Genomic DNA, 56,787 nt, shown 5'->3' with positions numbered 1-56,787 from the left:
CAATGCACCCACCAAGCTGATGAAAAATCTTGGCTATAGCGACGGCTATGCCTATGACCACGATACTGCCGAGGGGTTTTCCGGGCAGAATTATTTCCCCGATGCCATGGATCGCCGGCAATTTTACAAGCCGAAAGAGCGGGGCTTTGAACGTGAAGTTATAAAAAGATTGGAATACTGGCAAAAACTTAGGGAAAAGAAACAGGCCGAAAGCCCCTGAAGTTGTCTGGAATAAGCCAGCCCGGCTTCCTAAATAATATGTTAACCCCGCACCGGATAAGGTGCCTGCCATGCCGTCACGTTCGCCACCCGTAGATAATAGCCAGCGTAGTTCGCTTGGTCGCCTCGGCATAATTTTCGCCGGGGTAATGGCGTTGCTCGGCCTGGCCGGATATATGGGTCTGGAAATCGTTTCCGAAGCAGAGAAGCCGTTTTATACGCCGGGCAAGGTGCCCTCGCGTGACGACTGTTTTTATGAGAAAATCGGTCGTTACAAGAATCTGAACAAGCAAATCCTTTTCCAGGCCGCCCAGGAATGCGAACTCGAAGTACAGTCGATCGAAGGACACGAACAGGCGCGGCTGGAATGGCTGGAGCGAAAGGCTCTGGCCGTGCCAAAACCGGTAGAGCCGGCGGCGCAGCAGCCGGAGCCGCAGCAGGAGCCGGACCGCGTGCGCCGCGTATGGCGCTAGACGCAGATCAAAACCCCGGGCAAAAGCCTGAGCAAAAGCCGGCGCACCAGCCGGCGGCTGAAAAAAACACCATAACCACCCGCATCATTGCCGCCGACGAGGCCGATATCCGCTTGGATCGTTGGTTCAAGCGGCATTATCCCTGGCTTGGCCATGGCAAGCTGGAAAAGCTGCTGCGCACCGGGCAGGTGCGTGTCGATGGCGGCCGCGCCAAGGCGGCCACGCGGCTAGAGGCTGGCCAAAGCATCCGGATTCCGCCGTTGGGCGAAGCACCGAAGGATGACGACAAGCCGCGCGCCCCCAAGGCCGATCCGCAGCGTATCGCCGAATTGCAGGCCGCTGTGCTGCATAAGGATGATGCGGTGATCGTGTTGAACAAGCCGCCGGGCCTGGCCACCCAAGGCGGCACCGGCATTTCCGAGCATCTGGACGGCCTGCTGGATTATCTGCGCTTCGGTTCCACCGAGCGGCCGCGCCTGGTGCACCGGCTGGACAAAGATACCTCTGGCGTATTGGTGCTGGCGCGCACCGCCTCGGCTGCGGCCAAGCTGGCGGCCGCTCTGCGCAAGCGTGAGGCGCATAAGCTATACTGGGCGCTCACGGTGGGCGTGCCCACGCCGCGCGAGGGCAAGATCGACATGCCGCTGGCCAAGCTGCCGGGCATTCTGGGCGAGCGCATGACCGGCGACCCCGAAGCCGGCAAATCCGCCATCACGCTGTATCGGGTGATTGCCACCGCCGGCCGGCGTGCCGCCTGGCTGGGCATGGCGCCGATCACCGGCCGCACCCATCAGCTGCGCGTGCATGCCGCCGCGCTGGGCACGCCGATTGCCGGCGACGGCAAATACGGCGATAGCGAAAACCAGCTTACCGGCAGCATCAGCCGCAAGCTGCATCTGCATGCCCGGGCCTTGCGGCTGGAGCATCCCGATGGCGGCATCCTGCAGGCCAAGGCGCCGTTGCCACCCCATATGCAGGCTAGCTGGGATCTGCTGGGGCTGGAGATCGATGCCGAAGCCGATGAATGGCTGGAATGATAGAGCGTTCTTTAGTGACGGTAAGACTTTTTATCACTACCTTCGAGCGTATGGAGAAAGGCTAATTTAAATTGCCGAAAAGCGTAACGCTAAACGCTGAGGTTCATATAAATGAGTATTAGGGGTTTCCTTTCTAAATTTATTTTTTTGCCCCGTCTTTGTGGGTGAAAATCCATTATTCTTCCATTCTCGGCATGTATGAGAAGAATCTACTTCCTAGCATTTTTGATGATCCATATTTTGAAGTTCTAGCGAAACGTAGAGATGAAAAGCGTGCTGCTACAAATAAGATCATAGCTAGCAATGTTGTGCTTTTGCTTTTACTTGCGCTCGTGGCATTTGGCGTGAAACCAGATATATCGTTTCAAGGAGTGCATATAGAAGTCGATAAGCTAAAGGAGTTATTATTATTCCTTCACACTGCAGGCAGTTTTACTGGGTGCCTCTTATTTAATGACCTGATGGTCATGAGAGAAATGTTGAAATCGCGCATTCAGTTACGATTGGATAAATATGAGGATCTTCCATCGCCGCTTTTAAAAGCTCATGCGCTGCAAGCGCTAGATATGCGCTATCTCGATAGTTTAGGCGATTACACACCAATCCATTTCGATAGCTTGGGAAAAGAGCAGCCTTTTGGAATACAGATGCGAGGGGTAATAGTAAGAAAAACCTTGATTGTAATTATGCGTATGATTCTTATTTTTATGTTCGGTATCCAGATTGCTGTACTCTATGACGTAGCCATGCACCCATCATTCCATTGGGCAATTAGCTGGAGTGTGGTTGTGCTTTCTGCCCTGACATCCTTCCTGTGGTTACTTGTAAAGTTGCCTTATATTGAACGCAAAGAGCCAAACGAACAGGCTATCGCTTAATGTCAATTATGATTGTAAAAGTTAGAATCTTTGCAAATTACTTCTGTATAGATAATTAGCGATTAGGCGCCGGCAGCGGCGTGGCGTCGATGCTGCCGCGCGGTGCGGATTGCACCTGCGGCACCGGGGCCAGGTTGCGCTGGCTGTCGCCCGGGCGCTGGCGCGGTTTGTTTGCGGCGGGCAACTGCGCCCAGAGGGTTTCGGCTTCGGCCAGCGGCAGGGCGCGATCACCGGGGCGGCAGGCGCGGCTGCGATAGAGCAGGCGGCGCGAGGGATAGTAACACCACATGGCTTGCTCAAGGGCGGCGCGCTGCAGTGCCTCGGCCTCGGGCGTATCTATCCAGCGGCTGCCGGGCGGGCAATGATCGGCGCCGAAAATCTGCTGCCTGGCATCGTCGTAGCATAGCGCCTGGCCTTCCTGGCGCAGATAGGCCGGCGGCTGTTGCTGCTGCGGTTCGGCGGGCAATGTGGCGCGGGCAACCCGTTGCTGTGGCTGCGCAGGCGGCGGCGGTTCCTGTGATGCCATGAAGCGTTGCTCGGCTTCGGAAAACGGAATTGCCGTATAGCCTGGGGCGCAGCGGCCGGTCTGGCTGGGATAGAGCGTGCCGGTATCGGGGTTGAAGCAACTGGCCAGAACGGCGCCGGTGCCTGGCGCGGATATCCTTGCATCGGCCTTGCCGCCCATGCCGCGATAGAGACTGCGATTGATGTCGCGCAGATTATCTTCCAACCCGCCGCAGCCGGTCAGAAGCAACAGGGCGATGAAGGCGTATGCGCGCCTAGCCACGGCCACGATAGGAGGCCACACCCTGATCGGGCAGCCAAAGGCCGGCCGGCATCTTTCCGGTCTGCCAGAACACATCGATCGGCATGCCGCCACGCGGATACCAATAGCCGCCGATGCGCAGCCAGCGCGGCTTCATCGCCTGCACCAGGCGTTCGGCGATGCCGATCGTGCAATCCTCGTGGAAGGCACCATGGTTGCGGAAGCTGGCCAGGAAAAGCTTGAGCGACTTGCTCTCCACGATGCGCCGGTTGGGCACGTAATCTATGCAGAGATGAGCGAAGTCCGGCTGGCCGGTCAGCGGGCAGAGGCTGGTGAATTCCGGCTGCACGAAGCGGATCGCGTAAAGCTTGCCGGGATGCGGGTTGGGCACGGTTTCCAGCACGGCGGTTTCCGGGCTGGTGGGGGCCGCAACAGGTTTGCCCAACTGGGTTAACCCAACAGCATATCCAGGGGTGATAGGGGCGATGCTTTTGCGCCCGGCTGTTTGTTTCTTTGCCATGCTACTCTGGTCCGCCTTGATTTCGCCGCGAGAATACCTCGGCCTTTCCGCTTTTGCACCCCATGGCCGCCGCGATTGCCGGCGATAAAGACTGTGCGCAGGCAGACCGGTACCGCCAGCCAAACCAACCGCTGGCAAACCAGGAACCGGAACCCCGCGTGATGATAACCAGGAGTTCGACCATGTCGATGTCCCGTAAACCCTTCGCTCTCGCCGCCATCCTGCCGGCTTTGAGCTTTGGCCTGCTGCTCGGCCTTTCGGCAGCCAATGCTTCGGCCCAGACCGCTCCCGCCACTTCGGGCGTCGTGGCCCCCACCACGCCGCCGATTTCCGAAATGAAGCAGACCGAAAAGCTGCAGCATAAGGCCGCCGAAAAGAAGGCCGGCGAACACAAGGCGGATGCCAAGAAGGCCGCCGACAAGAAGGCGCATGACGAAAAGCATGCGGCCAAGCAGGCGGAAAAGAAGCAACTCGCCAAGAAGGCCGACGACAAGGCCGCCGAAGCGAAAAAGGCCGTCAACTGAACGTCCTTCCCCCAAGCAACAGTCCCCGGGTCGCAAGGTCCGGGGGCTTGTTTTTGTCTGCAAGTATTGCGGTAAACCGCTTTTTATTGGCCATCGCTTCCCCTGGCGGCCCAGTCATGCGACCTTGGCGCCATGTCTGCCGCTCGATTCACTCAATCCTCTGCTTTCGAGGCGCCGCGTTTGGTGCTGTTCGATTGCGATGGCACGCTGGTGGATAGCCAGCACCATATCGTAGCCGCCATGCAGGCGGCTTTTGCCAGCCATGCCTTGGCTGCACCCGCGCCGGATGCGGTGCGCCGGCTGGTGGGTCTGTCGCTGGAAGTGTCTGTGCGCCGCTTGCTGGAAAGCATGGCCTTGAGCGCCGAGGCGGATGCCGATGCGGTGGTGGCGGCCTATCGCCAGGCGGCGTTTGCCATGCGCCATGCGCCAGACCATGACGAGCCGCTGTTTCCCGGTCTGTTGGAAGCTCTGGCGAAGCTGGAAGCCGATGGCTATCTGCTGGGCATTGCTACCGGCAAAGCACGGCGGGGATTGGATGCCACTCTGTCCTTGCATGGGTTGCATGATCGCTTTGTCACCCTGCAAACCGCCGATATCGCGCGCGGTAAGCCGGATCCGGATATGGTGTTGCGGGCAATGCGCGAAACCGGCGCCGAGCCGGGGTCGACATTGGTGGTGGGAGACACCACATTCGACATATTGATGGCAAGAAATGCCGGGGCGCGCGCGATTGGCGTGGCCTGGGGGTATCATGATCCGGCCGAATTGTTGGAGGCCGGGGCTTTGGCGGTGGCAGAGAGCTATGGCGAATTGCCGGCTCTGATCCGCATGACGACAGGAGGCTGACCATGCGTTTCGTGAAATGGGGATTGATCGCGGTTGCGGTTCTGGTGCTGCTGGTCGGCGGCCTTGCCATTGTGGCGGCGAATATCGACGTGAACCGCTTCAAGCCTGAGATCGTTGCCGCCGCGCAGGATGCCACCGGCCGCAAGCTGGAGATTGCCGGCGATCTGAAACTCTCGATCTTTCCCAAGCCGGCAGTGAGCGTGAAGGGTGTCAGCTTCGCCAATGCGTCCTGGGGCAGCCGGCCGGAGATGGCCAAGGTGGGCGAGTTCAGTGCCGAGCTTGACCTGTTTGCGCTGATCGGTCGTCGTATCCAGGTGGATCGTCTGGTGCTGGCCGATGTGGATGTGCTGCTGGAGAAGGATCGCCAGGGCCGCGCCAATTGGGAATTCAGCGCGCCGGCCAAACCGCAGCAGCCGTCTCAACCCGCTCAGCAGCCTGCGGCGGGCGATGGCAGCGGCATGCAGCTTGGCATTCCGTCGCTGGATAACCTGCTGATGAAGAATATCAGGCTGGCCTACCGCGAGGCTGGCCAGACCCCGCAGCAAACTGTGACGCGCGATGTGCGGCTGGATGAGTTTTCGCTGCAAAGCGCATCCGGCGGCACCATGGTGGCCAAGCTGCGCGCGAATTTCGATGGCAACGATATCGTGGCCGATGGCAGCTTCGGCACCCTGGCCGAGATGCTGAAGCCCAGCAAACCTTGGCCGGTGAAACTGGCGCTTTCGATCCCCAATGCCGATCTGAAAGCCAATGTGGAAGGCAGCGTTGCCAATCCCGCCGAAGGCAAGGGCTATGCGCTGAAGCTTTCCGCCACCGCGCCGGATATCGCCAAGCTGGCGGCCCTGGCCGGCCAGAAGGCGCCGAGCTTCGGCCCGCTGAATTTTGCTGCCGATGTGAAAGAGCAGGGCGGCCAGCCGGCGATTTCCAATCTCAATCTGGTGCTGGGTGAAGACAAGCTGGGGCGCGTGCAGGTGACCGGTGCCATTGCCCAGCCGCTGACGCAGAAGGGCCTGGCGCTGGCCATCGCCTTTGCCACCCCGGATGCGAAGAAATTTGCCGCCACGCTGGGCGCCGAAGTGGCTCAGGCGGTTCCGGTGACGGCGAAGTTTTCGGTGAAAGATGCCGGTACCATGCGCTATGCCATATCCGATCTGGCAGCGCAGGTTGCCACCAGCGATCTGGCTGGGTCGGGCGATATCGCCTTGGCGGGTGCGCGGCCGGCCGTGAAATTCGACCTCGCCTCGAAGTCGCTCGATCTCACGCCGCTGCTTGGCGAGTCCGGCAAAACGGTTGGTGGCGGTCCTGGCAGTGGCTCCGGCTCCGGCTCTGGCGGCGGTGCCGGCGGCGGCGCGAAATCCGATGGCCGGGTGTTCAGCGACGAACCGCTGCCGCTGGATGGCCTGAAAGCTGCCGATGCGGAACTGCGCTTCAAGGCCGATGCCTTCAAGGCGCCGATGGTGGATGCCAAGGCGGTGAATGTGGTGCTGACGCTGAAAGACGGTGCGTTGAGCGTGCGGCCCTTCGGCCTGAACGCCTCGGGCGGCAGCTTCAACGGCGAATTCGCGCTCAATGCCGCCAGCAAGGCTTTGCGGGTGAAGCTGGATGGCGCGAAATTCGGCCTGAGCGATTATCTGACGGCCAACAAGATCACCGCCATCGTCTCGCGCGATGCGCCCACCGATATTTCGGTGGACCTCACCAGCCAGGGCGGTTCGGTGCGCCAGTTGATGGCCGGCCTGAATGGCAAGGTGCTGCTGAAGGTGGGCGAGGGTGAGTTGCGCGACCAGTATCTGGATTTTCTGGGCGGCGACATGGTTGGCATGCTGGGCAAGCTGGGGCAGGCCACGGCCCGCACCAAGCTGGAATGCGTGGTGGCCGGGCTTGATATCAAATCCGGCATCGTCACGCCGAAGGCCATTCTGATGGAAACCGGACGGCTGGGCGTTGTGGCCGAAGGCGATATCAACCTGGGTACCGAACAACTGGCCTTGAAGGTGGTGCCGGCGCCGCGCGATGCCGGCATTGCACCGCTGGCCGTTCCCGTGCGGGTGGGCGGCACTTTCGCCAAGCCCAGTTTCTCGCCGGATGCCGCGGCGATGGCCAAGGGTGCGCTGGGGGCAGTGGCCGGTGCAGCGCTGATGGGGCCGGCGGCGATCCTGATGCCGATGATGAGCGGCGGTTCGTCTGATAGCGATCGCGGGCAGCCGGCTTGCGCCAAAGCGGTTGCCCTGGCCGAAGGCCGGCCGGTGCCGCAATCCAGCAACCGCTCTGGCCAGCAACAGCAGCAACAGCAGCAGCAGCAGCAAAACAATAATCCGCTGCAGAATCTACAACGCGGCCTTGGCGGCCTGTTGCGGCGGTAAAATTCCATGCGGCGTTTCTATAAGGCGGTCGGCATAGCGCCGGCCGCCGCTTCCGATGTTGAAGGTTTCCATGTGCTGCTGGATGGCCGGGTGCTGAAAACCCCGGCCAAGGCCGCGTTGCTGCTGCCGAATGCCGCGCTGGCCGAGGCAGTGGCGGCGGAATGGGCGGCGCAGGCCGAACAGATCAAACCCGACAGCATGCCGCTGATGCGCTTTTGCGCCACGGCGATTGACCGTGTGGCGCAGGATCGCAGCTACACCGTTCAGGAATTGGTGCGCTATGGCGGCTCGGATCTGCTTTGCTATCGTGCGGAAGACCCGGCTGCGCTGATCGCGCGCGAGCAACAGGTTTGGCAGCCTTTGCTGGATTGGTTCAGCCAGCGTTACGATATCGGGCTGAATGTCACCACCGGGATCATCGCTGTTAAGCAGCCGGAAGATTTGCCGGCGCGCCTGACCCGGATACTCGAGGCGCTGGACGATTTCCGCCTTGTGGCTCTGCATAGCGCGACCACCGGCACCGGCTCGCTGGTGATCGGGCTGGCCTTGCTGGCTGGCCGGGTGGATGCCGATGCGGCTTTTGCTGCCGGCCAGCTCGATGAATTGTTTCAGGCGGAAGCCTGGGGCGAGGATTACGAAGCGCAGGATCGCCGTTCAGGCCTGCTCGAAGAGCTGCGCCAGGTGCAGCATTTCCTGAAGCTGCTGTGAGATCGGCAGCCATCGAACCGGTCTGATCAGAATTCCTTCCAATCGTCGTCGTCGCTGACCACTGGGCGTGGGGCTGTGCTGGCCACTGGGCGTGGGGCCGGGCTGGCCACTGGTCGCGGCGCAGGCTTCGGTGCCGCAGGCGCCATGGCAGGTTGTGCTGCCGGTTTGGCCGGGCTGGGCCGGGCGGCAGGCGGTTTTGTATGCATTGTGGTGCCGGGTACGGCCTTGTGCGGCGCCGGTGTGGCAACCGGATTGGGCGAGGGCGCAGGCCTGGATACGGGGCTGGCAGCCGGTTTGCGCGTGGCTTCGTCGCCCAGCTTGAAATAGGCCACCATGCCGGCCAGCGCCTGGGCCTGGCCGGCCAGGCTTTGTGCCGAGGCCGTGGTTTCTTCCACCAGGGCGCCGTTGCGTTGGGTCATCTCGTCCATGCTGCCGACGGCGCGGTTCACATCCTCCAGGCCTTGCGATTGTTCGCGGCTGGCGGCGGCGATATCGCCCACGATGTCGGCCACTTTCTTGATGGCTGCGACGATCTCGCCGAGCGTGGAGCCGGCCTGATTGACCAATTGCACGCCTTTGCGTACCTGGCTGTTGGAGGCCTGGATCAGCGCCTTGATGTCCTTCGAGGCATTGGCCGAGCGCTGCGCCAGCGCACGCACTTCCTGCGCCACCACGGCAAAACCCTTGCCGGCTTCGCCGGCGCGTGCGGCTTCCACGCTGGCATTCAGGGCCAGCAGGTTGGTCTGGAAGGCGATCTCGTCGATCAACCCGACGATATCTCCGATCTTCTGCGCGCTGCCTTCGATCTCGCTCATCGCCGATACGGCTTCTGTGGTGACGGCGCCGCCTTTTTCGGCGATGTCGCGCGCATTGGCGGTGAACTGATTGGCCGCCTGGGCATTCTCGGCATTCTGTTTCACCGTGGTGGTGACCTGATGCATGGAAGCGGCAGTCTGTTCCAGATTGGCAGCCTGGGATTCGGTACGTTGCGCCAGATCCTGACTGCCCATGGAGATTTCATCGGCGGCTTCGCGCACGGTGCCCGACAGGTCCGAAAGCTTGCGCACCACATCGCCGATCTGTTCGGTAACGCTGTTGGTGTTGCGCGCCAGCGTGTCGAACACGCCGGGATATTGCTTGTCCAGTTTACGGGTGAGGTCGCCCTTGGCCAGTGCATCCAGGCTGCCGGAAATATCCGCCACCATATGCAGCACCTGATCGGCGCTGGCATTGATGGTTTCGGATAGAGTCTTCACGAAACCGGTTTTACCGGCAAGATCGATCGGCTTGGCCAGGCCGCTCTCGAAGGAATCCGTGATGGCCTGCATCACTTCGCGCTCGATACGCAGGCGCTCGGTCATGTCCTGCCATTCGATCACCACGCCCATGCGTTTGCCGGCGGCATCGAAAAGCGGATTGGCCACCACATCGAATACCCGGCCGGCGGTTTCGGCGCGGCCGCGATGGCTGCCGGTGAGATTGCCGATCAGGTTGCGCTGGTGATTGCGGTCTTTGTGGAAGCGGTCGAAATTTTCGCCCAGCAGTTTGTCGGCGTCGAAATCCGGCAGCCAACGCCGCAAGTCGCTCTGCGCTTCCTTGAACATGCGGTGGATCGCATGGTTCACCAGGATGATCTTGCCATCGTTATCGGCCATCATCACATTGGCATCCAGATTGGCCAGCGCGGCCTCCAACTGCACCAACCTGGCCTGGGCGGTTTGTTTATCCGCCGCTGCCGATTCGTCAGATGCAGCAGCGCCGCGCATCAGCTTCAAACCAAGCCCGGCAGCACCGAGCACGCAGAGTATGAACAGACCTTCGCGCCATCCTGGATTGCCGCCCTGCAGAACGGGAGAGAAGAGCAATAATGCGATTGCGCCCAGTGCTAGGCTTATGAGAACCGCATATTTGTCAGAAAAAGTAGATTTCTGCATGATGCTCTCCAAGGGCTTGGTTTAAGCCGGAGGCATGATATGCATGCAATCATACACTTTTAAAGCGTTGAATCTAAGAACGTCTCGCAGAGTTACCACAATTTAATACGCGTAAAAATATGCAATATGCACGTTATTGTCGGCTAATTGTTTGTTGTTGCAGGTGCTGCATGAGAGCGGTACTGTCCGCCCGTAAATCCTGAATCGGTAAAGCGTGGTTTTGCCATGCATTGGATTTCCGGGGGCTTTTTGCTTTTTCGGGGGATGTTGGGTGTCGGCTGGGCGTAAGGATAATCGGCAGCGTCCCAAGGTTGGGTACGGCGAGTTGCTGGCTGCCATTGCCGATCATGAGAAATACCGCCAGAGGCTCTCTGGCGGGCGTCGTACCATTTTCCAATTCCGCGATCTGTCCAATCTGACCATGGCTGGGGCTGACTTGGCCGGCGCAGATTTTACCGGCTGCAAGATGCAGGGCGCCAATCTGGCCGAGACCAATCTGAGCCAGGCTGTGCTGTATGCCTGCGACCTGCGCGGCGCCAATCTGCAGGGCGCGCGGCTGGACCGGGCCGATTTGCGCGGCGCCTCTTTGCGCGGCGCCGACCTGACCGGCGCGCGGCTGCTGGATGCCGACATGCGCGATGGCGTGGTGGCCGAACGCGACAAATACGGCAATGTGCATATCAAGAAGCCCGACCACGATCCGGTGGATTTGGGCGGCGCAAAAATGGCAGCAGCCGATCTGACCGGCGCCGATCTGTCTGGCGTGAGTGCCGGGCGCACCGATTTCACCGATGCGATCATGGTCAATTGCGTGCTTACGCGCGCCAATCTGGCGGCGGCGCGGCTGGAAGGCGCCAATCTGTCCGGCGCGGACCTGTCTGGTGCCAACCTGAAGGATGCCACCTTGCGCGGCGCCGTTATGGTGGGCGCCAAGCTGGAAAACGCAATGATGGCGGGCGCTGATGTGCAGGGCGTGCTGGATGACCGCCAGAAGGGCCGGCCGATCAGCGATCTGGGGGTTTCCATCGATGAAGCCCTGAAACTTTATGCCGCCTGGGTTGGCACGGGCGGCCAGCAGGGCAGGCTGTTCGATTTCAGCGAACTGGATCTGCGCGGCATCGGCCCGCGTCAGGGCGTGATCCTCACCGGCGCCAATCTGCGCGGCTCGGTATTGCAGGGCCTCAATCTCGAGCGCGCCATGATGCAGGGCGCCAAGCTGATGGATGCCGATCTGCGCGATGCCAACCTGATGGGTGCCGATCTGCGTGGCGCCAATCTTTCCGGGGCGCATCTGGTGCGGGCCGATCTGCGCGATGCCAATCTCGGTCCGCTCACCATGGGCGGCGGGCGCTATTTTCCGGTCAATCTCAGCCGCAGCCTGCTGCGTTCGGCCGACCTGCGCGGCGCGTTGCTGAAGAATGCGGTGATGGACGAGGCCGACCTTGCCCGCGCTTTGCTGGATGGCGCCGATCTGACCGATTGCCGGCTGCCGGAGATGCCGGCCGGCATGCGGCGGCGCAACTGATCCGGCACCATTGCCTCTGCGCAATTTTCCATCCATAAAAAACCCTTGTTTTGCAATTCCTTACGATCCGCTCTGGAATTTTGAAAGATTGCATCGCGCGGGCGCATTGCCGGCTATTTTGCGCTGCGAAACAGTGTGCTATGCGTCGCCATAAGACTGTAAGATCGGTGTTATCCGGCGTGTCGGTTGGGCCGGGTTTAGCGGGGGAGTTCCATGCAAGACATCATTCGGCAACTCGAGGAAAAGCGCGCCGAGGCGCGCCAGGGCGGCGGCGACAAGCGCATCGCGGCCCAGCATGCCAAGGGTAAGCTGACAGCGCGCGAACGCCTGGAATTGCTGCTCGATCCCGGCTCCTTCGAGGAGTGGGACATGTTCATGGAACATGATTGCACCGATTTCGGCATGGAAGCGCAGAAGGTGGCCGGCGATGGCGTGGTCACCGGCTCGGGCACCATAAATGGCCGCCTGGTCTTCGTGTTCAGCCAGGATTTCACCGTGTTCGGCGGCTCGCTCTCGGCCAGCCATGCCAAGAAGATCTGCAAGATCATGGATCAGGCGATGAAGGTGGGCGCACCAGTCATCGGCCTCAACGACAGCGGCGGCGCCCGCATCCAGGAAGGCGTGGACAGCCTGGCCGGCTATGCCGAAGTGTTCCAGCGCAATGTGCTGGCCTCAGGCGTGGTGCCGCAGATTTCGGTGATCATGGGGCCCTGCGCCGGCGGCGCGGTGTATAGCCCGGCGATGACCGACTTCATCTTCATGGTGAAGGACAGCAGCTACATGTTCGTTACCGGCCCCGATGTGGTGAAGACGGTGACGCAGGAGGTGGTGACGCAGGAGCAGCTTGGCGGCGCCGTCACCCACACCACCAAATCCTCGGTGGCCGACAACGCTTATGAAAATGACGTTGAGGCGATAACCCAGACCCGCCGCCTGATGGGCTTCCTGCCGCTGAGCAACCGTGAACGCCCGCCGGTGCGCGAAAGCTTCGATCCGATCGACCGCATCGAGATGTCGCTCGATACCCTGGTGCCGCCCAATCCGAACAAGCCCTACGATATGAAGGAGCTGATCGAGAAGGTGGTGGACGAGGGCGATTTCTTCGAGATTCAGCCCAGCTATGCCAAGAACATCATCACCGGTTTCGCCCGCATCGGTGGCCAGCCGGTGGGCATCGTGGCCAACCAGCCGATGGTGCTGGCCGGCTGTTTGGATATCGATAGTTCGCGCAAGGCGGCGCGTTTCGTGCGCTTCTGCGATTGCTTCGAAATCCCCATCGTCACCTTCGTGGATGTGCCCGGCTTCCTGCCCGGCACCGCGCAGGAATACGGCGGCATCATCAAGCATGGCGCCAAGCTGCTTTTCGCCTATGGCGAAGCCACCGTGCCGAAGATCACCGTGATCACCCGCAAGGCCTATGGCGGCGCTTACGACGTGATGAGCAGCAAGCATCTGCGCGGCGACGTGAATTATGCTTGGCCCACGGCGGAAATCGCGGTGATGGGCCCGAAGGGCGCGGTGGAGATCATCTTCCGTTCAGAGATCGGCGATGCCGACAAGATCGCGGCGCGTACCGAGGAATATCGGCAGAAGTTCGCCAATCCCTTTGTGGCCGGCCATCGCGGTTTCATCGACGATGTGATCATGCCGCATAACACGCGTTACCGGATTGCCCGCTCGCTCGCCATGCTGCGCGACAAAGAGCTGCAAAATCCCTGGAAGAAACACGACAACATTCCCCTGTAAGTGAGCGCAAGAACCATGGCCAAGAAGACCGTAAGCAAGGTTGCCGCTCCCAGAACCGGTTTCGGGGCGGGCAAGTTGTTCGACAAAATCCTGATCGCCAATCGTGGCGAAATCGCCTGCCGCGTGATCAAGACCTGCCGCAAGCTCGGCATCAAGACCGTGGCGGTGTATTCCGATGCCGATGACGGCGCCCTGCATATGCGCATGGCCGACGAGGCCATCCATATCGGCCCGCCGCAAGCGGCCGAAAGCTATCTGGTGATCGACAAGATCGTGGATGCCTGCAAGCGCAGCGGTGCGCAGGCCGTGCATCCGGGCTATGGCTTCCTGTCCGAGAACCGCAAATTCTCCGAAGCCCTGGCCAAGGCCGGCATCGCCTTCATCGGGCCCAATCCGGAAGCGATTTTCGCCATGGGCGACAAGATCGAGTCCAAGAAGCTGGCGAAGAAGGCCGGCGTTTCTACCGTGCCGGGCTATCTCGGCGCCATCAAGGATGGCAAGGAAGCCATCAAGATCGCCCGCGATATCGGCTATCCGGTGATGATCAAGGCATCGGCGGGCGGCGGCGGCAAGGGCATGCGTATCGCGCGCTCGGATTCCGAGGTCGAGCAGGGCTTTTCGTCCGCCACCAACGAGGCGAAGAATTCTTTCGGCGATGATCGCGTGTTCATCGAAAAATACGTTGAAGAGCCGCGCCATATCGAGATCCAGGTGCTGGGCGACAAGCATGGCAATGTGATCTATCTCGGCGAGCGCGAATGCTCGATCCAGCGCCGGCATCAGAAAGTGGTGGAAGAGGCGCCATCGCCTTTCCTGGATGCCAAGACCCGCAAGGCGATGGGCGAGCAGGCGGTGGCGCTTTCCAAGACCGTGGGCTACGACAGCGCCGGCACGGTGGAATTCATCGTCGGTCCCGACAAGAAATTCTACTTCCTCGAAATGAACACGCGTTTGCAGGTGGAGCATCCCGTCACCGAATTGATCACCGGCGTCGATCTTGTCGAACAGATGATCCGCGTGGCGGCCGGCGAGAAGCTGACCATCGCGCAGAAGGATGTGAAGCTGAATGGCTGGGCCATCGAGGCCCGCATCTATGCCGAAGATCCCTATCGCGGCTTTCTGCCCAGCACCGGTCGCCTGGTGCGCTGGAGCACGGCGGAGGAATCCGCAGCCATCCGCAACGATACCGGCGTTGTGGAAGGCAGCGAGATCAGCATGTTCTACGATCCGATGATCTCCAAGCTGTGCGGCTATGGCAAAACCCGTGAAGAAGCCACCGCCGCCCTTGCCGGTGCGTTGGATGAAACCTGGATCAGCGGCATCGGCCATAACGTGAATTTCCTGTCGGCCGTTCTGGCGCATCCGCGCTTTGTCGCCGGCCGGCTTTCCACCAATTTCATCGCCGAGGAATGGCCGGCGGGTTTTGCCGGCGCCGTTCTGCCGCCGGCTCGCCGCAATGGCCTGATCGCGGCCGCTGTGCTGCTGCAATTGCGCGCAGATCGCCGTGCCGGCCATATCAGCGGCAAGCTTGGACTGCCCGAGAAGCAGACCCCTGCTGAATGGGTGGTGGCGCTGGGCAGCGCTGGCGGCGGTCGGGAAGAGCATGTCGTCAGCATCGACGAAACGGCCGGTGGCATCGATGTGAAGCTGGATGGCAAGGGCAAGGCGATCAAGGTGCGCACCGATTGGCGCCCCGGCGATGCCTTCCTGCGTGCCGAGATCGATGGCGTGAAGGTGGTGGCGCGTGTAGCCAGCCGCGTGGAAGGCTTCCGCATCACCCATGGCGGCGCCGAACTGGATGTGGCGGTGCGCACGCCGCGCGCCGCCGAACTGGCTCGCCTGATGCCCGAGAAGGTGGCGCCGGACATGTCGAAATTCCTGCTCTGCCCGATGCCGGGCTTGGTGGTTTCGATCAATGTGGCGGAGGGCGAACCGGTGAAGGCCGGGCAGGCCTTGGCCGTGGTGGAAGCCATGAAGATGGAAAATGTGCTGCGCGCCGAACGCGACGGCACCGTGCGCAAGATCAACGCCAAGAAGGGCGACAGCCTGGCCGTGGATCAGGTAATCCTGGAATTCGCTTAAAGATTCCCCCGCCGATGCTGGCGCGACGGCTTTTCCTGCTGCAGGAAGAGTATGGCCGCCGCGCCATTGCGCGTGGGCGCTGGGCGGCCTGGGCGTATGAGTTCCTGCTGTTCGGCATCAAGGAGGCCTGGGCCTGCCTGTTTGGCGGCGCCTTGCTGGCGCTGCTGATCGCCACGCATCTCTGGTATCCGCGTGATGCTGGCCTGGGTGATGTTGGGCTGGCGCGCTATGATTTTCTCTTTGTCGCCTGCCTGGCCCTGCAGATCGCCATGCTGGCCTTCCGGCTGGAAAGCTGGGAGGAGGCGAAGGTGATCTTCCTGTTCCATCTGGTCGGCACGGCAATGGAAATCTTCAAGACCGCCATGGGGTCTTGGATTTATCCCGAAGTCAGCCTGCTGCGCATTGGCGGCGTGCCGCTCTTCACCGGTTTCATGTATGCCGCGGTGGGCAGTTATTTCGCGCGGATCGGCCGTGTATTCGACATGCGCTTCAGCCATTATCCGCCGCTTTGGGCGACCATGCTGCTGGCGGCGGCGATCTATGCCAACTTCTACAGCCATCATTACATGATGGATTTACGCTATCTGCTGTTTGCGGCAACGGCGCTGCTTTATGCGCGCTGCTGGGTCTATTTCAGGGTCTGGCGCGTTCATCGCCGCATGCCGCTGCTGCTTGGCTTCATGCTGGTGGCTTTGTTCATCTGGTTTGCCGAGAATATCGGCACCTTCACCAGCGCCTGGCTCTATCCCAGCCAGATGCGGGGTTGGAATATGGTTTCCTTTGCCAAATACGGCTCATGGTTCTTGCTGATGATCATCAGCTTCGTGCTGGTGACTTTGGTGCGCAAGCCGCGTCCGATCCATGAGGATGATTAAGGCCCGGACGGCAGGGCGCCGACCGGGCTTTATACTCAGTCCCTCAACACCGCCGTGACGGTCTTGGCCAACGGCGTGGTGGGGCGGCCGATCAGCTTGGATAGCGTGCGGCTGCCATCGAACAAGCCGCCTTTCGACGCGCCGGTATCGGAATCCGCCAGCAGGTTGGCAAAGGCTTCCGGCAGGCCGAAGCTTTTCAGCAGATCGGCATAAGCGGCCTCGGGCATGTTGCTGTAGGCGATGCTCTTGCCGGTCTGCTTGGAAACTTCGGCAGCCAGATCGGCCATGGTGAAGGCGTCGTCGCCACCCAGTTCGTAGATCGTGTTTTCATGGCCGCTGCCGGTCAGCACGGCTGCGGCGGCTTCGGCGTAATCCTCGCGGGCGGCGGCCGAAATCTTGCCGTCTCCGGCCGCGCCGACGATGCCGCCATTGGGCACCGCGCCGGCAATCGCGCTGGTGTAATTCTCGCTATACCAGCCATTGCGCAGGATGGCATAGGCAATGCCGGAAGCCTTCAGCGCGGCTTCGGTGGCGCGATGCTCCACGGCCAGGCCCAGCGGCGAATTATCGGCATGCAGGATGCTGGTATAGGCAATCAGCTTCACGCCGGCCTGCTTGGCGGCATCGATCACATTTTGATGCTGCGGCGCGCGTTGGCCCACTTCCGAAGACGAGATCAGCAGCAGCTTATCCACGCCCTTGAGCGCGGCGGCCAGTTGGTCCGGCTTGGTGTAATCGGCGGCGCGGGTGGCAACGCCCAGATCGGCGGCTTTGGCCGGATCGCGCACCAGGGCGACGATTTCAGCCGCCGGCAGCTTGGCCTTCAGCTTTGCAATCACGATGCGGCCCAACTGGCCGGTGGCTCCGGTAACGGCAATGGTCATGGCAAAAGCCCTCTTGTTTGGTCGTGGTGCCACGCCATATAACTACGGCAGTTACTTTTAGAAGGTACCTACATAAAAGTAAGTATGGAGAAAATATAATGGCCGATGCAGATATCGCGGAATATCAATCAAAAACACTGTCGAATTATTTGCAGGCCGGCAATCTGATGGCCGTGGATTGTCCTTCGCGGGAGGTGTTGAAGCATCTCACCAGCCGCTGGGGCGTGCTGGTGCTGATCGCCCTGCAATCGGGCATGCATCGCTACAGCGACTTACGCCGCAAGATCGGCGGGGTGAGCGAGCGGATGCTGATCCAGACCCTGCAATGGTTGGAGCAGGATGGCATGGTGCGGCGCGAGGCGCTGCCGGTGGTGCCGCCCCATGTGGAATACAGCCTCACGCCGATGGGCGAGGAAGCCGCCGAAAAAGTACGGGCCTTGGCCGATTGGATCGAGATCAAGTTTCCCTATATCGCGGCAGCGCAAATGCAGCGCAAGGCGGGCTGAGGCGGCTCAGCCCTGCATGTCGCGCACGCGCTCCATGCGCATGCGGCCGGCATGGTCGATCGGCTCCTTGAAGGCCGGCGGCGCCAGGGTATTGAGCTTGTGGTTTAGGTTGCGGGTAAGCTGCCATTCCTTCTTCGGCTCGTTCTTGGACAGCAGCTGTTTCGACGACAGCGCGTTCAGCACGCGGTCCCACAAAGTCTCGGCCACCAGGGGCAGGCGGTTCTGGCCCAACAGCGCATTCAGCTTTTCCAGCATCGGATCGGGCTTCGGCGCCGGTGGGATCACCAGCTTGCCGGCGGAAAGCTCGGCTAGTGCCAGCAGGGCTTCTGAAAGATTGGCGCGATGGCCCAGCAGATCCTGCACCAGGGTGCCGGAATCCATGCAGGAAGCCGCCAGTTCATCCAACAGGCCATCGAAGGCATGGTTCTGGTGTTCTTCCAGGGTGCGCAAGGTGAAATCCAGCTTGGCGCCCTGGCTGGGCATCTGCATGGTCTGCTTGCTGATCTGGAACAACGTATAGAAACGCGCATCGTTGGGCTGCGCATAACGTGCGGCCATGGCTTCGCAGAGCTTGTCGAAACCGCCGGATTCCAGCGTGGGCAGGGTTTTTTCGCCAAGCGCCGCGCGGGTATGGGTGATCAGCTTGTCGAACAACGCTTCCAGCTTGCGGCTGCGTTCGGCCTGGCTGGGCAGGCCTTGCTGGGTCTGGGCGCCGGCCAGCGCATAAATACCGGCCCGCAGGAAGTTGCTGTTGTCGGCCAGCTTGCGCTGATGCTGCGGCGAATGCAGCAACTCGATGGCGGTGCTGTTCTGCTTGTCGAGGAATTCGCGAAACACGGTGCCGAAGGCGCGGCAGGCGGTGCGGGTGGTGAGGTCGAAGACGGTTTCGCAAACCGGGAACTGCCCGCGGAAGGGGCGCACCTGCATCGGCTTGACGCGATTGACTGGCGCCTGTTTGGAGAAGATTTCGGTCTGGGTGCCGAAGCCATCGTCGCGCGAACGGGTGCGCATCACCCGCACGGCAGAAAAATCGCCCATGTTCAGCAGCGCATTGGCCTGGGCGATGGCGTTTTTTTCCAATTGTTCATTGGCAAGCTTGGTGGCGCCGGGTTCGCTCTCCAGCCGTTTGTCCATGCGCCAGCGGCCATCCACCATCACATAGATTTCGTAGGCATAACTACGTGTGCCGAAAATCGATCCGAACATAAATCCCCCTGGATACGGCCCTATGGCCCAACTTTATGATGTTGCGCCATGCTGGCAAGTGCTGGTCGGCAACCGGATCAATTTTCCGGCGGCATCAGCTTGGCATTTGCCGCTTCGTTCATCTTGCGCTCCACCGCTTGCAATTGCTTGGCGAAACGCTCGAAGGCATTAGCCACCGAAAGCGCGAATTGCCGTTGCTGCGGCTCGGGCATGTCGAGTGCGGCCTGCGCGAAGCGGCGCGAATTCTCGCGGGCGATATTGGCGGCATCGCCATAGGCATCGGCGCGCACCTGCTCGAAGGTGGAGAGGATGCCGCGCCGGGTGATGCTTTCTTCAACGGTCTTGAATGACGCCTCTTTCACCATGCCATCCTTCAGCAGGTCGAAGACCAGGAAGGTTTCCTCGGAAATCTTGTTGAGAATGCGGTCCACGCGTTCGCGGTCGCGCGGCGAAGGTTCGTCCTGCGCGTCTGGTTTCTGACCGACGATGCGTTTGGCTAGCTGGCGCAGCATTATGCGCGCACCCTCCGTAAGCTTGCCGCGATGGCATACCCTGGCCGCTTTGGCTTGGCGATTTAACGCGGAAACCAGCGGATCGGGCAAGCAGGATGGTTGAATATGATTTACGCAGGCTTAACGCCAGGTAATCCAGCCGCCAGCTACCATCTTGAAACAACAAATAAAAACGGCAGGCGAGGGAGCCCCGCCTGCCGCCAATTTTCCCAGTATTCAGAGTGGGTTCACACCCGTTCGATCACCATGGCGATGCCCTGGCCCACGCCGATGCACATGGTGCACAAGGCATAGCGGCCGCCGGTGCGTTCCAACTGGTTCAGTGCGGTGGTGACCAGGCGGGCGCCGCTCATGCCCAGCGGATGGCCCAAGGCGATGGCGCCGCCATTGGGATTCACATAGGTGGCATCGTCGGGCACGTTCAGGCCGCGCAGCACCGCCAGGCCCTGGGCGGCGAAGGCCTCGTTCAGCTCGATCACATCCATGTCGCGGATCGACAGGCCGGCTTTGGCCAGCACCTTTTCGGTGGCCGGGACCGGGCCATAGCCCATGATGCGCGGCGCCACCCCGGCTGTGGCGGTGGCCACCACGCGGCCGCGCGGGGTGAGGCCATGGCGGCGGGCTGCGAGGTCGGAGGCCAGCAGGATGGCGCAGGCGCCGTCATTCACGCCCGAGGCATTGCCGGCGGTTACCGTGCCGCCCTGGCGGAACGGCGTGGGCAGCTTGGCCAGGGCTTCCAGCGAGGTATCGCGCGGATGCTCGTCGCGGTCCACCACGATAGGATCGCCCTTGCGGGTGGGGATCGTCACCGGGGTGATTTCGGCTTCGAACAGGCCGGTCTTCTGCGCATGGATGGCGCGCTGCTGGCTGCGCAGCGCAAAGGCATCCTGGTCGGCGCGCGAGATATGGAATTGCTCGGCCACGTTCTCGGCGGTTTCCGGCATGGAATCCACGCCGTATTTCTGCTTCATCAGCTTGTTGACGAAGCGCCAGCCGATCGTTGTGTCGTAGATTTCCGCCGAGCGCGAAAACGGCGTGTCTGCCTTAGCCATCACAAACGGCGCGCGGCTCATGCTTTCCACGCCGCCGGCCAGCACAAGATCGGCCTCGCCGGTGCGGATGGCGCGTGCGGCCGCCGAGGTGGCCTCGATGCCGGAACCGCACAGGCGATTCACGGTGGCGCCGGGAATGGTTTCCGGCAGGCCGGCCAGCAGCAGCGACATGCGGGCGACGTTACGGTTGTCTTCGCCGGCCTGGTTGGCGCAGCCGAAGATCACGTCGTCCACTTCCTTCCAATCCACGCCGGGATTGCGCTGCATCAGCGCCTTGAGCGGAATGGCGCCGAGATCGTCGGCCCGTACACTGCTCAACGCGCCGCCATAGCGGCCGATGGGGGTGCGGATGGCATCACAAATAAAAGCGTCTGTCATTTGTCTCTCCCGAAGGTCTCTCGTTGACAGAGGTTGCTAATAAACACTAGTCGGCATGCACCGGCTTCGTGCGGCTCAATACGGCGGCATACAAAGCGGCATCCACATTGCCGCCGGAACACACGGCCACCAGCGTGCGTCCCTTGATGGAAATCTTGCCGGCCAGGATGGCGGCCAAAGCGGCGGCGCCACCGGGCTCCACCACCAGCTTGAGGTAATGGAAAGCAGTGGCCATGGCCACTTCCACCTCGGCGTCGGTCACCGTGAGGCTGCCTTTCAGATGGTCTCGCATCACGCCGAAGGTGATGTTGCCGGGCGCAGGCGCCATCAGCGCATCGCAGAAGCTGGGCGCCGCATCGGGGCCGTTGCTTTCGATCTTGCCGCTGGCCAGCGAGCGGGCGATGTCGTCGAAGGATGCCGGCTCGGCGCAATACACCTCGGCGCCGGGAATCCGGTCGTGGATCGCAAGTGCGATGCCCGAAACCAGGCCGCCGCCGGATGCCGGCGCCAGCACGGCATCGGCGACGAGGCCGCGCTCGGCAAGCTGGGCCGCAATCTCCAGGCCCACGGTGCCCTGGCCCGAGGCGATATAGGGATCGTCGAAAGGCGGCACCAGGGTCATGCCGCGCTCGTCGGAATATTTGCGGCCGATCGCCTCACGGCTTTCGGTCCAGCGGTCGTACAGCACCACTTCGGCGCCATAGGCGCGGGTGTTGGCGATCTTGATGGCTGGCGCATCCGACGGCATCACGATCACCGCCGGCGCATTGCAGATCTTGGCGGCATAGGCGCAGCCCTGGGCATGGTTGCCCGATGAGAAGGCGACGATGCCGCGCGCGCGCTGTTCGGGGCTCAGGCGGCTGATGCGGTTATAGGCGCCGCGGAATTTGAACGAGCCGGTAAGCTGCAGGGTTTCCGCCTTCACCAGCAGCCGCCCGCCCAGGCGCTCGTTCAGCAGCGGATGTTCGCAGAGCGGCGTGCCCAGCGCCACGCCGCGCAATTGCCGCGCGGCATCTTCCACATCGCGGATGGTGGGCAGCGTTACGGCTGGCGGCGTTAAAGGCGCGTTCATCGGCGGTTTCCTCAGGTTCTCAGTCGCTCAGCGTTTCTCAGTCGCCCAGCGCCAAGCCCTCGCGGCGCGGATCGACTCCGCCGAGCAGCCCGTTGCCGGGGCGCATCACTATATGCAGGCCGGAGGTCATTTCCAGGGTTTGGACCCGGTGTCCCAGTCTTTGCAGGGCCTCGGCCCAGGCCGGATCGGCGCCGGTTTCAAGCTCGGTGGGGCCATTGCGGCTGCCGAAATGCGGCTGCGAAACCGCCATCTGCGGAGAGAAGCCTCGATCCAGGATGGTGAAAAGGTTTTGCGCGACATAATTGATAATCATGCTGCCGCCGGGCGAACCCGCTGCCATCAGCAAGTCTCCCCTGGCATCGAAAACCAGCGTAGGCGCCATCGAGCTGCGCGGCCGTTTGCCGGGCTGTATCCGGTTGGCCACCAAACGGCCTTCGATCTCGGGCATGAAGGAAAAGTCGGTCAACTGGTTGTTGAGCAGGAAACCGGCCACCAGCATGCGGGCGCCGAAGGCGCTTTCGATGGTGGTGGTCATGCTCAGGCCATTGCCCTGGCTGTCGATGATAGAAACATGGCTGGTGCCGGGCAGATCGGCTTGCGGCCACAGGCCGGGCAGGGCGCCGCGCCGGCCCGGCGGGCTGCCGGCCTGCGCCTTGCCCAGGCTGGCGTCAGTGCGGATCAGCCGGGCGCGTTCGGCGAGATAGCCTTTGTCGATCAGGCCGGCCACCGGCACGGACACGAAGTCGCTGTCGGCCACATAGAGATCACGGTCGGCAAAGGCGAGCCGGCCGGCCTCGCTGAAGCGATGGATATCGACAACCGAGAATGCAGCGGATGGATTGGGGTCCAATGCCTCAAGGATGCCCAGGATTTGCAGAACGGCAATGCCGCCCGAGCTTGGCGGGCCGAAGCCGCAGATACGGTAGACGCGGAAACTGCCGCAGAGTTCGGGCCGCTGCTTGGGCTGATAGGCGGCCAGATCCGTGGCCGTCATGTCGCTGCCGCGCGCTTGCAGCTTGGCCAGCATGGCGTCTGCCAGCGGGCCGCGTTGCAGGGCCGCCGCGCCTTGGCCGGCGATCTGCCGCAGGCTTTGCGCATAAGCCGGGTTGCTGAAATGCGCACCCACCGCCAACGGTTTGCCATCGGGGTAATACAACGAGGCCGCGTCGGCATCGTTGCGCAGCAGCGGATCGACAGTCAGCAACTGATGCAGGCGCGGGGTGACGGCAAAGCCCTGCTCGGCGCGGGCGATGGCTGGCGCAATCAACGCAGACCAGGGCAGCCGGCCATGGGTCTTGTGGGCCATTTCAAGCGCGGCAACCGCACCGGGCACGCCCACGCTCAGCCCGCTGGGCACGGCTTCGGCAAAGCCCATCGGTTTGCCATCGGGTTTCAGGAAGCGCTCGGGCCGGGCGGCGGCCGGCGCTGTTTCGCGGCCATCGAAGGCATGCAATTGTTTGTTGGCGGCATCCCAATACAGGATCAGCGCGCCGCCGCCGATGCCCGATGATTGCGGCTCCACCAGGCCCAGCATCATCTGCGCCGCCACTGCGGCATCCAGCGCGTTGCCGCCCCGCCGCAGCATCGCCACGGCTGCCTCCGTTGCCAGCGGATGCGCCGTGGCCGCCATGTATGTGCGGGCGCGCGCCTCGGCTTTTTCCTGGCGCTGGCTGGCGGCTTCCGGTGCCGGCTGGGCGAAAGCGGGGATTGCGATGAAAAGCCAGCCCAGCAGGGCGGCGGGCCGGATCAGAGGCGCTATGCGATCAACAGCCCACATTGGCTGCACAGGCCCGGCGTTGCAGGCCGCGCATATCGGCCAGCAGGCGTTCGGTGGTGGGGGCTTGGCCGCCCAGCAAGGCGCGATAGACCTGCACGCTTTCCAGTACACGCTGCACGTAGTTGCGGGTTTCGGAGAACGGGATCAACTCGATCCAATCCACCGGGTCGATGCCATCCAGGCGCGGATCGCCCCAATCCTTGATCCAGCGCCGCACCCGCGCCTCGCCGGCATTATAGCCGGCCAGCGCCAGCACATAATTGTGATCCCAGTTATCCAGCAGGCCCTGCAGGTAATGGCTGCCGAGCTGCACATTGTAATGGGCATCGTCGGTCAGCTTGGCCGGGGCATAGCCGGTCTTCAATTCCTTGGCCACGCCTTTGGCTGTGGCCGGCATCAATTGCATCAGGCCGCGCGCGCCGGCCGGCGAAACCGCGAATTGGTTGAACTCGCTTTCCTGCCGGGCCACAGCCAGCACCAGAGCGGTTTCCGGCATGCGGGTGCGGGCCATCGGCTCCACCAGCGGGAAGGCTTCCTGCACTTGGGCCAGGCCGCCATAGCGCGCCGAGCGCTTGGTGGCAGCCACGGCAAGGTCCACGCGGTTCAACTGGCGCGCCAGGCGGGCCACCAAGCGGTGTTCATCGACACTTTCGGATGTATGCGCCAGCCGCAGGATGAAAGGCCGCAGGCGTTGCTCCTGGCCAAGCTCGACCAGGATTTTTGCCGCACGCACCACCGGGCGGCGGTTAAACCGCGCCACGGCCTCGGCGCTGGGTTCGGCTTCCTGGGGCAGGCGTAACTGCGCGCTTGGGGTCAGAGCGAAGCTGGCCAATTGGCCGTAGAAAACCGTGGCATGCTTCGAGGCCTGGCTATACCAGAGCCGGGCCTGTTCGCGGTCGCCCAATGCCTCGAAGCTGCGGCCCAGCCAATAGCCGGCACGGGCCTGACTGACCGGCGTGGTGACGGAACTGAGCAGGGCCTCGAAATGCTTCTGCGCAATGCGCGGTTCCTGCAACAGCCGCAGGGTGATCCAACCGGCCAGCCATTCGGCTTCCACCATGCTGTTGCCGGCTTTCAGGCCATGGCCGGCAGCCAGGCGATAGGCTTCCGAGATGCGGCCCTCGGCCATCGCCTTGCGGGCACGGAAATGCCGTTCTACCCACCATTTCTCGGCACGGCCCAGATCGTCGGGCGCGGCATAGAGCAGGGCTTCCACGATATCGTCCTTGCCGCGGCGCCGGTTCCAGCGCATGCGGTCGTAGGCCAGGCCGCCATCGGATTGCAGGATCTGCGGCAGGGAATCCGCCACGCGCTCGGCGCCATCGATGTTGCGGCCCAGCGCCAGCCTCGCCTCGGCGATGGCGCGCGCCTCGGGCGTCACGCGCGGCAGCATGCGGCGGGCGGCATCGTATTGCTCTTCCCACAACAGCCGGTCGAGCCGCCGGGCATTATCATCGGCGGTGAGCCGGGTGGAGAATTCGCGCCACAGCTCGGTTTCATCGGTGAGGCTGAGATTGCCGTCGCTCCACGACCGACGCAAAGCCGCCATCATCTCGGCATCGCGGCCCTGACGTTCCAGCGCCTCCGCCAGCCGCAGCCAGCCCAGGCCGCTTTCCGGCGGATAGGCCTTGTACCAGGCCAGGATGCGCGCATCGCCCACCGCCTGGGTGATGGCCTCGTCGGCGCGGCGCAGCAACGCCTCGCGCGAGGGCCAGTCGGGCGAGGTTTCGATGAATTGCGCGATCTGCTCGAACGGTGCGCCGGAATTGGTGGTCTGCAACCACAGCCAATGCACCAGCCGGCCGACCAACGGCTCTTTCGCGCGGCTGGCGATTTCACGCGCCTTGTCGAAACGGCCGGCGGATGCCTCGCGCATCGCCTGGCGGCCGAGGTCGCGGTCCTGCTCGCTCAGGATGGCAGGGTGCAGCGGGCTGGCCAGGGGACTGGTCTGGTGACTGACTTGGGGCTTGGCCTGGGACTTGGCCTGAGACTTAGCCTGGGCGGGCGTCTTGGCGGTACTTGCCGGTTTTTGGGCCTGGCTGGTTTTTGGTTTGGCCGGCTGCGCGGATTGTCCGGGTGCAATTTTTGCAGCGGAGGTTTTTGCGGCAGGCTTGGGCGCAGCCTGCGCTTCCGTGGCCTCGGCCGCGACAGACGGCAGCGCCAGAAACAGCACCGCGAGCAGCCCGAGGCTGCGACCTAACTCTGTGAATCGCTTGATCATCCTGGCCAGAATAGCATCGTTGGCAGAAAAAGCACGACCCTTGCCGCAGGCCCGGGCCGCGTTTATGGTGCGCGGAACAAATGGTTACGAGGATACGGCCATGTTCAAGGGCTCTTTCGTTGCGCTGATCACCCCGTTCAAGAACGGCAAGGTGGATGCGAAGGCATTTCAAGACTTGGTGGATTGGCAGATCAAGCAGGGCACCCATGGCCTGGTGCCGTGCGGCACCACCGGTGAATCGCCGACGCTGAGCCATGACGAGCATAAGCGCGTGGTGGAGATGTGCATCGAGGTGGCCCATGGCCGCGTGCCGGTGATGGCCGGTGCGGGTTCGAATTCCACCGCCGAGGCGATCGCGCTGACCAAGCATGCCAAGCAGGCCGGCGCCGATGCCGTGCTTGTGGTGACGCCGTATTACAACAAGCCGAACCAGGCCGGCCTGTATGCGCATTACAAGGCACTGCACGATGCCACGCGGATTCCGATCTTCATCTACAATATCCCGCCGCGCAGCGTGATCGACATGAGCGTGGAGACCATGGCGGAACTCGCCAAGCTGCCGCGTATCCGGGGTGTGAAGGATGCCACCGGCGACATCGTGCGTCCGCTGCGCATGCGCGAAGCCGCCGGCGACCGCTTTTGCCAGCTCGATGGCGATGACGTGACTGCGATTGCCTTCAACGCCCATGGCGGCGTCGGCTGCATTTCGGTGACCGCCAATATCGCGCCGAAGGAAGTGGCCCAACTGCAGGAAGCCAGCCTAGCCGGCGACCATGCCAAGGCGCTGGCGATTCAGGAAAAGCTGTTGCCGCTGCATCAGAGCCTGTTCGTGGAGCCCAATCCGGCGCCGGTGAAGTTCGCCGCCTCGCTGCTGGGCATCTGCGGCCCGGATGTGCGTCTGCCCCTGGTGACCACCACCAAGGAAACCCAGGCGCGGGTGCGCGCAGCCCTCAAGGCGGCCGGCATCCGCAAGAAGCGGTAAGCAGCCGATGGGCGCAGCAAAGCTCTCGGCCTCCAAGACCGTGGCCGAGAACCGCCGCGCGCGGTTCGATTACAGCCTTGATGAAGTCTACGATGCCGGCCTGGCTCTGCTGGGGTCCGAGGTAAAAAGCCTGCGCACCGGCCGGGCCAATATCCAGGATGCCTATGCCGCCGAGGAAAACGGCAAGATCATGCTGATCAATTGCTATATTCCCGAATATCCCGGCGCAAACCGCTTCAACCACGAACCCCGCCGGGCGCGGGCCTTGCTGCTCAAGCGCAAGGAGATCAGTAAACTTCTCGGCAGCCTGAAGCGCGGCGGCGTGACTTTGGTGCCGCTGACCCTATATTTCAACGAACGCGGGCTGGCCAAGCTGAAGATCGCCCTGGCGCGCGGCAAGAAGCTGCACGACAAGCGCGAGACCGAGAAAGAGCGTGACTGGAACCGCGAGAAGCAGAGGCTTTTGCGCGAGAAAGGCTGAAGCGTCATGGATGACGATTACAAGCCGGGCCTGATCGGCCAGATCAAGGACAAGCTGATCAATACCAAGCAGCAATGGGCTAAGGATGGCCGTTTGCTGACTGGCGAAGCGCCGGCTGCCCCAGGAGGCAGAAGGCTGCCGCCGGGCCAGCGCCTGACCCGCGACTGGCCGGTGCTGGATCTCGGCGTACAGCCTAACATTCTGCTCGATAAATGGCAGCTAACTATTGGTGGGCTTGTGGAAAAACCCACCAAGTTCACCTGGAATGATTTCCTCGATCTGCCGCAGACCGACACGGTGTCGGACATGCATTGCGTCACCGCCTGGTCGCGTTACGACAACCATTGGTCCGGCGTGCTGGCACGCGATCTGATCAAGGCTGTGAAGCCACGCAAGGAGGTGAAGCATGTCGTCCTCCAGAGCTATGACGGCTATGCCACGAACGTGACCTTCGAGCATTTCAGCGGCCCCGATGTGATCCTGGCCCATAGCTGGGAAGGCAGCCCGCTCAAGCGCGAACATGGCGGCCCGGTGCGGATGCTGCTGCCGCGCTGGTATCTCTGGAAATCCGCCAAATGGGTGAAGCACATCGCCTTCCTCGACCGCGACGCACCCGGCTATTGGGAAGTGCGCGGCTATCACAACGAAGGCGACCCCTGGAAGGAAGATAGGTACGGGTGAGAGCCCAAGAGCGTCACCACCGGGCTTGTCCCGGTGGTCCATTCCCGGCGGTCCATGGTTCAGTGGCTTTGCTGGGTCGGGCATGGACCCTCGGAATAAATCCGAGGGTGACGATTGGTGGGGCCTGAGCCTTTAATCCCCAATCATGCACACAATCGGTGTGTGATCCGATGCCTTTTCCAGCCCCCTGGGCGCGCGGTCGATTTCGCAGCTTTGCAGGCGGTCGGCGAGGGCCGGGGAGAGCAGGAAATGGTCGATGCGGAGGCCGTGGTTCTTGAACCAGGCGCCGGCCTGGTAATCCCAGAAGGTGTAATCCTGGATATTCGGGTGAAGGGCGCGCCAAGATTCGGTGAGGCCGAGGTTCAGGATTGCTCGGTAAGCCTTTCTAGAATCAGGATAACACAGCGCATCCTCGGCCCAACCGGCAGGATCGTAGAGATCGCGGTCGGTGGGGCAGATATTGTAATCGCCGGCCAGCAGGAAGGGCATGTCGCCTTGCAGCAGCTTGGCGGCATGCTTGTGCAGGCGCTGCATCCATTCCAGCTTGTAAGTGTATTTATCGCCAGGCCGGGGATTGCCGTTGGGCAGATAGAGATTACCCAGGATCACGCCGTTGATTTCGACTTCCAGGTAGCGCGCCTGGGGATCGTCGGGATCACTGTCTTGCAGCTTGGGAAGGACCGGCCGGGCGGCCTGGATCGGCAGGCGCGAAACCACCGCCACGCCGTTATAGCTTTTCTGCCCATGGGCCACGGCCTTGTAGCCCAGGCTCTCGAATTCCAGGGCGGGGAAGTCGCCGTCCTGGCATTTGATTTCCTGCATCAGCAGCACATCGGGCTGTACCTTGCCGAGCCAGTCCAGCACATTGGGCAGACGGGCCTTGATGGAATTGACGTTCCAGGAAGCGACGCGCACGGTCTGGCGGGCGCGGTCAGATAGCGAAGGAATTGCCGCAGCCGCAGCTGGCCGTGGCCAGCGGGTTGCGGATCTGGAAGCCGGCGCCGGAGAGGTCTTCCACGAAGTCGATCTCCGAGCCGCGCATATATTCGGCCGACAGCGTATCGATCACCAGGGCGGCGCCGTCGCGCTCGATGATCAGATCGTCATGGCCCTGGCTGTCGTCCAGCGTGAAGCCGTATTGGAAACCCGAGCAGCCGCCGCCGGAAACCGAGAGCCGCAGCTTCAAATCCGGGTTGCCCTCAGAGGCCACGATCTTGCGAATCCGGGCCGCCGCATTGGCCGAAAGCGTCAGCTCGCCGGCGGCAGGTGCCGGGGAGGGCGAGGCGGTCTCGGTTTGCAGGCTGGTCATGGGATGCACTTTCGGATCGGCTTTTGCGGGTTTACCAACGGTTTACCTTGGCGGTTTACCTTGCTGTACCAGTATTTAGGCGGTTTCTGCCGGATGTCAATTTATCCCTGGATATTCAGTAAGCTTGCCAGGATTGCCATGCCGGGGCCGTGTCGCTAGTGTCCGCCGCCCCCGATAGACTCGTTTAGGCCAGACCCGATTATGAACGTTTTCGCCGAATTTCGCCGCACGGTCATGCAAGCCGTGCAGACGCTTGCCGAGCAGGGCGACCTGCCCGCCAGCCTGCCGTTTGATGCCATTGCCGTGGAGCCGCCGCGCGATCCCAGCCATGGCGACCTCGCCACCAATGTGGCCATGGTGCTGGGCAAGCCGGCCAAGCTGGCGCCCCGCGCCCTGGCCGAAAAGCTGCAGCCGTTGCTGGCAGCCCATCCGGCGGTGACGGCGGTGGAGATTGCCGGCCCCGGCTTCATCAACCTGCGCCTCCAGCCCGAATACTGGCAGCAGCAGACCGCCGTGATCCTCAAGGCCGGCATCGGCTATGGCGACAGCCAGCGCGGCGAAGGCAAGCCGGTGAATGTGGAATACGTGTCGGCCAATCCTACCGGCCCGATGCATGTGGGCCATTGCCGTGGCGCCGTGTTCGGCGATGCGCTGGCGGCGCTTTTGGAAAAGGCCGGCTATCAGGTCTGCCGCGAATATTACATCAACGATGCCGGCGCCCAGGTGGATGTGCTGGCGCGCTCTGTTCATATGCGTTACCGCGAGGCGCTGGGCGAAAGCATCGAGATTCCCGAAGGCCTGTATCCCGGCGATTACCTGAAGCCGGTGGGCGCGGCGCTGGCGCAAAAATACGGCGACACTTATCGCAATGCGCCGGAAGCCGACTGGCTGCAAACTTTCCGCCAGGCCGCCACCGATGCCATGATGGCGATGATCAAGGATGATCTGGCGGCGCTGAATATCCGCCATGCGGTATTCACCTCGGAGCGCGCGCTGCATGAATCGGGCGCGGTGCAACAGGCATACGACCGCCTGCAACAGCGCGGCCTGATCTATACCGGTGTGCTGGAACCGCCCAAGGGCAAGCTGCCCGACGATTGGGAGCCGCGCCCGCAATCACTGTTTAAATCCAGCGAATACGGCGACGATACCGACCGTCCGCTCAAGAAGTCTGACGATAGCTGGACCTACTTTGGCGCCGATATCGCCTATCACGACGACAAATACCGCCGTGGCTTCCACAGCATGATCGATGTGTGGGGCGCCGATCATGGTGGCTATGTGAAGCGTATGAAGGCCGCCGTGAAGGCGATGTCTGGCGGCGAGGCCGATCTGGATGTGAAGCTGGTGCAGATGGTGAACCTGCTGGACGATGGCCAGCCGGTGCGCATGAGCAAGCGGGCCGGCACGTTCGTGACCCTGCGCGATGTGGTGGACGAAGTGGGCCGCGATGTGGTGCGCTTCATCATGCTGACGCGCAAGAACGACGCGCAGCTGGATTTCGATTTCAAGAAGGTGACCGAGCAATCGAAGGATAATCCGGTTTTCTATGTGCAATACGCCCATGCGCGCATCAGTTCGGTGATTCGCAATGCTGCCACGGAATTGCCCGGATTGGATGTTACGGATTCGGCTCTGGCCGGCGCCGATATGGGCCTGCTGAAGCATGAGGCCGAACTGGCTCTGCTGAAATTGCTGGCAAGCTGGCCGCGCCTGGTGGAATCCGCCGCCGATGCCCATGAACCGCATCGCGTGGCGTTTTTCCTGCAGGATGTGGCAGCCGGTTTCCATGGTTTGTGGAATGCCGGACGCGACGATGCGGGCTTGCGTTTTCTGCTGCCCGAGGAGCGCGAACTGAGCCGCGCCCGGCTTGGGTTGATCCGGGCGGTGGCGATTGTGATCGCATCCGGCCTGGCCGTCATGGGTGTCACGCCCGTTGAGGAAATGAGGTAGTCATGAGCGATCTGCGCACCGACCGGTCTTCGCGACCGGTTCCCACGCCGGACAGGGGCGTTCCGCAGCCGGGCGGCCCCAAACGGGCGATCACGGCCGGCATCGCGCTGGGTGCGGTGGCGGTGTTCGGCATCGGCATCTGGTTTGCCTACGACCAGGGTGTGAAACGCGGCGCCAGCGGCGCGCCGCCGTTGATCCGCGCCGATCAATCGCCAACCAAGGTGGCGCCGGAAAATCCCGGCGGCATGCAGGTGCCCAATCAGGACAAGCAGATTTTCGAACGCCTGGGCGGTAACCAACAGCAGAATGGCCAGGTGGAACGCCTGCTGCCGCCGCCTGAACGTCCGCTGCCTAATGGCGCCGGTGGCAACACATCGGTGGCTGCGGCACAGGCACCAGCCACGGCTACCGCCAGCCCAACCCCCGGGCCCACCGCCGGGCCGACCGCCGGGCCGGCGGTTACGATCCAAAATCGCCCGGCTGCGCAGGCCGTGCCGAACCAGAGCCCGAGCGCACAGCAGCCGGCCCCAGCAGCAGCGCCGCCGCGCACGGCCAGCGTGCAGCCGCTGAATCCGCCGGCGAATACTGCCCAGACGGCGCAACCGGCTGCGCGTGCTGCGGCCCCAGCGGCCCCAGCGGCAACGCCCGCGCCGGCTCAGGCCCCAGTTCAGGCCCCGGCAACCACGGCTTCCGCCGGCGGCAGCGCTCGTGTGCAATTGGCTTCCTTGCCCGAACAATCTCAGGCCCAGGCCACCTGGACCCAGCTGCAGCGCAAATTCCCAGCCGAGCTTGGCGGGCTTTCGCCCAGCTTCGAGCGCGTGGATCTCGGCGCGCGCGGTATTTATTTCCGTTTGCAGGCCGGCCCGTTGCGTGATCGTGCCGCCGCTCAGGCCTTGTGCGAAAAGCTCTCGGCCGCCAAGCAGGGGTGCCTCGTTGTCGGCCGTTGATTGGCAGGGCTTCGCGCCCATCGTTGTCGGCTGCGCCGGTCAGGCATTGACCGACAACGAGATAGCGCTGTTCAAGCGGCATCGCCCGCTGGGCTTCATCCTGTTCGCGCGCAATATCGATACGCCCGCACAGGTGAAAAGCTTGGTGGCGCAATTCCGTGCCGTGGTGGGCAATGCGCAGGCGCCGGTGCTGATCGACCAGGAGGGCGGCCGTGTGGCGCGCCTGAAGCCGCCGCATTGGCCGGTGTTTCCCGCCGGTGCGCGGTTTGGCGAACTCTATGCCGCCGATCCGCAGGCGGCTTGCGAAGCCGCTTATCTGAATGCGGCCGCGATTGCAGCTGAACTGACGGCCCTTGGCATCGATGTGGATTGCGCGCCGGTGGCGGATCTGCCGGTGGCCGGCGCCCATGATGTGATCGGCGACCGCGCCTATGGTTTCAGCGCGCAGCAGGTGGCCGATATCGCCCGTGCGGTGATGCATGGCCTGCTGGATGCCGGCGTGCTACCGGTGGTGAAGCATATTCCCGGCCATGGCCGGGCGCGCGCCGATAGCCATCTGGAATTGCCGCGCGTGGATGCGGATCGCGCCACGCTGGAAGCCAGCGATTTCCAGCCTTTCGTGCAACTGGCCGATAAGCATACCGGGGCACCCTGGGCGATGACCGCGCATATCCTTTACACCGCGCTGGATGTCGCCCAGCCGGCCACCACTTCGGCAAGGATCATCGCCGAGGTGATCCGTGGCCATATCGGTTTCGATGGCGTGCTGATTTCCGACGACCTGACCATGAAGGCGCTGGCCGGCGATGTCGTGTCGCGCGGGCAGGCGGCATTGGCGGCAGGCTGCGATCTGGCATTGCATTGCTCGGGCGCCTTCGATGAAATGCAAAGCCTGTTGCAGGCCTTGCCGGCAATGGATGCCCAGGCCGCCGCCCGGGTGGCCAAGGCGGCCGCGCGCAAGCCGGCAGCGCCGAAGGCTTTCAGCGCCGCCGACCGCACGAGGCTGGATCAATTGCTGAACCAGAATTTACCGCGCGCTGCGGCCGGTTGAGCATGGATATCGTCGGTCTGCTTTACACGGTTTCCACCTGGGTGTTGCCGGCGCTGCTGGCCATCACGCTGCATGAGGCGGCGCATGGTTGGATGGCCTGGAAGCTGGGCGACGATACCGCCTACATGCAGGGCAGGGTGACCTTCAACCCGCTGCGCCATATCGACCCGATGGGCACCGTGGTTGTGCCTGGCATGCTGGTGCTGTTGAAGGCACCTTTCCTGTTCGGCTGGGCCAAGCCGGTGCCCGTTGATTTCATGCGCCTGCCTTCGCCGCGCCGCGACATGGCGGTGGTGGCCATTGCCGGCCCGCTGGTCAATCTGGCCCAGGCCTATATCGCCATGCTGCTGTTTCACCTGATTCCCTATTTCGGCAGCTATACCGCCCCCTGGATCGCGGCGAATCTGCAAAATGCCATCCTGATCAATCTGCTGCTATGTGTTTTCAATATGTTGCCATTGCCGCCGCTGGATGGCGGCCGTGTTGCGGTGGGCTGGCTGCCGCTTTTCCTGGCCCGTCCGCTGGCCCGGCTGGAACGCTATGGCATGGTCATCTTGTTGATTTTATTGCTTGCTGTGCCTTTGTTGGGCCAGGCCATGGGGGTGGCGATCAACCCGGTGGGACAGCTGCTTTTCCCCATGGTGGCGGGTTTGGAAGACATCCTGCTTGTTTTGTCCGGCCATAGCCGGTAACACCCCTTTCGTGAGCGATATACCTGCCATTCCTGCTGAGTCCGTTCCTGCGCCAGACGCCGGGCCCATGCCCGATGCCGGAACCGTAGAGCCGTTCGAGCGCCCGACCCGCGATGGCCTGGCTGCGGGCGGTTCTGGCGAGCCTGTGGATATTGGCCAGACGCTACAACTGAACCTGGACGGCTTCGAAGGCCCGCTGGATGTGCTGCTGCTGCTGGCGCGCGAGCAGAAGGTGGATCTGCGCCGCATTTCCATCCTGCAACTGGCCGAGCAATATCTTGTTTTCGTGGCCGAGGCCCGCAAGGCGCGGCTGGAATTGGCGGCCGATTACCTGGTGATGGCCGCCTGGCTGGCCTATTTGAAATCCCGCCTGCTGTTGCCGGAAAAGGAAAAGCCCGGCGAGCCGAGCGGCGAGGAGATGGCTGAGCGCCTGCAATTGCAGTTGCGCAAGCTGGAAGCCATGCGTCAGGTTGCCGAGCAGTTGATGAACCGCGATCAGGTTGGCCTGAGCGTGTTCATGCGCGGCATGCCCGAAGGCGTGCGGGTGATCCGCAAGGCGGTGTATTCCGCCACGCTGTACGAATTGCTGAAGGCTTATGCCGAATTCCGTTCGTCGAAGGGCAGCACCGAGGTGCTGACCATGAAGCTGGCGCGCCGCCGCATCGTGTCGGTGGAAGAGGCGCTGGAGCGTTTGCGCAACATGGTTGGCGCGATCCCGGATTGGGCCACGCTGCAGGCATTTCTGCCGCCCGATATGGACGACCCCTTCACCATACGCTCGGCGATAGCCTCCACCTTCAATGCCAGCCTGGAAATGGCCAAGCAGGGCCATATCGAGCTGCGCCAGGTGCAGACTTTCGGACCGATCTATATTCGCCGCAGCACTGGCGCGCAGCCTGGGATGGGCGACGACGCTGCCCAGATTGATACGCGGGCCCAGGAAGAAGCCAAGGAAAACTGAGTCATGTCGCAGTTGCCCGAAACCGAATTGCCGGAAGACGAGATCGACGACACCGTTGCCGAGAGCAGCGAAACGGAGCTGGACGAAGTCTCCGAGGATGACGCTGGCTCTGATGACGGGGCTAGCTCTGATGACGCCGACGCAGACGGTGACGACGACAGCGAAGATGCGGCCGCCGAACCGGCCGATGCCGAAGTGGAATTCGCCGCTCAGCTGCGCGTAGTGGAAGCTTTGTTGTTTGCCGCCTCCGAACCGCTGGATGAAGCCAGCTTGCGCAAGCGCCTGCCCAAGGGCGCGCGCACCAAGGCGTTGCTGGCCGCGCTGGAAGACCAATACCGCCATCGCGGCGTGGTGCTGAAGAATCTGGCCGGGCGCTGGGCCTTCACCACGGCGCCCGATCTGAAGCATATGCTGGAGCATCACCGTGAGGTGACGCGCAAGCTGTCGCGCGCCGCCGTGGAAACCCTGGCCATCGTGGCCTATCACCAGCCGGTGACGCGCGCCGAGATCGAGGAAATTCGCGGCGTGGCGTTGTCGAAGGGCACGCTGGATGTGCTGATGGAAGCCGGTTGGGTGAAGGTGCGCGGCCGCCGCCGTGTGCCGGGCCGCCCGATCACCTATGGCACCAGCGACGAATTTCTCGTGCATTTCGGTTTGGAAACCATCGATAGCCTGCCAGGCCTGGAAGAACTGCGGGCCACCGGCTTGCTGGAGGCGCTGCCCAGCAGCGGCGGCCTGCCGATGCCGGGCGAGGCGATGGATTACACGCCGGAAGACCCGCTGTCTGAGGATGACGATGGCAGCGAATTCGTTGTCGACCCGCTGATCGACGAAGCTGAAAATGCTTCCCAAGCGGATTCTGAAAATGCCCCGGATACTGAATCGGCACCCAAAAATGCTTAATCGCGGGATGCCTGACCTGGGGTGAGAACACCATGAGCCTGACCCTGCGCCATGTCAGCCATCGCTACGGCGACCGGTTGGCGGTGGAGAATGTGGGACTGGATGTGGCGGCAGGCGAAATCTTCTGCCTGCTTGGGCCCTCGGGTTGCGGCAAATCCACCACATTGCGCATCGCTGCCGGCCTTGAAGCCCTACAACAGGGCGAGGTGCATATCGGCGGCAAGCTGGTGGCAGGCGACAGGATCAACCTGCCGGCGGAAGATCGCCGCGTGGGCATGGTGTTCCAGGACCATGCGTTGTTTCCGCATTTGACCGTGCGCGAGAATATCGCTTTCGGCCTCAGCCATATGTCGGCGCGCGAGCAGGCCGCCATTGCCGGGCAATGGGCGGAGCGGCTCAGCCTGTCGCGCCATCTCGCAGTTTATCCGCACAGCCTTTCGGGCGGCGAACAACAGCGCGTGGCCTTGGCCCGCGCGATGGCGCCGCAGCCGGCGGTGATGCTGCTGGACGAACCGTTTTCAAGCCTCGACAACCGTCTGCGCGATCGTATCCGCGACGACACCGTGGCGCTGTTGCAGCACAGCCGCACGCCTACCTTGCTGGTCACCCACGATCCGGAAGAAGCCATGCGCATGGCCGACCATATCGGCATCATGCAGGATGGCCGCCTGGTGCAGGTGGGTACGCCGGAACAGGTTTATGCCCGCCCGGCCACGCCTTTCGTGATGCGCTTTCTGGCCGAGACCAATGAATGGGCAGGGCGCGTGCAGGATGGGGCGTTGCTTACTCCCTGGGGGGCTATTGCAGCAAAGGGCCTGCCCGAGGGCGCTGCGGCGCTGGCCATGTTTCGTCCCGAAAGCCTATTCGAGCGCGACGATGCCCCGGTTTTCCGCGTGATCCGCGACCGTGTATTGGGGCCCTTCCGGCGCGTAGAAGTGGCAGCGGAAACCGGGCAGGGGGCAGTGCCGGAAAACCTGCTGGTGGCGCGTCTGCCGCCGGGTCCGCCGCTGATTGCCGGATCAACACTGAAATTGGCCATTGATCGCGCCGCTTGTATCGTGTTTTCGGGCACTTAAACCAGGGCCTGCGAATTGCGCCGGCATGGTTATGTCTGTCATAGTGCGGGCAGGGATTGGCGCCGGGTGGAGGCGTCGGGCCGGGCCTGCTTGGAACGGGCCTTTTGAAGGAGAAAGATCATGGGTTCGTTCAGCATTTGGCATTGGCTGCTGGTTCTGGTGGTCATCCTGATACTGTTCGGCGCCGGCAAGCTGCCCAAGGTGGCGGGCGACCTGGCTTCGGGCATCAAGAATTTCCGCAAGGGCATGAAGGAAGAGCCGGGTGACGAGGCCAAGGATTCCGCCACCATCCAGCAGCAGACGCCGCCGCCTGCCCCCGGTGCGAACCAGGGCAGCAGCACTGGCGCCAATGCCGGCGAAAAGCACTAACGCGTATTGCAACCGCCCAGGCTGCCCTGCGGGGCAGTCCGGGCCAGCCGAGTAAAGGCGTCGGGGATGTTCGACATCGCCTGGTCCGAATTGGGGGTTATCGCAGTCGTTGCGCTGCTGGTGATCGGCCCCAAGGATTTGCCGAAAGTCTTGCGCAGCATCGGGCAGTGGACCGCCAAGGCCCGCGCGATGGCGCGCGAGTTCCAGTCCGGCATCGACGACATGGTGCGTGAAGCGGAATTGGACGACCTGCGCAAGGCCGCCAAGGATGTGAGCAGCTTTTCGCTGCAGGATGAAGTGAAGAAGACCATCGATCCCGATGGCAGCCTCGAGCGTACGCTGAATGCCGATGCGCTGGCGAATGCCCCGAGCGGGGATGTGCCTAGCACCCCGGCAGTGCCTGCGGCTGAAACACCGGCCCCTGTTGAAGCCCAGGCTGCTGAAGCCCAGGCGGCTGAGACTCCGAAGGTCGAATCCCCCGTCGTTCCAGAGGCCGGGAGCCAGAAGCCGTGAGCGCGGACAAGACCCCAGAGGCGGATGAGGTTGAAGCATCCCGCATGCCGTTGCTCGATCATCTGATCGAGTTGCGCAATCGGCTGATGTATTCGGTGGGCGCGATCCTGATCGCCTTCGTGGTCTGCTATTATTTCGCGCCGCAGATCTACAACATGCTGATGCACCCGCTGATCATCGCCCTGGGCGATATCGAAGGCCGGCGCATGATCTTCACCGCGCCGCAGGAAGCCTTTTTCACCTATGTGAAGCTGGGCTTCTGGGCGGCGGCGATGCTGGCTTTCCCGATCATCGCCTCGCAGATATGGATGTTCGTGGCGCCCGGCCTCTACAAGAACGAACGCCGCGCCTTCCTGCCGTTTCTGGTGGCCACACCGGTGCTATTCACCATCGGCGGCGGTTTCGTTTATTGGTTCATCATGCCGCTGGCATTGAAATTCTTCATCGGCTTTGAATCGCCCGGCGGCAATGGCGGCATCCCGATCCAGCTCGAAACCAAGGTGAATGAATATCTTTCCTTGGTGATGACCTTGATTTTCGCTTTCGGCCTGGCTTTCCAATTGCCGGTATTGCTCACCCTGCTGGGCAAGGTGGGCATTGTCAGTGCCGCAGGCCTGGCCGCCAAGCGCCGCTATGCCATCGTTGGCATGTTCATTTTCGCCGCCGTGGTAACGCCACCAGACGTGATCAGCCAGGTCGGCCTGGCCGTGCCGCTGATCCTGCTCTACGAAATGTCGATCTGGGCGGTGAAGTTGATCGAGCGCGATCGTACCAAGCGCGAGGCCGCGGAAAAGGCCGAGCAGGAGGCCGATGAAGCGCCGCCGCCCAAGCCCGCTGAAACCGGAGAAACCGGCGCCAATCCGCCGCCGCCGTGATAGACCGCCATGCATGACATAAAGATCATCCGGGAAAATCCCGCCGCCTTCGATGCCGCCATTGCGCGCCGTGGCTTGTCGCCTTTGGCTGAAAGCCTGATTGCGCTGGATGCCAAGCGCCGCGCCGCCCAGGCCGAGTTCGACGCCACCCAGGGCAAACGTAATACGCTGTCGAAGGAAATCGGCGCCGCCAAAGCGAAGAAGGACGAAGCCCGGGCCAATGCGTTGATGGCCGAGGTGGGCGAGTTGAAGGACCGCCTTTCGGCGCTGGAAGCCGAGCAGAAACAGCATGAAGTGGCGCTGGCCGATGCGCTGAGCCTTATACCCAACCTGCCGGCGGCCGATGTGCCCGATGGGTTGGACGAAAACGCCAACCAGGAACTGCGCCGCCACGGCACGCCGCGCGCTTTCGCCTTCAAGCCGAAAGAGCATTTCGATCTCGGCGAGGGCTTGGGCCTGATGGATTTCGAGGCCGGCATCAAGCTGGCCGGTGCGCGCTTCACCGTGATGCGCGGGCAGCTTGCCAGGCTCAGCCGTGCGCTCGGGCAATTCATGCTCGATCTGCACACCACCGAATTCGGCTATAGCGAAACCATCGTGCCGTTGCTGGTGAACGACGACACGGCTTTCGGTACCGGCCAGTTGCCGAAATTCGGCGACGACCTGTTCCGCACCACCACGGGCTATTGGATGATCCCGACGGCGGAAGTGCCGCTGACCAATCTGGCGCGCGATGTAATCATCGACGAAAGCCAGTTGCCCTGGCGGCTCACGGCGCTGACGCCCTGCTTCCGTTCGGAAGCCGGTGCGGCGGGGCGCGATACGCGCGGCATGATTCGCCAGCATCAATTCGAAAAGGTGGAACTGGTCAGTATCACCCGGCCGGAAGACTCCGAAGCCGAGCATGAGCGCATGACCGCTGCCGCCGAAACCGTGCTCAAGCGCCTGGACTTGCCATTCCGCACCATGCTGCTCTGCGCCGGCGATATGGGCGGTGCGGCGCGTAAGACCTATGATATCGAAGTCTGGCTGCCGGGGCAGGATCGTTACCGCGAGATTTCCAGTTGCTCCAATTGCGGCGACTGGCAGGCCCGGCGCATGAATGCGCGCTGCCGCGTGCCGGGCGAGAAGGGTACGCGCTTCGTGCATACGCTGAACGGCTCGGGTCTGGCCGTGGGCCGCACGCTGATCGCGGTGCTGGAGAATTATCAGCAGGAAGATGGCTCCATCGCCGTTCCTGATGCGCTGCTGCCCTATACCGGCGGCCTGAAAAAGATCGAGAAGGCAGCCTGATGCGCATCCTGGTTTCCAACGACGACGGCATCCACGCGCCCGGCCTGAAGGTGATGGAGAAGATCGCCGCCAGCCTGTCTAAGGATGTGTGGGTTGTGGCGCCGGAATACGAACAATCGGGTGCGTCGCATTCGCTCACGCTCACCCAGCCGCTGCGGCTGCGCAAGATCAATCCGCGCAAATTCGCTGTGCGCGGCACGCCCACCGATTGCGTGATGATGGCGGTGCACGAAATCTTCAAGGGCAAGCGGCCCGATCTGCTGCTGTCCGGCGTCAACCGCGGCTCCAATCTGGGCGAGGACGTGACCTATTCCGGCACCGTGGCGGTGGCGATGGAAGGCACGCTGCTGGGCATACCCTCGATCGCGCTGAGTCAGAAACTAACGCCAGGCCATCCGGTGAAATGGGCCACCGCCGAACAGCACGCCCCCAAGCTGATCCGCAAATTGCTGAAAGCCGGCTGGCCGAAGGATACGCTGATCAACATCAACTTCCCCGATGTGATGCATGATTCCGTGAAGGGCGTGCAGATCTGTTCGCAGGGCCAGCGCGACCTGACCGACCTGATGCTGGATCATCGCGTGGATGCCCGCGGCGTGCCGTATTACTGGATCGGCTTCCGCCATGATAACGGCGCGCCGAAGCAGGGCACCGATCTGGCTGCTATCGAAAGCGGCCAGATTTCGGTATCGCCCTTGCACCTGAACATGACCAACACCCAGGCGCTGAAGAAGCTCAAGTCTGCCTTCGGCTGAACGCATGACCGATCCGCGCATCATCCAGTTGATCATGGAGTTGCGCCACCAGGGCATCACGGATACGCGCGTGCTGGCTGCCATCGAGCGGGTGCCGCGCGACCGTTTCGTGCAGGCGCAGTTCCTGGAGCATGCCTACGACAACATCGCGCTGCCGATCACCCAGGGCCAGACCATCAGCCAACCCTATGTGGTTGCCTTCATGTCTGAGGCTTTGCAGGTAAACGACCGCATGAAGGTGCTGGAGATCGGCACCGGCTCTGGTTATCAAACCGCCGTGCTGGCCAAGCTGTGCCGGCGCGTTTACACCATCGAACGCTATCGTTCGTTGCTGCTGCAGGCCGAGCGCCGGCTGGCGGAATTGAATATCAGCAACGTGACCGCCAAGCTGGGCGATGGCAACAAGGGTTGGCATGAGCAGATGCCGTTCGATCGCATCCTGGTTACGGCCGCCGCCGATACCCGGCCGGATGCGCTGCTTGATCAACTGAATCCCATGGGTGGAATCCTGGTGGCCCCGGTGGGCCGCGATCCCGACAAGCAAGAGATCGTGCGCTACACCAAGAACGGCCTGGGGATTGCCGAAGAGAAATTGCTGCCGGTGCGTTTCGTGCCGTTGTTGCCCGGTATCGCCAAGGAAGTGGGCTAGCGTTTCAGCCCGACAGGCTGACGAATTCCACGCGATTGCGCCCGCCATTCTTGGCGCGATACAGCGCCCGGTCGGCGCTTTGCAGCAGCGCTTCCAGGTCGCATTGCGCGGCATCGGCATGGGCCAGGCCGATGCTAACGGTGATGGAGACTTCGCTGCCATCGGCCAGCTTTATCCTGGTTGCGGCAAGGCTGCTGCGGATACGCTCTGCAATCGCCTTGGCATCCTCGGCTCTGCAATGCGGCAGCAGCACTGCAAATTCCTCGCCGCCCAGCCGGCCAAAAGCGTCGCTTGCCCGCAGGTGGCTGGCCACCAATTGCGAAAATCCGATCAGCACCATATCGCCGGCCTGGTGGCCATGTGTGTCGTTCACCAGTTTGAAGTGATCGAGATCGAGCATCAGCAGAGCGGCCGAGCGGTTATCGACCGAAACCTGATCGAGCAAGTCAAGCGCGCTTTTGCGAAACGCATTGCGGTTCAGGGTGCGGGTCAGGCTGTCATGATCGGCCATGTGGCGCAGGCGATCGAGCAACTCGTTGCGTGCAGCCATCACGCTGGCGGCGGTGATCGGCGCCAGTGCGATCAGCATCACGCCTAACCGCATGGAAAGCTGCGTGGAGTAATCATTGGTATCGACGCCGAGATCCATATGCCCAAGCGCGGCAGCCACAAGAACCCAGGCGCTGCATAGCAAAGTGATCAGCATGGTGATGAAGCGCGGATAGGTGAGGGCGCACCACAGCAGGGCCGGCACCGATACGGCTATGGCGCCTGGGCCGCCCAGCGCACCGGCAAGCAGCACGGAAAGCATCAGCGTGGCAAAGGGCACCAGCTTGTGCAGGCGTAGCGGCGGCCCACCGGCACGGCGGCGCTCGAACAGCATCCGCCCCAGCCGCCAGGGCAGTTTTGGCAGGGTAAGCATCACCGGCAATATGGCGATAAAATTCACCAATTCGGAAATGAACCAGTAGACCCAGGCGGTGAGAGGCGGCCGGTTGAAGATCAAGGCGCTGATGAACATGCCAACCAGGCCTGCCGATGCCGATGCCACGATCGCCACCAGCAGCAGATAGAGCACAGCCAACGGTGTGCCCAGGCTGCGGTTTTCCTCTGCAACGAAACGCCAGGCCACAATGCCGCCGATCACACCGGCGAAGTTACCCATGGTGAGCAGTGCCGAACGCTGCAATGTGCTGCCGGTGATCAGGTCGGCGGCCAGATAGCCGATCAGGGCGGCCACCCAGCAGAGCGGCTGGGTAAATTGTCGGTCGCGCAGCATCAGGCCGAGCAGCAGCGCATTGGTTGGCCAGAAGCTGGCTAATTGGCCTATCGGGCGGGAGAGAATACCAAGCAGCGAAGCGGCAAGCACCGCACCGCCAACCACGGCGGCGGCGATCAAGGGGCCGAGCGTAACACCCAAGGAATAGGGTTCTACCGCTTCCGGAGTATCGCCGGTTTTTCCAGCAAAAACCTGGAATGTATGGCTTTGGCCAGCAGCCATGGTTAGATACGCTCCCCGGATATCCGCAGTCTATGTTGCGCAGAGTATAGCAGGTGCGATGCCGCGCCCAAGGTATATTGTACTTTAAGTAGATATGGATGCTGCGTATGCAGCGTAAAGCTAGGCGGCGCATTGGCTGGGCCGATTGTCGCTGCCAGCCTAAGCGCTTAGACTCCGCGCCATGCAACGGATTCGCGCTTTTGCCCTGCTTTTAGTCCTGGCCGGCTGTGGCCAGCAGGCGCCTGCGCCCGTTGTTTTTAACCATGTGCCGGTACAGACGGCCACGCCTTCGGGTTTGCCGCCAGCAACCGCGCAGGTTGGCCATGGCATGGCGCCGGCCAGTGTCGCCCCAGTCAATGTGGCGCCGGCCCCCATGCAGGGCGATATCGAGGTACAGCGCGGCGACACGCTTTATGCGCTATCGCGCCGACATCAGGTGCCGGTGCGTTCGCTGATCGAGGCCAACGATCTGCAAGCACCCTATGTTTTGCAGCCGGGCCAGCGTTTGCGTTTGCCCGGCCAACGCTTCCATCTGGTGCAGCGCGGGGAAACGCTTTATGCGATTTCGCGTGCCTATGATGTGGACATGTATAGCCTGGCCCAGGCCAACGATCTGCCGCAACCCTATCTGCTGAGTGCCGGGCAATCGCTGCGCATACCGACCAGCGGCCAGTCTATCAGCGGCCAGCCGATCAGCAGCGGAACCACGCTAGCAGCCGCGCCGCAGGCCTATGGTGCGGATACCAGCGTGGCTCAAACGATTGCGCCAGCCAATACTCCCTCCAGCGCGCCGGCCACCAGCAGCGCGGGCGGCGTGACCATGGAGGCCTTGCCGCCGCCATCCGCTGCGCCCGCACCGGCAACGCAGCCAACGCCCGCTCCACAGCAAACCGCTGTTGCGCCCTTGCCGGTGCCACGCGCGCCAGCCCCAAGCCAGGCGCAGCAAGCGCCGCAGGCTCAGTCTTCACAGCCTCAACAGCCCCAGGCCCCGGTCCAGGCCCAGGTCCAGCCCCAAGCCGCCGCCGAGCCTGAGCCGCAAGCGGCCCCACAGGTAGCTGCCGTGCCGCCAGCACCGGCCCAGATTCCGGCCCCGGCTCCTGCAGCGCCGGCGGCAACCGTTACACCGCCTTCGCAACCCGCGCCTCGCGCCGATGCCGATTCTGAGCCGCCGCCGCGTTCAGGCCGCAGTTTTGCCTGGCCGGTGCGTGGGCGCATCCTGTCCACCTTCGGCACCAAGCCTGATGGCACGCATAACGACGGGCTGAATATCGCGGCCCGTGCCGGTGCCCCGGTGATCGCGGCAGAAAACGGCGTGGTGGTGTATCAAGGCAGTGAGTTGCGTGGTTTCGGCAATCTGCTGCTGCTGCGCCATGCCGATGGCTGGATCACCGCCTATGCCCATCTCGATCGTGTGCTGGTGAAGAAGGGCCAGCGCGTGACGCGCGGTCAGGCGATTGCCACCGTGGGCACCAGCGGCGGCGTGGACCAGCCGCAATTGCATTTCGAGATCCGGCGCGGCACCCAGGCGGTGGACCCGGCGAAATTCCTCAGCGTGGCGCTGCTGGATGGCGGCGCCACGCCGCAATTCGCGCAAGCCGGCTTCAGCGCTTGGCTTTTTCCAGCCGCACGCCCTGGCGGCCAGCCAAATCCTGGATGAACTGCCAGGCCACGCGGCCCGAACGGGCGCCGCGCGTCATCGACCATTCCACCGCTTCGGCGCGCAGCTGCTTCTGGTCGATCTTCAGGCCGTAATTGGTGCAATAGGCATCCAGCATGGCGAAGTAATCGTCCTGGCTGCATGAGTGGAAGCCGAGCCAGAGGCCGAAGCGGTCGGACAGCGAAACCTTTTCCTCCACCGCCTCGCTGGGATTGATCGCCGTTGAGCGCTCATTCTCCACCATCTCGCGCGACAGCAGATGCCGGCGGTTCGAGGTGGCGTAGAAGATAACATTCTCCGGCCGGCCCTCGATGCCGCCTTCCAGCACCGCCTTCAGCGACTTGTAATGCTGATCTTCGGCATCGAAGGAGAGGTCGTCGCAAAACAGGATGTAGCGCCGGGCGGAGCCGCTCAGCAGCTTCAGCAGATCGGGCAGGGAGGGGATGTCTTCGCGGTGGATTTCCACCAGCGCCAGGTCGGCGCCCTTTTCGCGGTTCACCGCCGCCGACACCGCTTTCACCAGCGAGCTTTTGCCCATGCCGCGCGCACCCCAGAGCAGCGCGTTATTAGCCGACAGGCCCTGGGCGAAGCGGCGCGTATTCTCCAGCAATATGTCGCGCACCCGATCCACGCCGCGCAGCAGCTTGATCGACACGGCATTCACGCGTTTTACCGGTTCCAACCAACCCGGAGCCGGTTGGGCATGCCACACATAGGCATCGGCGGCGCGATCATCGAAAGCCGGCGGCGCAGGCGGCACCAAGCGTTCCAATGCCGCTGCGATGCGGGCCAGAGTGTCGGCGATGGCACCTGGGGTGGCATTTGGGGTGAAGCCAGGGTTAGTAAGGGGCGCGGCGCTGGTTGCGGCCTGGCCCGTATTCTTGACGGATACGGTCTTTTTCATTGCTCTCGTCTCGGGTCGGGCGGGTATTTAGCGATGCTGCCTGGCAGGATGCAAGCTGTAGCGGTGGCTCGGGGTTTCGGCCATAATCCCGGCCCCGTCCGGCTATCGCGGAGTTTTTTCCCGGCCGGTAGGGCATTCCGCAGGAGGACCAATGTATCCGAATACCCAGCTGAATATCGGCGGCACCTGGCGCGACGGCGCCGGCGGCCGCTCCATCCCGGTTCTGAATCCCGCCACCGGCGAGGTTGCCGGCCACGTCGCCCATGCCGAGAAGGCCGATCTGGATGCCGCGCTGGCCGCTGCCCAGAAGGGTTTTGCCGCGCTGCGCAAGCTGTCCGCCTTCGACCGCTACAAGCTGCTGCGCAAGGCGGCTGACATCATCCGCAGCCGCGTCGATGAGATAGCGGCCAACATGGTGATCGAGCAGGGCAAGCCGCTGCTGGAAGCCAAGGGCGAGACCGCTCTGGCCGGCGACATCATGGACTGGTTCGCCGAGGAAGCGCGTCGCACCTATGGCCGCATCGTGCCGCCGCGCGCCGAGGGCGTGTATCAGCTGGTGGTGAAGGAACCGGTGGGTCCGGTTGCCGCCTTCACGCCGTGGAACTTCCCGATCAACCAGGCTGTGCGCAAGGTTTCCGCCGCGCTGGCCGCCGGCTGCTCGGTGATCCTGAAAGGCCCGGAAGAAACCCCGGCCTCCTGCGCCGCGCTGATCCAGTGCTATATCGATGCCGGTTTCCCGGAAGGCTCTGTCGGCCTGGTCTACGGCGTGCCGGCGGAGATTTCCGAATACCTGATCCCGCATCCGATCATCCGCAAGATCACCTTCACCGGCTCCACCCCGGTGGGCAAGCATCTCGCCATGCTGGCCGGCCTGCATATGAAGCGCGCCACCATGGAACTGGGCGGCCATGCGCCGGCCATCGTGTTCGAGGATGCCGATGTTGATGTGGCGGTGAAGGTGCTGGGCACCAACAAGCTGCGCAATGCCGGTCAGGTCTGCGTGTCGCCGACCCGCATGCTGGTGCATGAAAAGGTCTACGACCAGTTCGTGGATGGCATGACCAAGCTGATGGCCGGCACCAAGGTGGGCAATGGCATGGACAAGGATACCCGCATGGGTCCGCTGGCCAATGGCCGCCGCGTGGAAGCCATGGACATGTTCGTGGCCGATGCCGTGAGCAAGGGCGCCAAGCTGCAGACCGGCGGCAAGCGCATCGGCAATGTAGGCAATTTCTACGAGCCCACCCTGCTGACCGATGTGCCGCTGGATGCCCGTATCATGAACGAGGAGCCGTTCGGCCCCATCGCCCCGGTCGTGCCGTTCAAGGATTTCGATGCGGTGGTGGCGGAAGCCAACCGCCTGCCGTTCGGCCTGGCGGCTTATGCCTATACCAAGTCTGCCAAGACGGCCGCTGCCATCGGCTCGGCTTTCGAGAGCGGCATGGTGTCGATCAACCATCATGGTCTGGCCCTGCCGGAAGTGCCGTTCGGCGGCGTGAAGGATTCGGGCTATGGTTCGGAAGGCGGTTCGGAGGCCATAGAGGCTTATCTGAACACCAAGTTCATCAGCCAGATCGGCCTCTGATCCGATCGCGCGACAAAAACACTGGAAAAGGGGGGCTTTGGCCCCCTTTTTTTGTCGGCATTTTTCGCGGTTTTCTACTTCCGGTGTTTGCCACTCACAAAAATATTATGACCATCTGTAACATTATGACTGTTATTAAGAGTAATTAGCATATAAAGACCAATTATTCCCGAAGTTTGGCATGAGTCAAAGGGGGAAGGACTCAATCAGCCAGCCAGCGAGGCAATCCGCCAAGCCAGCGAGCCAATCTCGATTTCATTCAATTGGAGATGGTTATGGCTGATACCGAAAATATATCAAATTCTCATGCGCTAAGCAGTCTGGCGCCACGTCTGGTAGAGCCCGGCCGCCTGGGCCTTATGACGCTAGCCATGGCGCTGGGGGCAGCCGGGGGCACCGCGCCGGGCACGGCCTTTGCCCAGCAAGCCCAGCAACCCGTGCAATTGCCGCGCATGCAGATCGAAGGCCGCGTGGTGCCGGAGAGCGATGAAACCTACAAGGTGGACGAGGCGCAATCGTCCAAGCAGACAGCGCCCCTGCTGGATACGCCGCAGACCATCAGCGTGATCCCGCAGGCCGTGATCAAGGAGCAGGGCGCCCGCACCCTCACCGAAGTGCTGAAAAATACCCCCGGCATCAGCTTCGATGCCGGCGAAAACGGTTTCGCCACCTCAACCAACAATTTCAAGATGCGCGGCTTCGATGGCAGCGGCAACATCTTCATCGATGGCACGCGCGATTCCGGCAGCTACGCCCGCGACGTGTTCAATATGGAGCAGGTGGAAGTGTTCAAGGGGCCTGCGGCCGATAACGGCCGTGGCGGCGCCGGCGGTTATGTGAACATGGTGACCAAGACCCCGAAGCTCGACACTTTCCTTTCCGGAAGCGTCAGCTATGGGCTGGACCAGTATGATTCCGAATCCCGCAAGCGTGCCACGCTGGATGGTAATTACAAAGTGGATGATGGCACGGCGCTGCGTCTGAATATGCTGCTGGAGGATAGCGGCGTTGCCGGGCGTGAAGTGGCCGAGCGCAAGGTGAATGGTTTCGCGCCATCCGTGGCCTTCGGCTTGAACAAGGAATTCCGCACCGTGCTGTCGTATGAGCGGCTCAGCTCCAGCGACCTGCCCGATTGGGGCGTGCCTGGTGCGATGGTGGACGGCTTGTTCCGCTACCATCATTCCACCGCTGGCGCGTCACGCGATTCCTTCTATGGCCTCCGGTCGGATTACGACGACACGATTGGCGATGTGCTGCAGGCGCATTTCGAATACGATTTCGGCAATGCCTCCACCATCGGCAACCAGATCCGATTGTCTCGGGTGAAGCGCGATGCGCGCTATACGTTGCCAACCGGCTATAACGAAACCACGAGAATCGTCACCACGCAGTCGCAATTCTATCATCGAGAAAATATCACGCTCACCAACCTGACCAGCTATGCCACCGAGTTCGAAACCGCCGGGCTGAAGCATAATTTCGTGTCGGGTCTGGAATTGACCCGCGAGACCTCCGATGCGGATCGTTTCGGCACCGCCAATGCCGGCAATACCAGCCTGTTCGATCCGAATCCGGATCGTCTCTCCGCGCGCAATGGCGGCGCGGCGGAAACCAACAAGGTGCTGGTGAATACCTTGGCGCTATATGCCTACGACACGTTGACCATCACGCCGCAATGGGAAGTGACCGGCGGCCTGCGGGCGGAACGCTATAAAGTGGAGCTGGACAGCAAGACCGCCACCGGCGCCGCGAATGGCGGCTTCGACGGCTATAGCGACACCGAGAGCACGCTGGGCGGCAAACTGGGCGTTGTGTACAAACCGCTGCCGAATGCCAGTGTGTACACGTCGTTCGGCATGTCGCATCTGCCGCCGGCTTCGTTCCTGTCCAACCCGGATATCTCGCGCACGGGCGACAATGCCTTCCCGGGTTTCGTGCCCGGTGCCAAGCCGGTCACGATGTTCAATTACGAGATCGGCACCAAGTGGAACTTCTTCAACGACCGCCTGTCGGCATCGGCTGCGTTGTTCCGCACGGAAAAGACCGATGTGCCGATCACCGGCCGCGACGTGGGCGACGCGGCAGATTCGTTGAAAGGCTATGGCGAGCAGATCGTGCAGGGCATCGAATTCGGTTTGTCGGGCGAGGTGACCGAAGGCTGGAAAGTGTTCAGCGGCCTTGCGCTGATCAAGAGCGAGCGTAAGCATAGCGCCTATCTGGATGACGTGCGTCGCCGCGCCAATCCGGCCGACTATGCCAGCTATACCAGCACCAATGGCGACGAGTTGGCCTTCACGCCGCGTGTGACAGCCAATCTGTGGACCACCTATCGTTTTCCGATCGGCCTCACTGTCGGCGGCGGTTTGCAATATGTAGGCGAATCCTATCTCGGCCGCCCGGACGATGCCTTCCGCATCATTCCCAATGGTGTGTTCGGCAAGCTGCCGGCCTATATGGTGTTCAACGCGATGGCATCATATGAACTGACGGAGAGCGTAAGCCTGCGTCTGAACGTGGATAACATCGCCGACAAGACCTATGCGGTGAGCACCAACTGGAACGGCACGCTAGCCGCGCTCGGGGCTCCGCGTACGGTAATGCTGACCACCGACTTCAAGTTCTAGCCCAAGGGCTCCGGCCCACCGGCCCCGGCTGTGCAAACAGCCGGGGTCATTGTTTTTCAGACGAGGCAAGCTGCGGCCATGATCTTGCAAATTCCCGACGTGCTCACACCAGAGGAAGTCCTGCAGATACGCCAGGCTTTGCAGCAGGCCGCCTGGCGCGATGGCAGCGAAACCGCCGGCCATGTAGCGATCCAGGTAAAGCATAACCAGCAATTGGCCAACGACGACCCGCTGGCGATCCGGCTGGGAGAATTCATCCTGCAACGGCTTGGCCAGATCGAGCGTTTCATCGCGGCAGCGTTGCCGCTGAAGATTCTACCGCCGCGTTTCAATCGTCATGCCGGCGGCGGCACCTATGGCTATCATGTCGATAATGCGATTTTCACCTTGCCTGGCAGCAGCCAGCGCATCCGCAGCGATCTTTCGGCCACGCTGTTTCTCAGCGATCCGGCCGATTACGATGGCGGCGAGTTGCAGATGCAGGGCTTGGGCGATGTGCCGCCGATAAAGCTGCCTGCAGGGCATATGGTGCTGTATCCCGCCACGACGCTGCATCAGGTACGCCCGGTCACGCGTGGCGAAAGGCTGGGCGCTTTCTTCTGGGTTCAAAGCCTGGTGCGAGAGGCCGAGCGCCGCGCCTTGCTGCTGGAACTGGACGATACGATCCGCGATTTGCGCGGCGATCACCCCGAGCATGGCGCCGGTCTGCGGCTGACCGGCCTGTATCATAACCTGCTAAGGCAATGGTCTGAAACGTGATGGGGTCCGAAACATGATGCAAGCCGCCGCCCCCTTGCCGAAGCTGAGCAGGATTCCCCCGGATATCGCCGCTGTTACGGATTATGAATCCTATGCCCGTGCGCGTATGGATGCCGGTGCCTGGGCCTATATCAATGGCGGCGCGGCGGATGAATGGACGCTGCAGGAAAACCGCGCGGCTTTCCAGCGCATCCGTCTGCGCAGCCGGGTGCTGCGGGATCTGAGTGGCGGTCATACCAGGCTGCGCCTGCTGGGACAGGATTTCGCGCATCCGATCCTGCTGGCGCCGGTGGCCTATCACAGGCTGGCGCATCCCGATGGCGAGTTGGCCACATTGCTGGGCGCGACGGCGATGCAGGCCGGCATGGTGGTTTCTACCCAGGCCAGCATCACGCTGGAAGAGATTGCTGCGCATGCGGTGGCCGATGATCGGGCAGGCAGGCCTCCGTTATGGTTTCAACTGTATATCCAGCCTGATCGTGATTTCACCCTGGCCCTGGTGCGGCGTGCCGAAGTCGCCGGCTACGGCGCGCTGGTGTTGACCGTGGATGCCCCGGTGAACGGCTTGCGCAATGCCGAGCAGCGGACAGGCTTTGCGCTGCCTGCCGATATTCAGGCCGCCAACCTGCGTGGGATGCGGCCGTTGCAATTGGCTCAGGCGCCGCCCGGCAAGCAGGCGCAGGCAGGCGAGGGGGTATTGCTGGGCGGAGCGCTGATGGCTGCGGCAGCCACCTGGCGCGATCTCGCCTGGTTGCGCGATCAAACCAGGCTGCCGCTGTTGGTGAAGGGCATTACATCGGCCGAGGATGCCGTGCTTGCCATGCAGCATGGGGTTGATGGCATCATCGTTTCCAACCATGGCGGCCGCATGCTGGATGGCCTGCCGGCCAGCATAGATCTATTGCCGGATATCGCGGCCGCCGTTTCAAACCGCGTACCCGTACTGCTAGATGGGGGGATAAGGCGCGGCAGCGATGCCTTCAAGGCGCTGGCATTGGGCGCCAAGGCGGTACTGGTGGGGCGCGGCTATATGCATGGCCTGGCGGCCGCGGGCGCCGTGGGCGTATCGCACGTGTTGCACATGCTGCGCGCAGAACTTGAACTGACAATGGCGCTAACCGGCTGCCGGGACCTTACGGCAATCGGCAGCGATTGCCTGATGTGATACCGCAGCCAAGCCACGAACGTTTTTATCGGTCATTATGCAAATGAGAATGTATTGCAAACCAATGTGTAAGCCCCTATAAACGGTCGACACCGCAAGCTATGCTGCTAGTGCGAAGGGCATCAATCTTCCCATGCCATGGGCGGAACCCCCGGTCCGTTGGCCAGCAAGGTTAAGTGCGATGTTCCAACCCGGCCCGATAAAGGCTTCATTGGAATACGCGGGTTTCTGCCGCGCGATACGAAGAGTGACATTCGATGACCGAACTCATGCCCGCCGCCCCGGACCATTCCATGCTTGGCCTGTTCATGCAGGCAGACATCGTCGTCAAGGCTGTGATGCTGTTGCTATTGCTGGCATCCATCGCCTGCTGGGCGATCGTGGTTGACAAGATTTTTGTGCTGCGCCGGTTGAAGCGCGAAGCGACGGCGGTGGAAGCGGCGACGGCACGTCCCGGCCTGCCTTCGGAAGCCGGCCTGCTGCCGCTGGGCAGCCATATGGTGCAGCGTGGCCTGGCCGCCTGGCGGGATAGCGACCAGGAAGAAAGCCGCAAGGACCGCCGCGAGCGTATCGAGCGGGCCATGCGTGCCGGCGTAGGCGCCTATCTGCGCAAGGTGGAGCCTGGCTTGCCATTCCTGGCCACGCTGGGTTCGGCGGCGCCGTTCATCGGCTTGTTCGGTACGGTCTGGGGCATCATGAACAGCTTTACGGCGATTGCGCAATCCAACGATACTTCCTTGGCCGTGGTGGCGCCGGGTATCGCGGAAGCATTGCTGGCCACGGCATTGGGCCTTGTGGCCGCCATTCCGGCGGTTATCGCTTATAACAAATTCGCCACCGATCTTGGCCGCATCGGCCAGCGCTTCAATGCCTGCATCGGTATTCTCGGCGAAAGGCTGACCGCCAGCGACACGTCAGGCGTGGCCCGCAGCCACGCCGCCGAGTGAGGGCTGCGCCATGGCGATGAGCCCGATGGGCGGCGGTTTGGGCGCCGGCCTGGATGACGACGAACTAGGCGAGGGCGGCTATCGTCCGCTTTCCGAAATCAACGTCACGCCGCTGGTGGATGTGATGCTGGTTTTGCTGATCGTGTTCATGGTGGCAGCGCCACTGATGATGGTCGGTGTGCCGTTGAAACTGCCCAAGAGCAGCGCCGAAACCGTAACGCCGCAGGCCGAGCCGTTGGTCTTGTCCATCGACAAGGATGGCAAGCTGTTCATCCTGAAGGATGCGGTGGAAGAAGCCGACCTGATTGCGCGTTTGCGCGATCTGCGCGGCGACAAGCCCGATAAGGTGATCTATGTGCGTGGCGATAAGGCGCTGGATTACGGCCGGGTGATGCAGGTTATGGGCTGGGTTGGCGAGGCCGGTTTCTCCCGCATCTCGCTGGTGGCGGAAGGCCAGAAGAAAGGCGAGGCGCGCTAGGTATGTCCAGGCGTGGCTGGATTGTTTCTGTTGCAGCGCATGCCTGCGCGGGTGCTTTGCTGATCTGGCATCCGAGCCTGAATCTGCACGTGCAGAAGGGCGAGGAAATGCAAACCATCGCCATCGCCCTGGCGGCCTTGCCTGTGCAACCCCCGCCGCCTCCGCCGCCTCCGCCTCCGCCGGTTGCTCCGGAACCGCCGCAGGCACAGGAAGAAATCCCGCTGATCGAATCCAAGGCGCCTGAGCCCGATCCTGATCCGGATCCGCCGCCGCCCAAACCGGAACCACCCAAGCCCAAGCTTGTGGAGCGGCCGCCGCCGCCCAAACCGAAGCCGCCGGAAAAGAAACCCGAGCCGCCCAAGCCGATGCCGGAACCGCTTCCGCAGCAGACGGCGACGCAACCGGCCGCCGAGCCGCAGCCGACTTACCGGCCGGCCCCGCCGGCGCCTGTGGTAGCGGCGGCCCCCGTGGCCGTGCCGATGCCGGCCGCGCCGCGCATGGCGCCGGATCCGTCGCTGGAGGCCAATTACCTGGGCCTGCTGGTGGCGACGCTGGAAAAGCACAAGGAATATCCGCGCCGGGCGCAACAGCGCCGCCAGCAAGGTACGGTGCAATTGCGGTTTCAACTGAACCGCGATGGCAGCATTTCAAGTTATAGCGTGCATCGCAGTTCAGGCTACCGGTTGTTGGACGAAGCCGTGATCGAGATGATTCAGCGGGCCACGCCGCTGCCGCCGATTCCGGTGGCACTGAATAAAAGCGTGATGGATATCGTGCTGCCGGTGAACTTCACGATGCCGTACTGATCATCAGCATGCCGGCCAGCGCAGCGCCGGCCAGCAGCCAGCCGATGGCCAGCTTGAAGCGGAAGACCGCAACCAAAGCCAATGCGCTGAGCAGGGCCATGCGCCAATCAAGGCTGGCCCAAAGGGGCCAATCCAGGTGCAGGGGGCCAAGGCTGAGCATACTGCTTTGCTTGAACAGCGCATGCAGCGCAAACCATACCGCCAGATTGAGGATCACGCCCACCACAGCGGCGGTGATGCCTGAAAGCGCATCGCGCAAGGCACGGATATGGCGCAGGCGTTCCACGTAAGGGGCGCCCAGCAATATCCACAGGAAGCAAGGCGCGAAGGTGACCCAGGTGGCCAGCAATCCGCCGAGCAGGCCGCCCAGCAATGGCGGATCGATGCCGGCCTCGCGGAAGCCGGCCACGAAACCCACGAAGCTGAGCACCAGGATCAGCGGGCCCGGCGTGGTTTCGGCCAGGCCAAGGCCATGCAGCATTTCACCCGGCAGCAGCCAGCCATAGGCCTGCACGGCCTGTTGGCCCACATAAGCCAGCACGGCATAGGCGCCGCCGAAAGTAACCACCGCCATTTCGCTGAAGAACAGGCCGATGCGGCTGAATATATGGCCGTCGCCCAGCAACAGCAGGCTTGCAACAACCGGCAGCGCCCAAAGCCCGCCATAGATCAACAGTGTGCCGATGCTTTGTCCGGCGCTGGGCGGCGGGCTGGGCAATACATCGGCATCCTGCGGCGAACCGGCAGCGGTTGCCATCCAGCCGGGTTTTACCGCGCCCGCGATCAGGCCGATGATGGCTGCCGCCAGAACGATCAGCGGGAATGGCACGTGTAACGCCCAGATGGCGATAAAGGCCAATGCCGCCAGCAGCATCAGAAAGCGGGTTTTTGCTGCCTTGGCGGCCACTTTGCGCAAGGCCTCGATCACCAAAGCCAGCACGGCGGCCTGCAAGCCGAAAAACAAACCGCTGATCAACGGCACATCGCGCCACAGCATGTACACCGCGCTCAGGCTCAGGATCACCGCAAGGCCAGGCAGGATGAACAACAGGCCGGCCACGAGCGCGCCCTTGCCGCGATGCAGCAGCCAGCCGATATAGGTGGCAAGCTGTTGTGCCTCTGGTCCCGGCAGCAGCATGCAGAAATTCAGCGCGTGCAGGAATTGCGCTTCGCCGATCCACTTCTTCTCTTCAACAAGCAGGCGATGCATCAGCGCGATCTGGCCGGCCGGGCCGCCGAAGCCGAGCAAGCCGATCTTCAGCCAAAGCCGGGCGGCTTCGGCAAAACTTGGGCGCGGGGAATGCATTGTGTCAGCTCAGGGAAACCTTGTTGCCGCGATGGCGCATGATACGGCCCGCCAGTTCAAGCTCCAAGAGTGCGGTATGGATCGCAGCCGGAGTTTGGCCAGACAAGCGGATCAACTCGTCTATGCCAACCGGGCTGGGCGAGAGCAATTCCGTCAGCCGGCGATGGGCTGCAACGATATCGTCATCATCCACCGGCTCGGCCGGGCCGGCGGAAAAGCTGCGCTCGGGCATCTGCAGCGCGCCGCGCCGGATCGGATCGATCACCGCCAGCACATCTTCCAACCGCTCGATCAGCGCTGCGCCATTGCGGATCAGATCGTTGGTGCCATTGCAGCGCGGATCCAGCGGCGAGCCCGGCACCGCCATCACCTCGCGGCCCTGGCTGGCAGCAAAGCGCGCGGTGATCAGCGAACCGCTTTTCATCGCCGCTTCCACCACCAGCACGCCTAGCGAAGCACCCGAGATCAGCCGGTTGCGGCGCGGGAAATCGCGCGCCCGCGGCTCCCAGTTCAGCGGCATTTCCGAGACAGCCGCGCCGCGCGGCAGGATCGCGTCGAGCAGCGGCACATGGTCGGCCGGATAAATCCGGTTGTGACCGCCGGCCAGCACGGCAATCGTGCCAGTCGTCAGGCTCGCGCGATGCGCGCCGGCATCGATCCCCCGCGCGAGCCCGGAGACGATGCCGAAACCTGCCGCGCCGAGATCGTGCGCCAGCCGCTCGGCGAATTTCACCCCGACTGCCGAGGCGTTGCGCGAGCCGACGATGGCGACCAGCGGCTGGGTGAGGACCGGAGCATGGCCGCGCACCGCCAGCAGCGGCGGCGGATCGTCGATGGCGGTGAGCCTCGCCGGATAATCGGCTTCCCCGAGCGCTACCAGCGCGATGCCATGGTCGCGTGCAGCTTTGAACTCCGCTTCCGCTTCCGCGCGCGCGGGAATGCGGCCCGGCCGCGCGGCGCCGCCCCGCCGAGCGAGGTCGGGCAGGGCAGCCAGCGCCGCTGCCGCGCCACCGTAATGATTGATGAGGGTGCGAAAGGTGCGCGGGCCGACATGGTCGGCGCGGATCAGGCGCAGCCAGTCGATCCGTTGCTCGTCGGTCAGCGCGATCCGTCCGCGTGTGCTCACGGCTTGCCCCCGATGGCGAGCTTCGCGCAAGCATGGCGCGGACACAACCGGGAGTGGCGCGATCGGCCTAGCGGCTGCCGATCCGGGTCTCGGTCCCGGCGCGCAACCGGGCGATGTTCTGCCGGTGCATGATCCACAAGAGCACGGTGAGCAGCGCCATCAACACTGCCGCGTCCTGCGCACCCAGCCACCACAGCACGAATGGCGTCGCCGCGCTGGCGGCGAGCGCGGCGAGGGAGGAGTAGCGGAACGCGGCGGCGACGCCGAGCCAGACCGCGCCGAACACCAGTGCCGCCGGCCACGCCAGCGCGATCAGGATGCCGATATAGGTGGCG

At 62.8% G+C, this 56,787-nt stretch carries 54 protein-coding genes (1 of these 54 only partly in view); 37 read left to right on the top strand and 17 right to left on the bottom strand.

All coding sequences use genetic code 11. The features are described from left to right. The 4 genes from KF827_RS07465 to KF827_RS07450 form a co-directional block, all read left to right on the top strand. Positions 1-220, top strand: partial view of a replication-associated recombination protein A gene (locus KF827_RS07465; RefSeq protein ID WP_291002758.1) — the end only. 1,097 nt of this gene lie to the left of the window's left edge; the window shows 220 of its 1,317 coding nt (coding positions 1,098-1,317); the start codon falls outside the window, past its left edge; it ends in the stop codon at positions 218-220. A 70-nt stretch (positions 221-290) separates the two neighbouring features. Further along, entirely contained in the window at positions 291-692 is a 402-nt protein-coding gene (locus KF827_RS07460) for a hypothetical protein (protein ID WP_291002751.1), read from the top strand. After that, positions 683-1,729 (top strand): RluA family pseudouridine synthase, encoded by a 1,047-nt coding sequence (locus tag KF827_RS07455; RefSeq protein WP_291002746.1) that lies wholly within the window; start codon positions 683-685, stop codon positions 1,727-1,729. The genes KF827_RS07460 and KF827_RS07455 overlap by 10 nt, the downstream gene beginning before the upstream one ends. A 194-nt stretch (positions 1,730-1,923) precedes the next feature. Further along, positions 1,924-2,607: a hypothetical protein gene (locus tag KF827_RS07450; RefSeq protein WP_291002743.1), complete on the top strand. Its 684-nt coding sequence runs from the start codon at positions 1,924-1,926 to the stop codon at positions 2,605-2,607. A 55-nt stretch (positions 2,608-2,662) separates the two neighbouring features. On the opposite strand, the gene KF827_RS07445 is transcribed toward KF827_RS07450, so the two are convergent. After that, positions 2,663-3,394, bottom strand: a complete 732-nt coding sequence (locus KF827_RS07445) for a hypothetical protein (protein ID WP_291002740.1) — start codon at positions 3,392-3,394, stop codon at positions 2,663-2,665. Next, positions 3,387-3,893: a preQ(1) synthase gene (gene queF / locus KF827_RS07440; protein ID WP_291002737.1), complete on the bottom strand. Its 507-nt coding sequence runs from the start codon at positions 3,891-3,893 to the stop codon at positions 3,387-3,389. Before queF ends, KF827_RS07445 begins: the two co-directional genes overlap by 8 nt. A gap of 182 nt (positions 3,894-4,075) precedes the next feature. On the opposite strand from queF, the gene KF827_RS07435 reads away from it, so the two are divergent. The 4 genes from KF827_RS07435 to KF827_RS07420 all read left to right on the top strand — a co-directional run bounded on the left by KF827_RS07435 (position 4,076) and on the right by KF827_RS07420 (position 8,334). Then, positions 4,076-4,417, top strand: coding sequence for a hypothetical protein (locus KF827_RS07435; RefSeq protein WP_291002735.1), 342 nt, complete (start codon positions 4,076-4,078; stop codon positions 4,415-4,417). Positions 4,418-4,549: 132 nt separating this feature from the next. Next, positions 4,550-5,263, top strand: coding sequence for an HAD-IA family hydrolase (locus tag KF827_RS07430; protein WP_291002732.1), 714 nt, complete (start codon positions 4,550-4,552; stop codon positions 5,261-5,263). A gap of 2 nt (positions 5,264-5,265) precedes the next feature. Next, entirely contained in the window at positions 5,266-7,626 is a 2,361-nt protein-coding gene (locus KF827_RS07425) for an AsmA family protein (protein WP_291002729.1), read from the top strand. Positions 7,627-7,632: 6 nt separating this feature from the next. Then, positions 7,633-8,334, top strand: a complete 702-nt coding sequence (locus tag KF827_RS07420) for an ATP12 family chaperone protein (RefSeq protein ID WP_291002726.1) — start codon at positions 7,633-7,635, stop codon at positions 8,332-8,334. Between the two features lie 26 nt (positions 8,335-8,360). Here KF827_RS07420 and KF827_RS07415 read toward each other — a convergent pair whose 3' ends face one another. Then, positions 8,361-10,199: a methyl-accepting chemotaxis protein gene (locus KF827_RS07415; RefSeq protein ID WP_291002723.1), complete on the bottom strand. Its 1,839-nt coding sequence runs from the start codon at positions 10,197-10,199 to the stop codon at positions 8,361-8,363. Between the two features lie 340 nt (positions 10,200-10,539). Between KF827_RS07415 and KF827_RS07410 the strand changes: the two genes are divergently transcribed. The 4 genes from KF827_RS07410 to KF827_RS07395 all read left to right on the top strand — a co-directional run bounded on the left by KF827_RS07410 (position 10,540) and on the right by KF827_RS07395 (position 16,496). Further along, on the top strand, positions 10,540-11,793 hold the full coding sequence (locus KF827_RS07410; protein WP_291002720.1) for a pentapeptide repeat-containing protein: 1,254 nt from the start codon (positions 10,540-10,542) through the stop codon (positions 11,791-11,793). A 213-nt stretch (positions 11,794-12,006) separates the two neighbouring features. Then, positions 12,007-13,539: an acyl-CoA carboxylase subunit beta gene (locus KF827_RS07405; RefSeq protein WP_291002717.1), complete on the top strand. Its 1,533-nt coding sequence runs from the start codon at positions 12,007-12,009 to the stop codon at positions 13,537-13,539. Positions 13,540-13,614: 75 nt separating this feature from the next. Continuing rightward, a complete protein-coding gene (locus tag KF827_RS07400; protein ID WP_291002908.1) occupies positions 13,615-15,621 on the top strand; it encodes an acetyl/propionyl/methylcrotonyl-CoA carboxylase subunit alpha in 2,007 nt (668 codons plus the stop codon). A 14-nt stretch (positions 15,622-15,635) separates the two neighbouring features. Continuing rightward, positions 15,636-16,496, top strand: a complete 861-nt coding sequence (locus KF827_RS07395; protein WP_291002715.1) for a DUF817 domain-containing protein — start codon at positions 15,636-15,638, stop codon at positions 16,494-16,496. 35 nt (positions 16,497-16,531) lie between these two features. Here the strand turns inward: KF827_RS07395 and KF827_RS07390 are convergent, their stop codons facing one another. Further along, complete coding sequence (locus tag KF827_RS07390) at positions 16,532-17,380, bottom strand: SDR family oxidoreductase (protein ID WP_291002712.1); 849 nt, start codon at positions 17,378-17,380, stop codon at positions 16,532-16,534. Positions 17,381-17,478: 98 nt separating this feature from the next. Here KF827_RS07390 and KF827_RS07385 point away from each other — a divergent pair, with 98 nt between their 5' ends. Beyond that, on the top strand, positions 17,479-17,886 hold the full coding sequence (locus KF827_RS07385; protein ID WP_291002709.1) for a helix-turn-helix domain-containing protein: 408 nt from the start codon (positions 17,479-17,481) through the stop codon (positions 17,884-17,886). 6 nt (positions 17,887-17,892) lie between these two features. On the opposite strand, the gene KF827_RS07380 is transcribed toward KF827_RS07385, so the two are convergent. From KF827_RS07380 to KF827_RS07355, 6 genes are all read right to left on the bottom strand, one after another. After that, positions 17,893-19,092 (bottom strand): hypothetical protein, encoded by a 1,200-nt coding sequence (locus KF827_RS07380; RefSeq protein ID WP_291002706.1) that lies wholly within the window; start codon positions 19,090-19,092, stop codon positions 17,893-17,895. 77 nt (positions 19,093-19,169) lie between these two features. Further along, positions 19,170-19,604: a hypothetical protein gene (locus KF827_RS07375; protein WP_291002703.1), complete on the bottom strand. Its 435-nt coding sequence runs from the start codon at positions 19,602-19,604 to the stop codon at positions 19,170-19,172. Positions 19,605-19,831: 227 nt separating this feature from the next. Next, positions 19,832-21,034 carry a 3-oxoadipyl-CoA thiolase gene (gene pcaF / locus KF827_RS07370; protein ID WP_291002700.1) on the bottom strand — a complete coding sequence of 401 codons (1,203 nt, stop codon included), beginning with the start codon at positions 21,032-21,034 and terminating at the stop codon, positions 19,832-19,834. A 46-nt stretch (positions 21,035-21,080) separates the two neighbouring features. Continuing rightward, complete coding sequence (locus KF827_RS07365; RefSeq protein ID WP_291002697.1) at positions 21,081-22,106, bottom strand: threonine/serine dehydratase; 1,026 nt, start codon at positions 22,104-22,106, stop codon at positions 21,081-21,083. 37 nt (positions 22,107-22,143) lie between these two features. Then, positions 22,144-23,883 carry a gamma-glutamyltransferase gene (gene ggt / locus KF827_RS07360; RefSeq protein ID WP_291002694.1) on the bottom strand — a complete coding sequence of 580 codons (1,740 nt, stop codon included), beginning with the start codon at positions 23,881-23,883 and terminating at the stop codon, positions 22,144-22,146. Further along, positions 23,870-26,104, bottom strand: coding sequence for a lytic transglycosylase domain-containing protein (locus KF827_RS07355; protein WP_291002691.1), 2,235 nt, complete (start codon positions 26,102-26,104; stop codon positions 23,870-23,872). Before KF827_RS07355 ends, ggt begins: the two co-directional genes overlap by 14 nt. A 100-nt stretch (positions 26,105-26,204) precedes the next feature. Between KF827_RS07355 and dapA the strand changes: the two genes are divergently transcribed. Genes dapA through KF827_RS07340 form a run of 3 tightly spaced genes read left to right on the top strand, consistent with a single transcriptional unit; the run spans position 26,205 to position 28,248 of the window. After that, positions 26,205-27,086, top strand: coding sequence for a 4-hydroxy-tetrahydrodipicolinate synthase (gene dapA / locus KF827_RS07350; protein WP_291002688.1), 882 nt, complete (start codon positions 26,205-26,207; stop codon positions 27,084-27,086). A gap of 7 nt (positions 27,087-27,093) precedes the next feature. Beyond that, entirely contained in the window at positions 27,094-27,567 is a 474-nt protein-coding gene (smpB, locus tag KF827_RS07345) for an SsrA-binding protein SmpB (protein WP_291002685.1), read from the top strand. Between the two features lie 6 nt (positions 27,568-27,573). Next, entirely contained in the window at positions 27,574-28,248 is a 675-nt protein-coding gene (locus KF827_RS07340; protein ID WP_291002682.1) for a sulfite oxidase-like oxidoreductase, read from the top strand. 132 nt (positions 28,249-28,380) lie between these two features. Here the strand turns inward: KF827_RS07340 and xth are convergent, their stop codons facing one another. Together xth and erpA are read right to left on the bottom strand one after the other, a co-directional pair. Continuing rightward, positions 28,381-29,163: an exodeoxyribonuclease III gene (gene xth, locus KF827_RS07335; RefSeq protein ID WP_291002679.1), complete on the bottom strand. Its 783-nt coding sequence runs from the start codon at positions 29,161-29,163 to the stop codon at positions 28,381-28,383. Positions 29,164-29,179: 16 nt separating this feature from the next. Continuing rightward, positions 29,180-29,557 (bottom strand): iron-sulfur cluster insertion protein ErpA, encoded by a 378-nt coding sequence (gene erpA, locus KF827_RS07330; protein WP_291002677.1) that lies wholly within the window; start codon positions 29,555-29,557, stop codon positions 29,180-29,182. A gap of 201 nt (positions 29,558-29,758) precedes the next feature. On the opposite strand from erpA, the gene argS reads away from it, so the two are divergent. The 13 genes from argS to KF827_RS07265 all read left to right on the top strand — a co-directional run bounded on the left by argS (position 29,759) and on the right by KF827_RS07265 (position 41,594). Then, positions 29,759-31,510 carry an arginine--tRNA ligase gene (argS, locus tag KF827_RS07325; protein WP_291002674.1) on the top strand — a complete coding sequence of 584 codons (1,752 nt, stop codon included), beginning with the start codon at positions 29,759-29,761 and terminating at the stop codon, positions 31,508-31,510. A gap of 2 nt (positions 31,511-31,512) precedes the next feature. Then, positions 31,513-32,457: an SPOR domain-containing protein gene (locus tag KF827_RS07320; protein WP_291002671.1), complete on the top strand. Its 945-nt coding sequence runs from the start codon at positions 31,513-31,515 to the stop codon at positions 32,455-32,457. Next, on the top strand, positions 32,444-33,508 hold the full coding sequence (gene nagZ / locus KF827_RS07315) for a beta-N-acetylhexosaminidase (RefSeq protein ID WP_291002668.1): 1,065 nt from the start codon (positions 32,444-32,446) through the stop codon (positions 33,506-33,508). The genes KF827_RS07320 and nagZ overlap by 14 nt, the downstream gene beginning before the upstream one ends. A gap of 2 nt (positions 33,509-33,510) precedes the next feature. Beyond that, complete coding sequence (locus KF827_RS07310; RefSeq protein ID WP_291002665.1) at positions 33,511-34,200, top strand: site-2 protease family protein; 690 nt, start codon at positions 33,511-33,513, stop codon at positions 34,198-34,200. Between the two features lie 67 nt (positions 34,201-34,267). Continuing rightward, positions 34,268-35,161, top strand: a complete 894-nt coding sequence (locus KF827_RS07305) for a ScpA family protein (RefSeq protein WP_291002662.1) — start codon at positions 34,268-34,270, stop codon at positions 35,159-35,161. 3 nt (positions 35,162-35,164) lie between these two features. Further along, complete coding sequence (gene scpB, locus KF827_RS07300) at positions 35,165-36,064, top strand: SMC-Scp complex subunit ScpB (RefSeq protein WP_291002658.1); 900 nt, start codon at positions 35,165-35,167, stop codon at positions 36,062-36,064. Positions 36,065-36,096: 32 nt separating this feature from the next. Next, the gene (locus KF827_RS07295) at positions 36,097-37,140 is read left to right on the top strand and encodes an ABC transporter ATP-binding protein (RefSeq protein WP_291002656.1); all 1,044 of its coding nucleotides are present in this window, start codon (positions 36,097-36,099) and stop codon (positions 37,138-37,140) included. Positions 37,141-37,260: 120 nt separating this feature from the next. Next, positions 37,261-37,509 (top strand): twin-arginine translocase TatA/TatE family subunit, encoded by a 249-nt coding sequence (locus KF827_RS07290; RefSeq protein ID WP_291002653.1) that lies wholly within the window; start codon positions 37,261-37,263, stop codon positions 37,507-37,509. A gap of 66 nt (positions 37,510-37,575) precedes the next feature. Continuing rightward, the gene (tatB, locus tag KF827_RS07285; protein ID WP_291002650.1) at positions 37,576-38,022 is read left to right on the top strand and encodes a Sec-independent protein translocase protein TatB; all 447 of its coding nucleotides are present in this window, start codon (positions 37,576-37,578) and stop codon (positions 38,020-38,022) included. 44 nt (positions 38,023-38,066) lie between these two features. Then, positions 38,067-38,897 (top strand): twin-arginine translocase subunit TatC, encoded by an 831-nt coding sequence (gene tatC / locus KF827_RS07280; RefSeq protein WP_291002905.1) that lies wholly within the window; start codon positions 38,067-38,069, stop codon positions 38,895-38,897. A 9-nt stretch (positions 38,898-38,906) separates the two neighbouring features. Then, complete coding sequence (gene serS / locus KF827_RS07275) at positions 38,907-40,190, top strand: serine--tRNA ligase (RefSeq protein ID WP_291002647.1); 1,284 nt, start codon at positions 38,907-38,909, stop codon at positions 40,188-40,190. Further along, on the top strand, positions 40,190-40,945 hold the full coding sequence (gene surE / locus KF827_RS07270) for a 5'/3'-nucleotidase SurE (protein WP_291002643.1): 756 nt from the start codon (positions 40,190-40,192) through the stop codon (positions 40,943-40,945). The genes serS and surE overlap by 1 nt, the downstream gene beginning before the upstream one ends. 4 nt (positions 40,946-40,949) lie before the next feature. Continuing rightward, complete coding sequence (locus KF827_RS07265; protein ID WP_291002640.1) at positions 40,950-41,594, top strand: protein-L-isoaspartate(D-aspartate) O-methyltransferase; 645 nt, start codon at positions 40,950-40,952, stop codon at positions 41,592-41,594. 4 nt (positions 41,595-41,598) lie between these two features. Here KF827_RS07265 and KF827_RS07260 read toward each other — a convergent pair whose 3' ends face one another. Next, positions 41,599-43,095 carry a diguanylate cyclase gene (locus KF827_RS07260; protein WP_291002637.1) on the bottom strand — a complete coding sequence of 499 codons (1,497 nt, stop codon included), beginning with the start codon at positions 43,093-43,095 and terminating at the stop codon, positions 41,599-41,601. Between the two features lie 328 nt (positions 43,096-43,423). On the opposite strand from KF827_RS07260, the gene KF827_RS07255 reads away from it, so the two are divergent. Further along, positions 43,424-44,752: a LysM peptidoglycan-binding domain-containing M23 family metallopeptidase gene (locus tag KF827_RS07255; protein WP_291002634.1), complete on the top strand. Its 1,329-nt coding sequence runs from the start codon at positions 43,424-43,426 to the stop codon at positions 44,750-44,752. On the opposite strand, the gene KF827_RS07250 is transcribed toward KF827_RS07255, so the two are convergent. Next, entirely contained in the window at positions 44,697-45,656 is a 960-nt protein-coding gene (locus KF827_RS07250) for an ATP-binding protein (RefSeq protein ID WP_291002630.1), read from the bottom strand. The genes KF827_RS07255 and KF827_RS07250 overlap by 56 nt on opposite strands. 151 nt (positions 45,657-45,807) lie before the next feature. On the opposite strand from KF827_RS07250, the gene KF827_RS07245 reads away from it, so the two are divergent. From KF827_RS07245 to KF827_RS07215, 7 genes are all read left to right on the top strand, one after another. Continuing rightward, the gene (locus KF827_RS07245) at positions 45,808-47,241 is read left to right on the top strand and encodes an NAD-dependent succinate-semialdehyde dehydrogenase (protein ID WP_291002627.1); all 1,434 of its coding nucleotides are present in this window, start codon (positions 45,808-45,810) and stop codon (positions 47,239-47,241) included. 275 nt (positions 47,242-47,516) lie between these two features. Beyond that, positions 47,517-49,865 carry a TonB-dependent siderophore receptor gene (locus KF827_RS07240; protein ID WP_291002624.1) on the top strand — a complete coding sequence of 783 codons (2,349 nt, stop codon included), beginning with the start codon at positions 47,517-47,519 and terminating at the stop codon, positions 49,863-49,865. 78 nt (positions 49,866-49,943) lie between these two features. Further along, positions 49,944-50,624 carry a Fe2+-dependent dioxygenase gene (locus KF827_RS07235; protein ID WP_291002621.1) on the top strand — a complete coding sequence of 227 codons (681 nt, stop codon included), beginning with the start codon at positions 49,944-49,946 and terminating at the stop codon, positions 50,622-50,624. Between the two features lie 13 nt (positions 50,625-50,637). Continuing rightward, on the top strand, positions 50,638-51,789 hold the full coding sequence (locus KF827_RS07230) for an alpha-hydroxy acid oxidase (protein WP_291002618.1): 1,152 nt from the start codon (positions 50,638-50,640) through the stop codon (positions 51,787-51,789). A gap of 257 nt (positions 51,790-52,046) precedes the next feature. After that, positions 52,047-52,736 (top strand): MotA/TolQ/ExbB proton channel family protein, encoded by a 690-nt coding sequence (locus KF827_RS07225; protein WP_291002615.1) that lies wholly within the window; start codon positions 52,047-52,049, stop codon positions 52,734-52,736. A gap of 10 nt (positions 52,737-52,746) precedes the next feature. Then, entirely contained in the window at positions 52,747-53,214 is a 468-nt protein-coding gene (locus tag KF827_RS07220) for an ExbD/TolR family protein (RefSeq protein WP_367273125.1), read from the top strand. Positions 53,215-53,216: 2 nt separating this feature from the next. Further along, a complete protein-coding gene (locus KF827_RS07215) occupies positions 53,217-54,020 on the top strand; it encodes an energy transducer TonB (RefSeq protein ID WP_291002612.1) in 804 nt (267 codons plus the stop codon). Here KF827_RS07215 and chrA read toward each other — a convergent pair. The 3 genes from chrA to KF827_RS07200 all read right to left on the bottom strand — a co-directional run. After that, entirely contained in the window at positions 54,004-55,326 is a 1,323-nt protein-coding gene (chrA, locus tag KF827_RS07210; RefSeq protein ID WP_291002609.1) for a chromate efflux transporter, read from the bottom strand. The genes KF827_RS07215 and chrA overlap by 17 nt on opposite strands. Positions 55,327-55,330: 4 nt before the next feature. After that, positions 55,331-56,452, bottom strand: coding sequence for a DNA-processing protein DprA (gene dprA / locus KF827_RS07205; RefSeq protein ID WP_291002606.1), 1,122 nt, complete (start codon positions 56,450-56,452; stop codon positions 55,331-55,333). A gap of 67 nt (positions 56,453-56,519) precedes the next feature. Beyond that, positions 56,520-56,787, bottom strand: a 268-nt coding sequence (locus tag KF827_RS07200; RefSeq protein ID WP_291002603.1) for a glycerol-3-phosphate acyltransferase, incomplete at its 5' end; no start/stop codon positions are given.

The organism is Ferrovibrio sp. (genome assembly GCF_019636075.1).
In the GTDB taxonomy this organism is placed as follows: domain Bacteria; phylum Pseudomonadota; class Alphaproteobacteria; order Ferrovibrionales; family Ferrovibrionaceae; genus Ferrovibrio.
The sequence above is the reverse complement of the archived record's forward strand: the minus strand, read 5'-3'. Positions and strand labels throughout refer to the sequence as shown.

Excerpts from the sequence above, each read along its gene's own strand:
- KF827_RS07245 (WP_291002627.1), top strand. The coding sequence starts at position 45,808 with ATGTATCCGAATACCCAGCTGAATATCGGCGGCACCTGGCGCGACGGC.
- KF827_RS07420 (WP_291002726.1), top strand. The coding sequence starts at position 7,633 with ATGCGGCGTTTCTATAAGGCGGTCGGCATAGCGCCGGCCGCCGCTTCC.
- KF827_RS07460 (WP_291002751.1), top strand. The coding sequence starts at position 291 with ATGCCGTCACGTTCGCCACCCGTAGATAATAGCCAGCGTAGTTCGCTT.
- KF827_RS07265 (WP_291002640.1), top strand. The coding sequence starts at position 40,950 with ATGACCGATCCGCGCATCATCCAGTTGATCATGGAGTTGCGCCACCAG.
- KF827_RS07250 (WP_291002630.1), bottom strand. The coding sequence starts at position 45,656 with ATGAAAAAGACCGTATCCGTCAAGAATACGGGCCAGGCCGCAACCAGC.
- KF827_RS07380 (WP_291002706.1), bottom strand. The coding sequence starts at position 19,092 with ATGTTCGGATCGATTTTCGGCACACGTAGTTATGCCTACGAAATCTAT.
- smpB (WP_291002685.1), top strand. The coding sequence starts at position 27,094 with ATGGGCGCAGCAAAGCTCTCGGCCTCCAAGACCGTGGCCGAGAACCGC.
- erpA (WP_291002677.1), bottom strand. The coding sequence starts at position 29,557 with ATGACCAGCCTGCAAACCGAGACCGCCTCGCCCTCCCCGGCACCTGCC.
- KF827_RS07395 (WP_291002715.1), top strand. The coding sequence starts at position 15,636 with ATGCTGGCGCGACGGCTTTTCCTGCTGCAGGAAGAGTATGGCCGCCGC.
- KF827_RS07450 (WP_291002743.1), top strand. The coding sequence starts at position 1,924 with ATGTATGAGAAGAATCTACTTCCTAGCATTTTTGATGATCCATATTTT.
- KF827_RS07340 (WP_291002682.1), top strand. The coding sequence starts at position 27,574 with ATGGATGACGATTACAAGCCGGGCCTGATCGGCCAGATCAAGGACAAG.
- pcaF (WP_291002700.1), bottom strand. The coding sequence starts at position 21,034 with ATGACAGACGCTTTTATTTGTGATGCCATCCGCACCCCCATCGGCCGC.
- KF827_RS07355 (WP_291002691.1), bottom strand. The coding sequence starts at position 26,104 with ATGATCAAGCGATTCACAGAGTTAGGTCGCAGCCTCGGGCTGCTCGCG.
- KF827_RS07290 (WP_291002653.1), top strand. The coding sequence starts at position 37,261 with ATGGGTTCGTTCAGCATTTGGCATTGGCTGCTGGTTCTGGTGGTCATC.
- KF827_RS07390 (WP_291002712.1), bottom strand. The coding sequence starts at position 17,380 with ATGACCATTGCCGTTACCGGAGCCACCGGCCAGTTGGGCCGCATCGTG.
- KF827_RS07255 (WP_291002634.1), top strand. The coding sequence starts at position 43,424 with ATGGCGCCGGCCAGTGTCGCCCCAGTCAATGTGGCGCCGGCCCCCATG.
- KF827_RS07405 (WP_291002717.1), top strand. The coding sequence starts at position 12,007 with ATGCAAGACATCATTCGGCAACTCGAGGAAAAGCGCGCCGAGGCGCGC.
- ggt (WP_291002694.1), bottom strand. The coding sequence starts at position 23,883 with ATGTGGGCTGTTGATCGCATAGCGCCTCTGATCCGGCCCGCCGCCCTG.
- KF827_RS07435 (WP_291002735.1), top strand. The coding sequence starts at position 4,076 with ATGTCGATGTCCCGTAAACCCTTCGCTCTCGCCGCCATCCTGCCGGCT.
- KF827_RS07310 (WP_291002665.1), top strand. The coding sequence starts at position 33,511 with ATGGATATCGTCGGTCTGCTTTACACGGTTTCCACCTGGGTGTTGCCG.
- tatB (WP_291002650.1), top strand. The coding sequence starts at position 37,576 with ATGTTCGACATCGCCTGGTCCGAATTGGGGGTTATCGCAGTCGTTGCG.
- KF827_RS07425 (WP_291002729.1), top strand. The coding sequence starts at position 5,266 with ATGCGTTTCGTGAAATGGGGATTGATCGCGGTTGCGGTTCTGGTGCTG.
- chrA (WP_291002609.1), bottom strand. The coding sequence starts at position 55,326 with ATGCATTCCCCGCGCCCAAGTTTTGCCGAAGCCGCCCGGCTTTGGCTG.
- serS (WP_291002647.1), top strand. The coding sequence starts at position 38,907 with ATGCATGACATAAAGATCATCCGGGAAAATCCCGCCGCCTTCGATGCC.
- KF827_RS07295 (WP_291002656.1), top strand. The coding sequence starts at position 36,097 with ATGAGCCTGACCCTGCGCCATGTCAGCCATCGCTACGGCGACCGGTTG.
- KF827_RS07385 (WP_291002709.1), top strand. The coding sequence starts at position 17,479 with ATGGCCGATGCAGATATCGCGGAATATCAATCAAAAACACTGTCGAAT.
- KF827_RS07230 (WP_291002618.1), top strand. The coding sequence starts at position 50,638 with ATGATGCAAGCCGCCGCCCCCTTGCCGAAGCTGAGCAGGATTCCCCCG.
- dapA (WP_291002688.1), top strand. The coding sequence starts at position 26,205 with ATGTTCAAGGGCTCTTTCGTTGCGCTGATCACCCCGTTCAAGAACGGC.
- KF827_RS07320 (WP_291002671.1), top strand. The coding sequence starts at position 31,513 with ATGAGCGATCTGCGCACCGACCGGTCTTCGCGACCGGTTCCCACGCCG.
- KF827_RS07455 (WP_291002746.1), top strand. The coding sequence starts at position 683 with ATGGCGCTAGACGCAGATCAAAACCCCGGGCAAAAGCCTGAGCAAAAG.
- queF (WP_291002737.1), bottom strand. The coding sequence starts at position 3,893 with ATGGCAAAGAAACAAACAGCCGGGCGCAAAAGCATCGCCCCTATCACC.
- scpB (WP_291002658.1), top strand. The coding sequence starts at position 35,165 with ATGTCGCAGTTGCCCGAAACCGAATTGCCGGAAGACGAGATCGACGAC.
- KF827_RS07365 (WP_291002697.1), bottom strand. The coding sequence starts at position 22,106 with ATGAACGCGCCTTTAACGCCGCCAGCCGTAACGCTGCCCACCATCCGC.
- KF827_RS07375 (WP_291002703.1), bottom strand. The coding sequence starts at position 19,604 with ATGCTGCGCCAGCTAGCCAAACGCATCGTCGGTCAGAAACCAGACGCG.
- KF827_RS07260 (WP_291002637.1), bottom strand. The coding sequence starts at position 43,095 with ATGGCTGCTGGCCAAAGCCATACATTCCAGGTTTTTGCTGGAAAAACC.
- KF827_RS07305 (WP_291002662.1), top strand. The coding sequence starts at position 34,268 with ATGCCCGATGCCGGAACCGTAGAGCCGTTCGAGCGCCCGACCCGCGAT.
- KF827_RS07220 (WP_367273125.1), top strand. The coding sequence starts at position 52,747 with ATGGCGATGAGCCCGATGGGCGGCGGTTTGGGCGCCGGCCTGGATGAC.
- argS (WP_291002674.1), top strand. The coding sequence starts at position 29,759 with ATGAACGTTTTCGCCGAATTTCGCCGCACGGTCATGCAAGCCGTGCAG.
- KF827_RS07215 (WP_291002612.1), top strand. The coding sequence starts at position 53,217 with ATGTCCAGGCGTGGCTGGATTGTTTCTGTTGCAGCGCATGCCTGCGCG.
- KF827_RS07430 (WP_291002732.1), top strand. The coding sequence starts at position 4,550 with ATGTCTGCCGCTCGATTCACTCAATCCTCTGCTTTCGAGGCGCCGCGT.
- KF827_RS07235 (WP_291002621.1), top strand. The coding sequence starts at position 49,944 with ATGATCTTGCAAATTCCCGACGTGCTCACACCAGAGGAAGTCCTGCAG.
- tatC (WP_291002905.1), top strand. The coding sequence starts at position 38,067 with ATGCCGTTGCTCGATCATCTGATCGAGTTGCGCAATCGGCTGATGTAT.
- KF827_RS07240 (WP_291002624.1), top strand. The coding sequence starts at position 47,517 with ATGGCTGATACCGAAAATATATCAAATTCTCATGCGCTAAGCAGTCTG.
- KF827_RS07225 (WP_291002615.1), top strand. The coding sequence starts at position 52,047 with ATGACCGAACTCATGCCCGCCGCCCCGGACCATTCCATGCTTGGCCTG.
- surE (WP_291002643.1), top strand. The coding sequence starts at position 40,190 with ATGCGCATCCTGGTTTCCAACGACGACGGCATCCACGCGCCCGGCCTG.